Genomic DNA, 56959 nt, shown 5'->3' with positions numbered 1-56959 from the left:
GGGCCTGGCCGATTCCCGGCACTTTGGTGCCGCTTTACGGCACGCAGCCGCCGCGCGGCCAGGTGCTGATGGCGATGTATCATCTCGACGGCCAGCCGATGTCGTCGGACCCGCGACTGGCGCTGGCAAGGCAAGTGGAATTGCTGGCGGCACGCGGCCTGCATCCGGCCGGCGCCTTCGAGCTGGAGTTTTTTCTCCTCGCCAACGAGCGCGACGCCGATGGCAAGGTGCTACCAGCGCGCGCCGTTCTGGACGGCCGCCGCTCGGGCAAGACGGAAGTCTATTCGGTCGACCACCTGCACGGCATGGAGCCGCTGTTTTCCGACATTTACGCTGCTGCCAAGGCGCAAGGCATCCCGGCCGAGACGGTCATTTCCGAATACGCGCCCGGCCAGTACGAGCTGACGCTCAACTACCGCAAGGACGTGATGCGGGCGGCGGACGACCTCGTCATGCTGAAGCGTCTGGTCAGGGCGCAGGCACGCCGGCACGGCGTCACCGCCTGCTTCATGGCCAAGCCTATCGAGACCTATGCCGGCTCAGGCATGCATTTCCACGTCTCGCTGCAGGATGACGCCGGCCGAAACGTCTTCACCGAAGCGCAAGGCGAGAAATGGTCGCCAAGCCTGCTCAAGGCGCTTGGCGGCCTGATCCACACCATGGCGGAATCGATGCTGGTGTTTGCGCCGCATGCCAATTCATGGCGGCGCTTCGTTTCCCAATCCTATGCTCCGGTGGCGCCGACCTGGGGTGTCAACAACCGGTCGGTGGCGCTGCGCGTGCCGGCGGGCGACGCGAGGAACCGCCGCATCGAACATCGGCCATCCGGCGTCGACGCCAACCCTTATCTGGTCGCGGCGACGGTGCTCGCCGGCATCGTCAAGGGCCTGGACGAAGGGCTGGACCCCGGCCCGGAAACGACCGGCAACGGCTACGAGAAAGCAACGCAAGCGTCGACCATGCCGGCCGACTGGCGCGCCGCGATCGAGGCGGCCAGGCACTCCGATTTCCTGAAAGCGGCGCTCGGCCCCGATCTGCACCGGACCTTCGTGGCCATCAAGCAGGCGGAATATCTGCGCGTCGCCCGCACCGTCAGCGAGTTGGACTACCACCTCTATCTGCACGAGGTGTGAGGATCGGGTGTTCATCACGATCCATCCTTCGCTCATTCTGCGCATCCGCGAACCGGCGGACAAGGACGCCGAGCGGGCGCGGTTCCTCAAGGATATGCTGAAGGTGAAGAAGCTGATGGCTGCCTAGGCCGGACGGAACGCAAAGTAAGATCTGTAGCGATCCTTCGCGCCCCCCCTCTGTCCTGCCGGACATCTCCCCCACTTGGGGGGAGATCGGCCGTCGCCGCTGCTTTCGCCAATCTCCCACGTCGCACCAATCTCCAGCGCCGCTGATGTAAGCGAGAGCGCGAAACTGCCAATCTCCCCCCTTGTGGGGAGATGTCCGGCAGGACAGAGGGGGGCGCTGTCCCGCGGCGTCTCAAAGCTTCTCTACCGCAGCAGCGCCAAAGGAACCAAAGATCTTCGCGACGGAGCTTCGCTCTGGGATGACTATGTTGGAGAGCTTCGGAGCTACCTGACCAGGATGGCCCTGAGGTCATTCACGTTCGTTCCGGTCGGTCCCGGCACAAACAGGTCCCCTACCGCATTGAACGCCGTCCAGGCATTGTTGCCGGCGAGCATCGCCTTGGCGTCGACACCCGCCGCGCGCATGCGCGACACCGTCGAACCGTCGGCGAAGGCGCCTGCATTGTTTTCCGAGCCGTCGATGCCGTCGGTGTCGGCGGCCAGGGCATAGATGCCTTCCAGGCCACCAATGCCGATGGCGAAGGCAAGCAGGAATTCGGAGTTACGGCCGCCCTTGCCTTTTGCCCGCAGCGTCACCGTCGTCTCGCCGCCGGACAGGATCAGCACTGGTTTCTTGAAAGGCCGGTTGCGCGTGGCCACCTCGCGCGCGATCGCGGCATGGACGCCGCCGACCTCGCGCGCCTCGCCCTCGATCGAATCCGACAGGATGACGGCCTCGATGCCTTGCCGCTTCGCTTCGGCAGCCGCAGCTTCCAGCGAGACGCCGGCCGAGGCGATCAAATGCACTTCATTGCCGGCAAAGCGGGGATCGTCCGGACGCGGCGCGTCGGCGGCCGGCGAATTGATATGCGCCATCACGGCTGCCGGCAGCTTCATGCCATAGGCGGCGATCGAAGCCAGCGCATCCGCGCGGCTGCCGGTGTCGGGAACTGTCGGGCCTGATGCAACCAACGCCGGATTGTCGCCGGGGATGTCGGAGACGACCAGCGACACCACCCTGGCCGGATGCGCGGCGGCGGCCAGGCGCCCGCCCTTGATGGTCGAGACATGCTTGCGGATGGTGTTCATGGCCGCGATCGGCGCGCCGGAGGCAAGCAGCGCCTCGTTGACGGCGATCTCGTCGGCCAGAGTCAGACCGGGAGCGGGCGACGGCAGCAGCGCCGAGCCGCCGCCCGAGATCAGCGCCACGACCAGATCGTCGGCAGTCAGCCCACGCACTTTCTCCAGCAGCCGGCGCGACGCCTCGAGGCCCGCTTCATCCGGCACCGGATGCGCCGCCTCGATGATTTCGATGCGCTCGCATCTGGCGCCATAGCCGTAGCGGGTGACGACCAGCCCGTCGATCGGACCGTCCCAGACTTTCTCGAAGGCAGCCGCCATCTGCGCCGAGCCCTTTCCTGCGCCGATGACGATGGTGCGGCCCTTCGGTTTCGCCGGCAAATGATCGCGGATCGTCTTTTCCGGATCGGCGGCGGCGACGGCCGCGTTGAAGATCGCGGTAAGGAAGGCTTTGGGATCGGTCATTTTTCCTCTGGCGGCAGCGCTAATTGTTTCCGATCAGCGCCGAGATAGGCACAGAGCGCATCGACCACGACGCCGTGGTCTTCCCGCTCGGGCAGGCCCGAGACGGCGATCACACCAATGACGCCGGCGCCCCTCACGGTGACGGGAAAGCCGCCGCCGGCAAGCACATAGTCGGCAATATCCAGCCCCTCACCGACCTTGAAGGTGCGATCGGGCCGCTGCTGCTCCAGCACCATGCGGTAGGTGCTTCTCAGGAACCGCCTTACCACATTGATCTTGCGCCGCGCCCAGTCCGGATTGGAGGCATTGGAGCCCGGCATCGCGGCATAGAACAGCGGCCGGTCGAAGCTCCTGATGTCGACGATGATCGGCAGGTCTTCCTTGAGCGCCCGGTCCCGGATCGCCGAGCCGATCTCGAAGGCCACGGCCTCGTCGAAAGCCGGGAAAACCAGCGTGGCTTCCTGTTTCTTGATCAGAGCGATGTCGTCGGCGGCAGCCATGGCGTTCCCCTGTCAATCGTCGACGCACGCTTTGGCCGATGGCTGACGCGGGGTCAAGCGAAGAGCGCATCAATCTATGCGACAATCGCGCTCTTCGCCGGCCGGCCCGCCACATAGACCTCGCGCACGGCGCGATCGTCGCCCAGCGTCTGCAACAGGAAGAGCTCTTCCGCCAGCGTCTCCACCGTCTCCATCCTCAGCCGCATCGCCGGCGTGGCGTGGGCATCGAGCACGACGATGTCGGCATCGGTGCCTTCGTCCAGCGTGCCGACCTTGTCGGCCACCGACAACGCCTCGGCGTTGCCGCGCGTCAACTGCCAGTAGGACTGGAACGGGTTCAGCTTCTCGCCGTTCAGCGCGATCACCTTGTAGCCCTCGTCCATGGTGCGCAGCATCGAATAGTTGGTGCCGCCGCCGACATCGGTCGCCGCCGCGATCCGGAGCGGCTTTTCGCGCCGGCGGTAGCGCTGGTAGTCGAACAGGCCGGAGCCGAGGAAAAGGTTGGAGGTGGGGCAGAACACCGCCACCGAGCCCGTTTCCGACAGAGCATCCGCCTCGCGTTCCGACAGATGGATGCAGTGGCCGAACAGGCTTTTCCTGCCCAGCAGGCCGTAGTGCTCGTAAACGTCGGTGTAGTCGCGCGACCAGGGGTAGAGTTCCTGCGTGAAGGCGATCTCGGCGTGGTTCTCCGACAGATGCGTCTGCATGTGGAGATCGGGATGTTCGCGGCAGAGCGCGCCGGCCATTTCCATCTGCTCTGGCGAGGAGGTGATGGCGAAGCGCGGCGTGATGGCATAGAGCTGGCGGCCTTTGCCGTGCCATTCGGCAATCAGCGCCTTGCTGTCGTCATAGCCGCCCTGCGGCGTGTCGAGCACGCCGTCGGGCGCGTTGCGGTCCATCATCACCTTGCCGGCGATGTTGAGCATGTTGCGGTCGTGCGACTCGGCGAAGAAGGCTTCGGCTGACGATTTGTGCACCGAGCAATAGGCGACGACCGTCGTCGTGCCCTGGCGCAGCATTTCGTCGAGGAACAGCCTGGCGATGCGGCGGCCGTGCTGCGCGTTCTGGAATTTCGACTCTTCGGGAAAAGTGTATTTGTTCAGCCAGTCGAGCAGCTCGGCGCCGTAGGACGCGATGATCTGCATCTGCGGAACATGCACATGCGCGTCGATGAAGCCCGGCAGGATGAGGTGCGGGCGATGGTCGATCGTCTCGACCTCGGCCCCGGCTTTCTTTGCGACCTTGGCATAAGGACCGGCGGCAATGATCTTGCCGCCGTCGATCAATAGCCCGCCGTCCTCCTCGTAGCGCCAGGCGGAATGGTCGTCTATCGTTTCGGGCCAGCGCAGGAAGGAGAGCGTGCGGCCGCGCAGGAGTTTTGATGTCATGCTTACTTTCCGGCGCCTTCGAACCAGGCCACCAAAAGGGCTCGTTCCTGGTCGGTTATCTGGGTGACGTTGGCGGGCGGCATGGCATGCGCCCGGCCGGCCTGCAGATAGATCTCGCGGGCATGCTCGGCGATGCGCGCGTCGGTGTCGAGCAGCACGCCCTTCGGCGCGTGATAGATGCCTTCGTAGACCGGTTCCTCGGTATGGCACATCGAGCAGCGGCCGAGCACGGTGTCGCGCACGGCGGGAAAGTGCGCCGAAGCCATATAGATCTGGGCCGCGGCGGACGCGGCGGAGGTCCTCGGCTCGCCGGTCAGCACCTTCGGCACCGTCGACAGCCAGATGATGATCACGAACAGAACGGCGGCGCCGAGCCAGGTCCAGGTCGGGTTGCCTTTGCGCGCATGCACCGTGTTGAAATAGTGCCGGATCAAGACGCCGATGATGAAGACCAGCGAGGCGATGACCCAATTGAACTCGGTGCCGAAGGCCAGCGGGTAGTGGTTCGACAGCATCAGGAACAGGACCGGCAAGGTCAGGTAGTTGTTATGCAGCGAGCGCTGCTTGGCGATCTTGCCATATTTCGGGTCCGGCTTGCGGCCGGCGATGAGGTCAGCGACGACGATCTTCTGGTTCGGGATGATGACCATGAAGACATTGGCGGACATGATCGTGGCGGTGATGGCGCCGAGATGCAGGAAGGCGGCGCGGCCGGTGAAGAGGTGCGTCAGCCCCCAGGCGATGAACACCAGCACGCAATAGAGGACCAGCATCAGGCCGGTGTCGCTTTTGCCGAGCGGCGAACGGCACAAGAGGTCATAGACGATCCAGCCGACGCCGATGGTCGCCAGCGACAGCAGGATGCCGACCGGCACCGAGATGTTGAGCACGTTGGGATCGATCAGGAACAGGTCTGCGCCGGCATAATAGACCACGCAGAGCATGGCGAAGCCCGACAGCCAGGTAGCGTAGGATTCCCATTTGAACCAGGTGAGGTGCTCCGGCATCTCGGCCGGCGCCACCAGATATTTCTGGATGTGGTAGAAGCCGCCGCCATGCACCTGCCATTCCTCGCCGAACGCGCCGGCGGGCAGGCCGGGACGCTGGCGCAGGCCGAGATCGAGGGCGACGAAATAGAAAGACGAGCCGATCCAGGCGATGCCGGTGATGACATGCAGCCAGCGGACCGCAAAACTCAGCCAGTCCCAGAAAATCGCAAAATCCATCATCGAGTCGCCCCTGGGAAATCGTCCCTGCCGATCAGGCGACTTTACGGTCTGGAACGCAAACGAAAAGAGGCGAGGCGCGCGATGACTTTCAAAAAAAAATGGAAAATACTAGGCTCACTGCACGCAATCGTTTGAGAGCCACGAAGCCGCATGGCCTATCTCGACAACATCGCCGTCTTCGTCCGCGTCGTCGAGCTCGGCAACCTGTCGGCGGCCGGTCGCGACATGCGCATTTCGCCGGCGGTCGCCTCCAACCGCATCAAGGAGTTGGAGAAGCATCTGGGCGTCAGGCTGTTCAACCGCACGACAAGGCAATTGATGCCGACCGAGCACGGCACGGTGTTCTACACCGGCGCCAAGCAGGTGCTGGACGCGATCACCGACGCGGAAGCCGCGGTGGCGGCGCTTTCCGGCCAGCCGCGCGGCACGATCAAGGTGACGGCGCCGCTCGGTCTCGGCCGGCGGCTGATCGCCTCCGGCATTCCCGACTTCCACGACAAATACCCCGATATCGAGGTGCGGCTGAGGCTCTCCGACCATAATGTCGACATCATGAAGGAAGGCATCGACGTCGCCTTCCGCCTCGGCATCATCGAGGATTCGAGCCTCAGGATGCGCGGCATCATGGAATGCGAGCGCGTGCTGGTGGCGGCGCCGAAATATCTGGAAGCGCGCGGCGAGCCGATCGAGCCGCAGGAGCTGATCGGCAAGAAGCATGACTGCCTGATGCTGCGCTACGCCGGCACACGCGAATTCGTCTGGACGCTGCAGACGCCGACCGGGGTGCAGAAACTCGAAGTGCACGGGCCTTACGACACCGACGACGGCGACGTGCTGACCGGCTGGGCATTGTCGGGCCGCGGCATCATCAACAAGCCGCGCTTCGAGGTGGAACCCTTCATCCGCGACCAGCGGCTGAAAGTGATCCTGGCCAAGACGCCGCCGACCCCGGTGCAGTTCGCCGCCGTCTATCCGCACAAGAAGCTGCAGGACCCGAAGGTGCGCCTGCTGCTCGACTTCATGGCCGATCGCTGCCAGCGGCTGATCAAGGATATCTTGGCCGGCAAGTGATGGGCCGGTAGCGTTGCGTCGCGATTGGCCGAAGCCTCCGTGACATCGTCATCCACGGGCGGAGCGCCGCGAAGCGGAGCGCAGACCCGAGGATCCATTCCGTGACTTTAATCGTAGGGTGCTGCGGAGCAGAATTCTGCATCGTGGCAACGCCTCAACTTCACGGAATGGATCCTATGGTCTGCGCCGCGTCGCTTCGCTCCTTGCTCCGCCATAGGATGACGACGCGATAGGCGCCTCGGCTAACCACCGAGGTATGCGACCCGCCACGCAACATCGGTTCGTCAGGACTTCTACCTCGCCGCTATACGATGGCTGGCCGGCAAGTGACAGCCTGGTGGCCCACTTGATCCCGTTGCCTTGCGCGACGGTGGGCCTAGGTTTGTAGCGGCTGCCCGATTTTCAGAGCAGTCGAAGGGCCGCACAATGCGTCTTGTCGTTTCGCTTAACATTGCCGCCGCTGCTGGGCAGGCTGGCCTGACATTTGCGAAGCTCGCCGGCTTCGTGCGGCAGGCGGAGGCGGCCGGCGTCGATATGGTCATCATTTCCGACACCTCGGATGGGGCATCCAGCAGCCCGTTCGAAGCGACGACGCTGCTGGCGGCACTGGCGACGGTGACCGGAAGGATCGGGCTGGTCGCCAGCGCATCGACGCTCGCGCACCAACCCTACAATCTGGCGCGTCGTTTCGCCTCGCTCGACATCATCAGCCACGGCCGGATCGGCTGGAACGCGACGATGGCGCAGGACCCGCGCGAGGCGGCAAATTTCAGCCGGCCGGAAGGCATAGACGAGGATGATTTCCGCCGTCGCGCGGAAGAGTTCATCGGAATCGTGCAGGGTCTGTGGCGAGGGTGGGACGCGGACGCGCTGCTGTTCGACAAGACCGCCGGCCGCTTCCACGATCCGGACAAGATGCATCTGCTCGACCACAAGGACGAGTTCTTTTCCGTGCGCGGACCTTTGAACATCGCCCGCTCGCCGCAGGACACGCCGGTGCTGGTGATGTCCGGCCTGGCGGAGGCCGATCTCGATTTCGGCGCCAAAGTCGCCGACGTCATTCTGATCGATGAGCAATCGCCGGAAGGTGCGAAAGCAGCTTCTGACGATCTCAAGCGCCGGGCGCACGCTGTCGGACGCAAACCGGACGCCTTGAAAGTGCTGGTGACGGTTAGCGCGCCCGGGCCTACGGCCGACAGGCTCGAAGCTTGGTTCGGCGCGGAAGATTGCGATGGTTTGAATTTTGCTTTGCCGGCTGATCTTTCGCAGCTCGACGACTTCACCGATCGCACCCTGCCGGAACTTCGCCGCCGCGGGCTCGCCTCCACCTATGCCGGGGCGACGCTGCACGAGCGTCTCGGGCTTGGCGCGGGAGGCGAAAAATGAGCGCACGCCAGATGAAGCTCGGCCTCTTCCTGTGGGCGACCGGACATCACATCGCCGCCTGGCGCCATCCGGACGCGCATGTGACGGCCGGGATCGACATCGACCATTACATCCAACTGGCCCGCACCGCGGAGGCGGCCAAGTTCGACATGGTCTTCTGCGAGGACGCCGCCGGCCTGCGCGAGGCCAATGTCGGCATCGCCAGCCAGACCTCGCGCTCGATCGGCTTCGAGCCGATCAGCCTGCTTTCGGCGCTTGCCGCGCAGACCGAGCGCATCGGCCTCGTTTCGACCGCGTCGACGAGCTACAACGAACCCTACGGACTGGCGCGCATGTTTGCCTCGCTCGACAATCTGAGCGGCGGCAGGGCGGGCTGGAACCTCGTCACCTCGGCCAGCCCGATCGAGGCCGCGAATTTCGGCTCGACAGGTCTCAGGCCGCATGCCGACCGTTATGAGCGAGCCCGCGAGTTCGCCACCGTCGTCACAGGTCTATGGCAGCGCAAGGCCGCCGGCCATGACGGCCAGAGCTTTTCGGTGCGCGATCCGCTCGACATACCGCCCTCGCCGCAGGGCGCGCCGGTGATGGTGCAGGCCGGCGCCTCCGACGACGGCAAGGACCTTGCCGCGCGGACCGCCGATGTCGTGTTCTCGGCCGCGCAGACTTTTGAGGACGCCAAGGCCTTCTATGACGACCTCAAGGGACGGCTGGCCGCCTACGGCCGCGAGCCGGACGACCTTAAGATCATGCCCGGGGTGGCGCCGATCGTTGCGGCAACGAAAGCCGAGGCCCAGGCTAAGCATGACGCGCTGCAGGATCTGATCCCCGACGATGTCGGCGTCGCATTGCTCTCCAGCTATCTCAGCATCTCCGATCTCTGGCGCTATCCGATCGACGGACCGTTGCCCGAGTTGCCGGAAAGCGAAGGCATGAAAAGCCGGCAGGCGCTGGTCATCGAACAGGCGTGCCGCGACGGTCTGTCTATCCGCGAACTTGCGCGCTATTTCGCCGGCGCGCGCGGCCATTGGCGCGTCGTCGGCACAGCCGAGCAGATCGCGGATGAACTACAAGCGCGTTTCGAAGGCGGTGCGGCCGACGGCTTCAATGTGATGCCGTCATGGTTTCCAGGTGAGTTGGACGCCTTCGCGACGCTGGTCGTGCCGGAGCTGCAGCGGCGCGGCCTGTTCCGCAAGGACTATGAAGGCCGCACGCTGCGCGATCATCTCGGCCTCAAGCGACCGGTTTGAGGTCCATCAGCCGGGCCGTCCCCGATACCCTGATCGAGCTGCCCGGCGTCGGCGGAATGTCGGCATGGAGGCGCGAGCGCATGCCCATGTCCTCGCCCTGGACGATGTCGATCGCGCCGCCATGCGGCCAGCCGAGGTCGCGCAGATAGCCGGCAAAGGCAGCGGTCGCAGCGCCCGTCGCCGGATCCTCGTAAACCCCGCCGGAGGCGAATGGATTGCGCGTGTGAAAGAGGCGCGGCGTCTCGGCGTAGGCAAGCAGGATGGTGATCAGCCCTTCGCGCCGCATCAAGGCCTGGCCCTGCTTGAAGTCATAGGCCATCGCGGCAAGCGCTTCGCGCGACTTCAGCGCCAGCACGAAATGATCGGAGCCGCCATGGATCAGTGCCGGCGGAATGGCCGGGTCGAGATCGCCGGCCGCGTAACCGAACAGCGCCAGCATTTCGGCGACAAGTCCTGGCGGCGCCGGCTTGCTGCGCGTCGGTGGCGACTGCAGCGCGGCGACAATGGTGGAGCCGTCGCGGAATCCTTCGACTGTTATCCCGGCCTGATTGAGGGCCAGCGCGAAAATCCCGTCGCCGAACCGCCGGACCAGCCCGGCACCGAGCGCGATCGTGGCATGACCGCAGAACGGCACCTCCGATTCCGGCGAAAAGTAGCGGACGCGCCACCTGTCACCGTCCGGCGCGGCGAAGGCGGTTTCCGAAAACCCGACCTCGGCAGCGATGCGCTGCATGTCGGCCGCATCGGGCAAGACGTCGCCGATCACCACGCCGGCCGGATTACCACCGCTGTTCCCGTCCGAAAATGCCGCAATGCGCAATACGTCCATGTCGCTCGCCCCGTGCTCGTCGCTCGTGTTCGTCAGGCGCGCAGAAAACACGTTCCGGACCGGTTTGGGAAACGAAGAAAGCGACGAGCAGCTGTGAGCGGCAGTCATACCTTCGCGGCGTTGCCGCCGACGCGCCGAGGAACCCCGGCTGGCTTCAGCCAGCCATCACCTTTTCGGAGGCGTGCGAACCGGACATCTTGGCGGCATGCGACACCAATGCCGTCATGATCTCGGCGGTGGCGAGCGCTGCGATCACCGGCGGGCGCTTGTCCTTCACCGCGTTGCCGCCGATCGGCGAGACGAGGCGGTTGAATTCGGCTTCGCTGCCCTCGGCCGACTTCAGGAACCAGCTCTTGAAGGTCGCCTTCTTGGTCTTGGAACCGATCATACCGACATAGGCAGTGTCATCGCGCTTCAGCGCCTCGGCGACGATCAGGAAATCCAGCGCATGGTCATGGGTGAGGATGGCGAAGGCCGACCCCGCCGGCGCCTCGCGCACCGCGCTTTCGGGCATCGGCGTCAGCCGCGTCTCGACCGTTTCCGGCATGCCTTCCAGCGCATCCGCCCGCGTTTCGACCACGACAGCATGGACGGGCAGTAGCGAGAGCGACGCTGCCAGCGCCTGGCCAACGTGCCCGCCGCCGAAGACATAGACGTGCGGCAGATGCGCCTCTTCCGATTCGGCTTTGGCGATCAATTGCTGTTCCAGCGCGGCATCAACGACGCGTATCAGCACCTCGACCCGTCCGCCGCAGCATTGGCCGATCTCGGGCCCGAGCGGAACGTCAAGCGTGGCGCAAACTTCGTCGACCTCGATGCGGGCTTCCCTCCCCCTTGAGGGGAGGGTGGCGGCGGAGCCGCCGGGTGGGGTCGCCGCGGCAGTGCTCGACATTTTACTACGTTGTGCGCTGCCTCTGCCGACCCCCTCTGGCCGCCTTGCGGCCATCTCCCCCGCGGGGGAGATAAGCTGCCGCGCCTTGTCGATGGCCATATATTCGAGCTGGCCGCCGCCGATGGTGCCGAAAATCGCCGATGCGGAGACGAGCATGAAGGCGCCGGTCTCGCGCGGCGTCGAGCCTTTCGTCACCGCGACCTCGACCAGCGCGACCCGGCCGGTCTGGCCGAGAAACGCCTTCAGGCTTTGCACTTTCGAGTTCATCGTCTGCATTTCCACCCGGAAATATAGCGTTTTGTGCCCCGAATTGCACGGTTTGGCCCGTTCAGGCCGGTTTTGCGGCTTCCCGCTTCAGCCTTTCGATGGCCATCAGCACCCGCTCCGGCGTCGCCGGGGCGTCGAGGCGCGGACAGATCTTGTGGTCCGCGACGCTCGCGACCGCGTCGGACAGCGCATGCAGCACTGACATGCCGTGCGGCAGCGGCGGCTCGCCCACCGCCTTGGAACGATGGATGGTCGGCTCATAGGCCGACGACCAGTCGGTCAGCTTGACGTTGAATATCTTGGGCCGGTCGGAGGCGAGCGGGATCTTGTAGGTCGACGGCGCATGGGTGCGCAGCCGGCCGCTATCGTCCCACCAAAGCTCCTCCGTCGTCAGCCAGCCCATGCCCTGGATGAAGCCGCCCTCGACCTGGCCGAGGTCGATCGCCCGGTTCAGCGAGCGGCCGGCGTCGTGCAGGATATCGGTGCGCTCGACGACATATTCGCCGGTCAGCGTGTCGACCGAGACCTCCGAGCAGGCAGCGCCATAGGCGTAGTAGTAGAAGGCGTGACCTCGGCCCTTGCTGCGGTCCCAGTGGATCTTCGGCGTCTTATAGAACCCTGCCGCCGAGAGCTGGACGCGGGCGATATAGGCCTGCTTGACCAGATCGTTGAAGGCCACTTCCTGGTTGCCGACGCGCACCCGGTTGGGCAGGAACACGACCTGATCGAGCGGGACCTGGTATTTTTCCGCCGCGAAATCGGTCAGCCGCTTGCGGATCTGGCGGGCGGCATTCTGCGCCGCCATGCCGTTGAGGTCGGCGCCGGACGACGCGGCCGTCGGCGAGGTGTTCGGCACCTTGGCCGTGGTGGTCGCGGTGATCTTCACCCGGTCGAGATCGATCTGGAACTCCTCGGCGACCACCTGGGCGACCTTCAAGTGCAGGCCTTGGCCCATCTCGGTGCCGCCATGGTTCATATGCACCGACCCGTCGGAATAGACATGCACGAGCGCGCCGGCCTGGTTGGCCTCGGTCTTGGTGAAGGAGATGCCGAACTTGACCGGGGTCATCGCCAGGCCGCGCTTGATGAAGCGGCTGTTGTTGTTGAAGGCGCTGATCTCGCGCCGCCGCCGCGCATAGTTCGCGCTCTCCTCCAGCTCGGCGACGATGCGATGGATGATGTTGTCCTCGACCCTCTGATGGTAGGGCGTGAAACAGCGCTCGCCGATGCCATCCATCGGGTCGTAGAAATTCAACTTGCGGATCTCGAGCGAGTCCTTGCCGACCGCGAAAGCCACCTCGTCGATGACGCGTTCGGCGCCGACCATGCCCTGCGGGCCGCCGAAGCCGCGGAAAGCGGTGTTGGAAACGGTGTTGGTATAGAGCGGCGCCGACTTCGCATGCACCGCCGGATAGAAATAGGCGTTGTCGCAATGGAACAGCGCGCGATCGCCGACCGGCCCCGACAGGTCGGCGGAAAAGCCGCAGCGCAAGGCGTAGGTGAAGTCGACGCCGAGGATATTGCCTTCGTCGTCGAAGCCGACTTCATAATCGATGGCGAAATCATGCCGCTTGCCGGTGGCGGTCATGTCCTCGTCGCGGTCGAGCCTGATTTTCACCGCGCGCATCAGCTTCTTGGCGGCGATGGCGGCAATCGCGGCGGATTGATTGGCCTGCGTTTCCTTGCCACCGAAGCCGCCGCCCATGCGGCGCACTTCCACCGTCACGGCATGGCTCGGCACGCCAAGCGCATGGGCGACCAGATGCTGCGTCTCGCTCGGCCCCTGCGTCGAGCAATAAACGATCACCTCGTCGTCTTCGCCAGGGATCGCCAGCGAGACCTGGCCCTCGAGATAGAAATGGTCCTGACCGCCGAGCCACATGCGGTTCTTGATGCGGCGGGGTGCCGCCGCAATCGCGGCTGCGGCATCGCCGCGCTTCAGGATCAGCGGCGTGGTGACCTGCTTGTCGTTCACCGGATCTAGGTCCCAGATGTCGATTACGGCCGGAAGCTCGTCATACTCGATCCTGGCCAGCCGCGCCGCGCGGCGCGCCTCCTCGCGGGTGTTGGCGATGACGGCGAAGATCGGCTGGCCATAAAACTGCACCTTGCTTTCGGCGAACACCGGATCGTCATGCATGTTGCTCGGCGAAACATCGTTCTCGCCGGGCACGTCGGCATAGGTCAGCACGTCGACAACGCCGGGCGCCGAACGCACAGCCGACAGATCGACGCTCCTCAGCGTCCCGTGCGCGACCTTCGAGAGGCCCAAGCCAACATGCAGCGTGCCGGCGGGCTCCGGCATGTCGTCGATATAGACCGCGGCGCCGCTGACATGCTTGTGCGCGGAATCGTGCCGCTGCTCGGTGGCGACGCCGCCGACGATCTTCTCGGCCTTGAGGTTGGGAGTGGTGGCGTGCTTGTTCATCAGGCCGCCTCGTTGCGTGACACCTGGAACGGCGCCCTGGTGCCGGTGGTTTCGATGTAGAAGCGCAGCAAAAGATTCTTCGCCGCCAGCGCCCTGTATTCGGCAGTCGCCCGCATGTCGGTCAGCGGCGTGAAGTCGCTGGCGTATTCGGCCATCGCGGCCTCGACTGTCGCTTCGCTCCAGCTCTTGCCGACAAGCGCCCTTTCGACCGCGGTGGCGCGCTTCGGCGTCGCGGCCATGCCGCCATAGGCGATGCGGATATCGGCCACGGTGCCGTCCTTGGCGAGCGTCAGATAGAAGGCGCCGAGGGTTGCGGTGATGTCCTCGTCACGACGCTTGGTGACCTTGTAGACGGCAAACTTAGCGTCCTTTGCCGGCACCGGCACATGCACCGCCTCGACGAACTCGCCGGGCTGCCGGTCCTGCTTCCCATAGGCGATGAAGAAGGCCTCGAGCGGGATGGTGCGGCGCGTGTCGCCCTTGCGCAGGCTCAGTCGCGCTCCCAGCGCGATGAACGGCGGCGGCGTGTCGCCGATCGGTGAGCCGTTGGCGACGTTGCCGCCGATGGTGCCCATGTTGCGCACCTGCTCGCCGCCGATGCGGTCGAACAGCGGCCCCAATGCCGGGATGCGCTTCGACAGCGTCTCAAAAGCTTCGGTGTAGGTGACACCAGCGCCGATGCTGATAACCCCATCAGCCTCCGACATGGTGCGCAGGCCGTCGAGACCGCCGATGAAGACCGCCGGCGAAATGTCCCGCATATGCTTGGTGACCCAGAGCCCAACATCGGTCGAGCCGGCGACGATGGTTGCGCCCGGCTCCTTCTCGAGCACCGCCGCGACGTCGTCGACGTTAGCCGGCACGATCAGCCGCTGCTTGCCCGACCCGACCTCGACCCTGGCGCCATCGCGCAGCGCTTCCAGGCGCGCGGTAATGTCCTTGCGTTCCACCGCCAGCGGATCCTTAGCTGCGTTGCCGTAGCTCGAAATGGCCCGCGCCGCGCGCATGATCGCCTCGTAGCCGGTGCAGCGGCAGAGATTGCCCTGCAGCGCCTTCTCGATCGCCGCATCGGAGGGGTTGGGCGTCTCCATCCAGAGCGCATAAAGCGACATGATGAAGCCCGGCGTGCAGAAGCCGCATTGCGAGCCGTGGAAATCGACCATGGCCTGCTGCACCGGGTGCAGCTTCTCGCCGTCGCCGCGCAGATGCTCGATGCTGACGACATGGGTGCCGTCGAGCGACCCCATGAAGCGGATGCAGGCGTTGACGCTTTCGTAGACCAGGCCTTCGGCGGAGAGCTTGCCGACGAGCACCGTGCAGGCGCCGCAGTCGCCCTCGGCGCAGCCTTCCTTTGTGCCGCGCAGCGAGCGGTTGAGCCTGAGCCAGTCAAGCAGGGTCGCGTCGGGCGCGACGTCGTTCAGCGCGACGTCGGCGCCGTTGAGAATAAAGCGTATCTCGTTGCGGGTCTTGGCCATGTCTCAGCTCCCGCGATAGGTCGAGTAGCCGTAGGGCGAAATCAAGAGCGGCACGTGATAATGCCGCTCTTCCGCCATGCCGAAACGGATCGGCACGATGTCGAGGAAGGCAGGCTGCGGCAGGCCGATGCCTTGCCCGCGCAGATAGTCGCCGGCGGCGAAGACCAGTTCGTACTCGCCGGTGCGGAAATCGGCGCCGGCAAGCAGCGGCGCGTCGCAGCGGCCGTCATCGTTGGTGGTGACGGTCTTCAAATGCGTGCGAGCCTGGCGCTCGATGCGAAAGAGCTCGATCGAGAGGCCTTTTGCCGGCCTGCCGGTCGCGGTGTCGAGCACATGGGTCGTCAGACGCCCGCCATCGGCTTTCGACGTTTCTGCCACTGGCGCCTCCCATCCCGGTACAGTTTCAGGTCAATTGTGCGCCAATTAAAGGCGATGCATAAGTCCCGGTCGAGCGGAGTGCGGCAAAAAGCACTTTCAAAAATTTTCGGGGGAATGCTGAGGCACTCCTTTCGATATCTTCATCCCAACAATCGGGCAGGAGCGACAATGCGTTACGAACGGGACATGCGCGGTTACGGGGCCAATCCGCCGGACCCGAAATGGCCTGGCGGCGCGCATGTCGCCGTGCAGTTCGTCGTCAACTACGAAGAAGGCGGCGAGAACTGTGTGCTGCACGGCGACAAGGCTTCCGAAGCCTTCCTGTCGGAGATCGTCGGCGCCGCCCCGTGGGTCGGCCAGCGCCACTGGAACATGGAATCGATCTACGAATATGGCGCCCGCGCCGGCTTCTGGCGGCTCTACCGGCTGTTCACCGAAGCCGAGGTGCCGGTGACCTGCTATGGCGTCGCCACCGCGCTGGCGCGCTCGCCCGACCAGGTCGTTGCAATGCAGGAAGCCGGCTGGGAGATCGCCTCGCACGGGTTGAAATGGATCGACTATCGCGACCACAGCGCCGAGGACGAGCGGCGCGACCTCGAAGAGACGATCCGGCTACACTACGAGGTGACCGGCGCGCGCCCGACCGGCTGGTACACCGGCCGCACCTCGGTCAACACCGTACGGCTCGTCGCCGAGGAAGGCGGCTTCGACTACGTTTCCGACACTTATGACGACGAGCTGCCCTACTGGTTCGACCGCGACGGGTTGGAAAAGCCGCAGCTCATCATCCCTTACACGCTCGATGCCAACGACATGCGCTTTGCCACACCGCAAGGTTTCAATTCGGGCGACCAGTTCTTCGCCTATCTGAAGGACAGTTTCGACACGCTCTATGCCGAGGGCAAGGCGGGGCGGTCGCGCATGATGAATATCGGCCTGCATTGCCGGCTGGTCGGCCGTCCGGGCCGCGTGGCGGCGCTGAAGCGCTTCGTCGACTATGTGAAGTCGCATGACAAGGTGTGGCTGACGCGGCGCATCGACATCGCAAAACACTGGCGCGAGACGCATCCTTACCAGGCGCCGGCGCTGCGCCCGTCGCGGATGGAGTTCGAGGCTTTTGTTCATGCCTTTGGCGGCGTCTTCGAGCATTCGCCATGGATCGTCGAGCGCGCTTACGAATTGGAGCTTGGGCCGGCGCATGACAGCGCCGGCGGCCTGCACAACGCGCTCTGCCGTGTCTTCCGCGCAGCGACCGAGGCGGAGCGGCTCTCCGTACTCAACGCCCATCCCGACCTCGCCGGCAAGCTGGCGGCGGCCAAGCGCCTGACGCCGGAATCGGCCAAGGAACAGGCCTCCGCCGGGCTCGACGCGCTGACCGACAAGGAGCGCGAGCTGTTCTCGAAACTCAACGCCGCCTATGTCACCACTTTCGGCTTCCCCTTCATCATCGCGGTCAAGGGCAAGACCAAGGACCAGATCATGGCGGAGTTCGAGGCACGCATCGGCAACAGCCGCGGCGTCGAGTTCGAAACCGCCTGCAAACAGGTCGAGCGCATCGCGCTGCTTCGGCTGAAAGACATGCTCCCGTTATAGGCTTCAACACATGGATATGATGAAAATGGCCGAGCGAACCTATTATGCGCCGCATGGCGGCCATCCCGGCCAGAACGAGCTTTTGACCGGCCGCGCCGTCTTCACCGAGGCCTATGCCGTCATCCCCAAAGGGGTGATGCAGGACATCGTCACCAGCCCGCTGCCATTCTGGGACAAGACGAGGGCCTGGATCATCGCAAGGCCGCTCTCGGGCTTCGCCGAGACTTTTTCGCAATATATCGTCGAGGTCCTGCCCGGCGGCGGCAGCGACCGGCCCGAGCTCGATGCCGGCGCCGAAGGGGTGCTGTTCGTGGTCGAGGGCGAGCTCGCCGTCTCGCTTGCCGGCAAGAAGCATGTGCTTCGCGCCGGCGGCTTCGCCTTCCTGCCGCCGGGAAGCGGCTGGACGGTGCGCAACGAGAGCGGCGATGCTGTCCGCTTCCACTGGATCCGCAAGGCCTATGAAGCCGTCGACGGCCTCGACGAGCCGGAAGCCTTCTTCAGCAGCGACCAGGACGTTGCGCCGAGCCCGATGCCCGGCACCGAGGGGCGCTGGGCGACGACGCGTTTCGTCGACCCGGCCGACATGCGCCACGACATGCATGTCACCATCGTCACGCTGAAACCCGGCGCCGTCATCCCCTTCGCCGAGACGCATGTCATGGAGCACGGGCTCTATGTGCTCGAAGGCAAGGCCGTCTACCGGCTCAACCAGGACTGGGTCGAGGTCGAGGCCGGCGACTTCATGTGGCTGCGCGCCTTCTGCCCGCAAGCCTGCTATGCAGGCGGTCCCGGCAACTTCCGTTACCTGCTCTACAAGGACGTCAACCGGCATGCCAAGCTTGGCGGCGCCCTTGGAGGTCACGCGCGGTGACCCGCATCGTCGCCAAGCCGCTGACGCGCGAAAACTTCGCACCCTTCGGCGACGTCATCGATATGGGCGGCGACAACCGCTACCCGATCAATGGCGGCAAGGCGATGCGCTACCACGACCTCGCCACCGCCGAGGCGACCGGGCCGAACGCAAAGGTGCTGATCTCGATGGTGCGCGGCACACCCTACGAGATGCCGCTGAAGCTTACCATGGTCGAGCGTCACCCGCTCGGCAGCCAGGCTTTCATCCCGCTGTCGCCGCGCCCGTTCCTGGTCGTCGTCTGCCATGACACCGAGGACGGTCCGGGCGAGCCGCATGCCTTCATCACCGCGCCCGGACAGGGCATCAACTACCGGCGCAACCTCTGGCACGGCGTGCTGACGCCAATCGGCGAGGAGCAGGATTTCCTGATCGTCGACCGCGGCGGCGATGGCTCCAACCTCGAAGAGTGCCATTTCTCGCACCCCTACGAGATCCACCTTCCTTGAACACAATCGATTCTCCCATGACCGACATCTCGCTGATCGACCGCCTGCTCGACGTGATCGAGTACGACATCGTGCCGAAGACCGCCGAAGGGGTTGCCCATGGCAACAAGCTGTTCGGCGCCGCGATCCTCAGGAAGGACGACCGCTCGCTGGTGCTGGCCGAGACCAACAACGAGATCGAAAACCCGCTCTGGCATGGCGAGGTGCATTGCCTGAAGCGTTTTTACGAAATGCCGAAGGCCGAGCGTGTCGACACGAAGGATGCGCTGTTTCTCGCGACGCACGAGCCCTGCTCGCTCTGCCTGTCGGCGATCACCTGGACCGGTTTCGACAATTTCTACTACCTCTTCAGCCATGAGGATTCGCGCGACAGTTTCGCCATCCCGCACGATCTCAAGATCCTGAAAGAGGTCTTCACCCTCGACCCCGGCGGCTACAATGCCGAGAACGCCTATTGGAAGAGTTTTTCCATACGCCGGCTGGTGCGGGCTTTGCCGGAAGCCGAACGTAGGCGGTTGGAAGCGCGCATCGGGAGAATCTCGGCGCGCTACGACGAGCTCTCCGGCGCCTATCAGGCCAGCAAGGACGAGAACGATATTCCGTTGAACTGAGCTGTTTTTTCTGCCTTGAATTACCACCTTTATGGTGGCACATTAAGTTATGGAGAAGCGCAGGCCCACTTACGATCTTGATGCGATCAAGACGACATTCGGGTCTGTCGATACATTGGCGATCACAACGTCAGCATTGCGTGACGCGGTTGGACTCGGTTTCGATCGCTCCGGCATTGTCGAGGTGATCGGCGGCATAACGCGCAAGATGTTCGTGAAATCGATGACGACTTTCGCGGATCACCGGGTCTGGCAGGATGTCTATCATGTGCCGGCGCGCGGAATTCTCCTCTATGTGAAATTCCAAGCGGATGTCGTGACCGAATTTACGGTCATGGCGTTCAAGGAGAAATGACATGGCAGCAAGACAAACCAATGAAACCATGATCTCTCCCGAAACCGGAGAGACGCTAACTCGCGGAGTACGCCCGTTCACTGTGGCGTATAAGGGTGAAAGCATGGTTGTCGATCTGCCGGGTTATTATCCGGCATCCGAGGGCGAAGGCGTGCATGTCGGGGACGACATGGCTGCGGTCGACGCTGCCCTGCGCATTCTCAAGGAAAAGATCGACGGTGTGCCGGCCCCGGCAACCATCCGGCGCATGCGTGCGAAGCTCAAGCTGTCGCAACGCGAGGCAGGATCCTTGTTCAAGGTCGGCGAGAATGCCTTTGACAAATACGAGCGAGGTTTAATCGAGCCAAGCGGCCCGACCATCCAGCTCATGACGTTGCTGGAAAAGCACCCCGAATTGCTGGACGAATTGCGCTAACGGCCCAGGTCGCTTTTTTTGATGCTCCAGTCGCGAATGGCGATTGAAAGTCGCCACGCGGCGGAGCGTTATGCCCGCCATGAAAACGGTCACCGAATTTCCCCGCAAGGTAATTGAATTTCCCGACATGGGCATCGTCATGCCGGACGGCTGCCGGCTGTCGGCGCGCGTCTGGATGCCGGAAGACGCGGCCGACGATCCGGTGCCGGCGATCCTCGAGCACTTGCCCTACCGCAAGCGCGACGGCACCATCTTCCGCGATCAGCTGACCCATCCCTATTTCGCCGGCCACGGCTACGCCTCGATCCGCGTCGACATGCGCGGCAACGGCGATTCCGAAGGGCTGATGGACGACGAATATTCCGAGCAGGAATTGCAGGACGCCTGCGACGTCATCGCCTGGGCGGCCGCGCAGCCCTGGTGCAACGGCAATGTCGGCATGATGGGCATTTCCTGGGGCGGCTTCAATTGCCTGCAGGTGGCGGCGAAACAGCCGCCGGCGCTGAAGGCGGTGATCAGCCTGTGCTCGACTGTCGACCGCTACGCCGACGACATCCACTACAAGGGCGGCTGCCTGCTCCTGGAAAACTTCGGCTGGGCCTCGACGATGCTCTCCTATTCGTCGCGGCCGCCGGATCCGCTGATCGCCGGCGGCAACCGCTGGCGCGACCTGTGGCTCAACCGGCTGGAGAACCAGCCCTTTCTCCTGCCGCTCTGGCTCAGCCACCAGCATCGCGACGCCTATTGGAAGCGCGGCTCGATCCGCGAGGATTTTTCGGCTGTTCATGCCGCGGTGCTGTCGATCGGCGGCTGGCATGACGGCTACCGCAACACGATCTCGCACCTGGTCACCAACATCCAGTCGCCGGTGAAAGGCATCGTCGGCCCCTGGATCCACAAATACCCGCATTATGCGGGACCCAATCCAGCCATCGGCTTCCTGCAGGAGGCGCTGCGCTGGTGGGACCGCTGGCTGAAGGGCGCCGAGACCGGCGTCGAGACCGACCCCGACTACCGCGCCTATGTCATGGACAGCGTGCGGCCGGCCCGCTGGCACCCGGAGCGGCCTGGCCGCTGGGTAGCGGAACAGGAATGGCCGTCGCCGAACATCAAGCTTGAAGCGATCGAGCTCATTCCGGGCGGCGCCAAGCCGGCAATCGTCGCCTCGCCGCAGAGCTGCGGGCTTGCCGGCGGCGAATATTTTCCGTTCACCTTCGGACCCGAGCTGCCGGGCGATCAGCGTCCCGACGATGCGCTTTCGGTATGCTTCGACCAGTTGGAGCTTAAGGAGGCGATCGACATTGTCGGCGCGCCGGAGCTTGAGGTCAGGGTTGCCTCGGACCGTCCCCAGGCCAACATCGCGGTGCGGCTCTGCGACGTCCATCCCGACGGCGCCTCGGAGTTGATCTCCTATGGCGTGCTCAACCTCACGCATCGCAACTCGCATGAGTTTCCTGAAGCGCTGGTGCCCGGCGAGAGGGTGTCGGCCCGCGTCGTGCTCGACCAATGCGCCTATCGGGTGCCGGCCGGCCATCGGCTGCGGATCGCCGTTTCCAATGCCTATTGGCCAATGATCTGGCCATCGCCGGAGCCGGTGACGCTCGAATTGTCGGCGGCGACGCTCAAGCTGCCGCTGCGTCCGCTGGCCAAGGGCGACGAGATTTCCTTCCCCGAACCGGAAGGCGCCACACCCTGGGCGACCGAGACGATCAGGCCCACCAATTCCGAGCGCCATGTCGACGGCAACGAGAAGACCGGCGTCGTCACGCTTTCCATAACGGACGATTTCGGCGAGGTGCGCGACCTCGCGCACGGGCTCGTCAACGGCAGCATCGTCCGGGAGACCTGGGCGATCCATCCCGACGATCCGCAGTCGGCGACAGGCAGCACCCATTGGACGCAGACCCTGTCGCGGAATGAATGGTCGGTGCGGACCGAGACCTTCGCCGACATGCGCTCAGACGCGCAGAACTTCATCCTCAGCGCCAGAATCGAGGCTTATGAGGGTGACAATCTGGTGTTCGAGCGCGATTTCGAGCAGGCGGTTCCGCGCGCCCTCGTGTGAGCGCTGGCAAGATTGGTCCAAATGCGACGCGCCATTTACGCCACGGCATGTCGCATTCGGTCTTGCTTACAGCTTTCCGTTGCGGTCATTATCCTCACAAGAAACAAGAAACGACCGTAAGGTCGAACCATCAGAGTGAGGAACCATAAATGTCTAACGAACTCGACTATCTCAGCCGCCGCGTCGCGTCCGGCAAGCTCAGCCGCCGCGATTTCCTTGGCCGCGCCGCCGCGCTCGGCGTCAGCGCGCCCTTCGCCAACTCGCTGCTTTCGAGTGCAGCCCGAGCCGCCGGCCCGGTCAAGGGCGGTACGCTCAAGGCCGGTCTGGTCGGCGGTGAATCCACCAACAGCCTCGATCCGGCGCTTATGATGACGCAGGTGCCGTTCGCCTTCGGCAAGTGCTGGGGCGAAATGATCGTCGAGCTGTCGCCCGACGGCAAGCTCGAGAACCGCATCGCCGAGGAAATCGGCGGTTCGGACGATGGGAAGACCTGGACGCTGAAGATCCGCGACGGCGTCGAATTCCACAACGGCAAGACGGTGACCGCCGAAGACGTCGCCGCCACGCTCGAACGCCATTCGGACGAGAAGTCCAAGTCCGGCGCCCTCGGCTACATGAAGGGCATCGACACCATCAAGGCCAGCGGCAAGGAAGTGGTGCTGACGCTGAAGGAGGCGAATGCCGACCTTCCCTACCTGCTCAGCGACTACCACCTGATCGTCCAGCCGAACGGCGGCAAGGACAAGCCCGATGCCGGCATCGGCGCCGGCCCTTACAAGGTCAAGGTCAACGAGCCTGGCGTGCGCCATGTCGGCGAGCGCTTCGCCAACTACTGGCAGGGCGACAAGATGGGCCATGCCGACCAGATCGAAGTCGTCGTCATCAACGACGCGACGGCGCGCACGGCGGCCCTGCAGGGCGGCCAGGTCAACATGATCAACCGCGTCGAGCCGAAGATCGTCGACCTGATCAAGCGCGTGCCGGGCGTTACCATCCGCAACCACGCCGGTCCCGGCCACTACGTGTTCATCATGCATTGCAACACGGCGCCGTTCGACAACAACGACCTCAGGATGGCGCTCAAGCTGGCGATCGACCGCGAGGAGATGCTGAACAAGGTGCTGCGCGGCTATGGCTCGCTCGGCAACGACTTCCCGATCAATGCGTCCTACCCGCTGTTCACCGAGATCGAGCAGCGCAAATACGATCCCGACAAGGCCAAGTTCCACTACAAGAAGTCGGGCCACGACGGTTCCATCCTGCTCAGGACCTCGGACGTCGCCTTCCCGGGCGCCGTCGACGCGGCCCAGCTCTACCAGCAGAGTGCGGCCAAGGCCGGCATCAAGCTCGAGATCAAGCGTGAGCCAGGCGACGGTTACTGGAACGAAGTCTGGAACAAGCAGCCCTTCTGCGCTTCCTACTGGGGCGGCCGCTCGACCCAGGACCAGATGTACTCGACCGCCTATCTGTCGACGGCCGATTGGAACGACACGCGTTTCAAGCGTCCGGATTTCGACAAGATGGTGCTGGCTGCCCGCGCCGAGCTCGACGAGGCCAAACGCAAGGCGATGTACCACGACATGGCCGTCATGGTGCGCGACGAAGGCGGCCTGATCCTGCCGATGTTCAACCAGTTCATCGACGCGACGGGCCCCAAGGTCGCCGGCTGGGTGGACGATCCGCATCAGGAACTGTCGAACGGCTACGCCCTGGCGAAGTGCTGGCTGGAAGCCTAAGGTCCGGCCTTGCGGAGATGTCCTCACCCATCGTGAAACTGGTGGCCCAGCGCATTGCGCTGGGCATCCTCCTTCTGCTGGCCGTTTCGGTCCTGATCTTCGCCGGCACCCAGATCCTGCCCGGCGACGTCGCGCAAGCCATTCTCGGGCAATCGGCGACGCCGGAGTCGCTCGCCAACCTGCGCGAGCAGCTCGGGCTCAACCAGCCTGCCTATATCCGCTATTTCCATTGGCTGGGCGGCGTGCTGACCGGCGACCTCGGCACCGCCATGTCGAGCGGGCAGGACATCGCGACATCGATCAAGTCACGGCTGTGGAACACGCTGTTCCTCGCCTTCTGGGCGGCGATCGTGGCCATTCCGTTGGCGATCACTCTGGGGCTGATCGCCGTGCGCTATCGCAACGGCTGGGTCGACAAGCTGATCTCCGGCCTGGCGCTCGCCTCGACCTCGTTCCCGGAGTTCTTCATCGGCTATCTGCTGGTCTTCTACTTCGCGGTTCAGCATCAATGGTTTCCCGCAATCTCCACCGTCTATGACGGAATGCCCTTTAGTGAGCGCATACAGGCGATCGCGTTGCCGGCGGCGGCGCTGACGCTGGTGGTGCTCGCCCATATGATGCGCATGACGCGCGCGGCGATCCTCAACGTCATGCAGTCGGCCTATGTCGAGACGGCGGAGCTCAAGGGGCTCTCGGCTTTCGCGGTCATCCGCAAGCATGCGTTCCCGAACGCGATCGCGCCGATCATTAACGTGGTCATGCTGAACCTCGCCTATCTCGTCGTCGGCGTCGTCGTGGTCGAGGTGATCTTCGTCTATCCGGGCATGGGGCAGTATCTCGTCGACCATGTCACCAAGCGCGACGTTCCCGTCGTCCAGGCGGTCGGCCTGATCTTCGCCGCTGTCTATATCAGCCTCAACATCATTGCGGACATTGCGGCGATCGTCGCCAATCCGCGGCTCAGGCATCCGAAATAAGGGGCGGCGGATATGCTGGCTATCAGACGCATTCCCCTGCCTTCGCTGATCGGCCTGGTGCTGACGGGGCTTTTCGTTCTGGCGGCGATCTTCGCGCCCTGGATCGCGCCGCATGGCAATGCCGAGATCGTCGGCGACGTGTGGGAGCCGATGTCGTCGGCGCATTGGCTGGGCACCGACAATCTCGGCCGGGATCTGTTGTCCCGCATGATCTATGGCGCCCGCATCACGCTGTTCATCGCCGTGCTGGCGACGGCGCTGTCCTTCTCGCTCGGCGCCATCCTCGGCTTCTCGGCGGCGGTGTTCGGCGGCTGGTACGACACGATCCTGTCGCGCCTCGTCGACCTGCTGATGTCGATCCCGACGCTGATCATGGGCCTCGTCGTGCTCTCGGTGCTGCCGTCCAATCTGGTGACGCTGATCCTGGTGATGGGCATCCTCGACTCGACCCGCGTCTATCGTCTGTCGCGCGCGGTCGCCGTCGACATCAACGTCATGGACTATGTCGAAGCCGCGAAGCTGCGCGGTGAAGGCAGCGGCTGGATCATCTTCCGCGAGATCCTGCCCAATGCGTTGTCGCCGCTGGTCTCGGAACTCGGGCTGCGCTTCATCTACGCCGTGCTCTTCCTGTCGACGCTGTCCTTCCTCGGCCTCGGCGTGCAGCCGCCGGACGCCGACTGGGGCGGCATGGTGAAGGAGAACAAGGACGGCATCGTGTTCGGCATTCCCGCGGCGCTTATTCCGGCGGCGGCGATCGCGGCGCTGGCGATCTCGGTCAATCTCGTCGCCGACTGGGTGCTCAACCGCACGACGAGCCTGAAGGGAGGACGCGGCTGATGGCTGACGGCAAGGCAAAGTCCACCCCTCTGCTCGATATCCGTAATTTGCGCATCGAGGCGACCGTCTATCCGCCGGGCGAAGCGCCGAAGACCATCACCCTTGTCCACGACGTCTCGCTGACCCTGGAAAAGGGCAAGGTGCTCGGCCTGATCGGCGAATCCGGCGCCGGCAAGTCGACCATCGGCCTGTCCTCCATGGGCTATGGCCGGGGCGGCGTGCGGATCACCGGCGGCGAGGTCATCCTCAACGGCCGCGACATCCTGAAAGGCGGCAAGGAAGGTTTTCGCAGGCTGCGCGGCCGCGAAGTGTGCTATGTCGCGCAATCGGCGGCGGCGGCCTTCAACCCGGCGCACCGGCTGATGGACCAGGTGGTGGAGGCATCGCTCCTGCATGGCACCGCCACCCGGGCCGAGGCCGAGAAACGCGCCGTGGCGCTGTTCAAGAAGCTCAGCCTGCCCAATCCCGAAACCATCGGTGAGCGTTTCCCGCACCAGGTCTCCGGCGGCCAGCTGCAGCGTGTCATGACGGCGATGGCGCTTTGCTCCGAGCCTGACCTGATCGTCTTCGACGAGCCGACCACGGCGCTCGACGTGACGACGCAAATCGATGTGCTGTCAGCGATCAAGGATGCCATCCGCGACACCCATGTTGCGGCTTTGTACATCACCCACGACCTTGCCGTCGTGGCGCAGGTATCGGACGAGATCATGGTGCTGCGCCACGGCCGTCTGGTCGAATGGGGCGGCACCCGCCAGATCATCAAGGAGCCACGCCAGGAATACACCAACGCGCTGGTTTCGGTGCATGAGATCGAACACAAGGAGCAGCAGCCCGGCACAACGCCGATGCTGTCGGTGAAGAACGTGACGGCCGCCTATGGCGGCGGCGCCGTCAAGGTGCTGAAGAACGTCTCGGTCGACATCCATCCGGGCCAAACGCTGGCCGTGGTCGGGGAGAGCGGCTCCGGCAAGTCGACGCTGGCGCGCGCCATCACCGGCCTCTTGCCGCCGGAGCAAGGCAGCGTCGTCTTCGACGGCCGCACGCTGGGCAACAGGCTTTCCGACCGGCCGAAAGAGGATCTGCGCCAATTGCAGATGATCTACCAGATGGCCGACGTGGCGATGAACCCGCGCCAGACGGTGGGCACTATCATCGGCAGGCCGCTGGAATTCTATTTCGGCATGAAAGGCCGGGAGCGCGACAGGCGCGTCGCCGAGCTGCTCGACGAGATCGAGATGGGCAAGGGCTTCATCGACCGCTATCCGGCGGAGCTTTCGGGCGGCCAGAAGCAGCGTGTCTGCATCGCCCGCTCGCTTGCCGCCAAGCCGAAGCTGATCATCTGCGACGAGGTGACGTCTGCGCTCGACCCGCTGGTCGCCAACGGCATCCTCAAGCTCTTGCTCAACCTGCAGGCGGTCGAGAAGGTCGCCTATCTGTTCATCACCCACGACCTTGCGACGGTGAAGTCGATCGCCGATTCGATCGCGGTCATGTATCGCGGCGAGGTGGTGCGCTACGGCGCCAAGAGCAAGGTGCTGACGCCGCCCTTCGACGCCTACACCGATCTTCTGCTGTCTTCCGTGCCCGAAATGGAGATCGGCTGGCTGGAGACGGCGATCGCCGGCCGCCGCATGGAGAGCGCCGGCAACTGATGCATGTCGCCCAAAAGTGTGCAGCGGTTTTGGGGCAACGACATGCATAAAAACAACGACCTAAAGCGCGTCGACTGACTCCGTTTCAATGCGACGCGCTTGAGGGCTGGCTCTTCTTCTCTGCATTTCTGGGACGTGGTCGGATCGGCCGACCCCTCGATGCTGATCTCTCCCGCAAGACCGCATGGAGCCGCCCGTGGCGCTCAAATCCAAACTGCTGCTCATCATCCTCGACGGCGTGCCCTACCGGAACTGGCGCCGGCTGATGGGCAATCTCGAAGGCTGGGCGCAGTCCGGCGAGGCGCAAGTGTGGAAGATGCGCTCGGTGCTGCCGTCGACCTCGGCCTGCTGCTATGCATCAATCCACACTGGGGTCACGCCGCAGGTGCACGGCATCCTGTCCAACGAGAACCGCTTCCGGGTCGAGCAGCCGGATATCTTCTCGGAGGTCAGCAAGGCCGGCGGCAAGACGGGTGCTGTGACCCATTCCTACTGGTCGGAATTCTTCCGTTCCTATCCATTCGACCTGGTCGAGGACATGGAATTCGACGAGCCCGGCGGGCCGATCACGCATGGCCGCTTCCACACCATGACCGGCTACAATCTCAAGAACCAGATGACGCCGAGCGATGTCGACCTGTTCGCGACGCTGACCATGCTGACCCGCCGCCACGGCATCGACTACGGCATCCTGCACACCTGCACACTGGACTCCATGGGCCATCGCTTCGGCCATGACTGCCACGAGATGGACCATGCCTGCTACGCGATGGACGGCATGCTCGCCGCCTTCCTGCCCGGCTGGCGCGAAGCCGGCTACGAAGTAATCGTCACCGCCGACCACGGCCAGACGAACCGCGGCCATCACGGCGGGCATGATGACGAGATGCAGGATTTCGCGCTCTATTATTTCGGCCCGGCAAAGGGCCCCGAGGACGGCACGCTGCTCGACCAGCTGCAGCTCGCGCCGACGGTGTTGAGCCGGCTTGGCGTGGCGATACCCGAGACGATGAAGGCGAAGGTGTTTTTGGAGTGAATGCCGCGATCTTCCCTTCTCCCCTTGTGGGAGAAGGTGTCGCCGAAGGCGACGGATGAGGGGTGCTCCAGCTTGGCAATGACGGCGATCCGTCGCCTGCCCCTCATCCGTCTCGGCGCTGCGCGCCGATCCACCTTCTCCCACAAGGGGAGAAGGGGAAGCCCTGCCCACTGGCAACGCTCTCTTTCTTCGGTTAGCTTCCGAAAATTCCTTGGCGGAGGATGAACCTTTTTGGACCGACCAGCGACACAGCCACGAGGAGCCAGGCGGCTCGACCGGCCATGAACGCGGCGACCGAAACCGATCGCGCGCTTGTAGACCGGGTCGCGAAGGGCGACCGGGCCGCCGTGCGGCTCCTGTTCATGCGTCACCACGCGCGGATCTACCGCTTCGTGGCGCGCCAGACGGGATCGGAAATGATGGCCGACGATATCACCAACGAGGTCTTTCTCGAGCTGTGGCGCCAGGCGCCGGGCTTCGAAGGCCGCTCCGAAGTCTCGACCTGGCTGCTCGGCATCGCCCGCTTCAAGGCGCTGTCCCTGCTGCGCAAGAAGAAGGAAGACTGGATCGACGACGACGACGCGGCGCAAGTCCCCGACAGCGCCGACACGCCGGAAGTCGTCACCATGAAGGAGGACAAGGCCGCCGCCTTGCGCCGCTTCGTCGATGCCTTGCCGGAAGAACACCGCACGGTGATCGACCTTGCCTATTACCATGGACAGTCGGTGACCGAGATCGGCGAGGTGCTCGACATCCCGGTCGCCACCGTCAAGACGAGAATGTTCTACGCCCGCAAGAAACTCGGCGAGGCGCTCAAGGCGGCCGGTTACGACAGGGGGTGGCCATGAGCGCCGCTGAGAAGATGTCGCGCCGCGACGAGATGGAGACGCTGCTGCCGTTCTACCTGAACGGCTCGCTGGAAGGCGCCGAGCTGGAGGCCGTCGAGGAATGGCTGGCTTCCGACCCTGCGGCGCTTGCCGCCCTTGGCGAAGCGGAAGCCGAATTCTCCGGCACCGCCGCCGCCAACGAGGCGATCCGCCCGCCGGCCGATGCGCTCTCCCGCTTTGCCAGGGCGCTCGACGCCGAGGCGGGCCCGGCGCGCGCGCCTGCCGGCCAATCTTGGCTGGCAAAGATCTTCGGCCGTGTGACGGCGATGCCGGCCGGCGTCGCCTGGGCGGCGGCCGCGGCGCTGCTGGCGCTCGTCGTGGTGCAATCCTTCGAGCGGCCGGGCGGCAAGGGCAATGATTTCGAGATCGCCGGTGCGCAGGACGATCTTGCGAAGCTGCCCTTCGCTTTGGTGAAATTCAAGGCGGACGCCAAGATGTCGGATATCGCCGCCTTTCTCGGCCAGAACGGGCTAAAGATCGCCGGCGGGCCGAGCGCCGACGGCGTCTTCCACCTGACCATCCCGGCGAGCACCGCCGCCGACTATGACAAGCTGGTCGGCCTTATTGCCGCCCAGCCTTTCGCGGAGGCTGTGGTGCAGGGAAGGAGACCGGTCGATGGCGGCTAAGGCGGTCGTTCTTCATGCGGCACTCCTCGCGGCGGCGGCATTTGTCGCCGCGCCAGCCTTCGCGCAGACCAACGACCCCAACCTTTCGCAGAAGCAGGTCGACTGCCTGAACCGCACGACGGCGGCCGGCGCCGATTGCGGCAAGGACAGCGGCGCTGGGAACGGCGACGGCAAGAATAGCGGCGATAAGTCAGGCGCGGGCACCGCTGCAGGCGGTGCTGTATTCATGCCGGCGCTGATCGTCGACCTGTTCCCGAACCCGCCGGCCAGCGCCGCCCCGCCCACGCCGACACAACCGAACAGATCGCCAACATCGGGCGGTTCAGGCAGCGCGACGCCCCCTCCTGCGCCGAGCGGTCCTGTCACGCCGCCCACCGGGCTCAATCTCGCCGCGCCGCCGCGCGCGGTCAGCGGCGAGTTCGTGCCCGACGAAGTGCTGGTGACGGTGAACGGCGATGCGGCTGCGGTGCAGCAGATCGCCAATTCCTTTGGCCTGCAGGTGCGGTCTGAGCGCCAGTCGCGGCTGCTCGGCACCACGCTGGTGCGCTACGGCATTCTGGACGGGCGGCCGGTCGGCGTCGTGCTGGCGCAGCTTGCCGCCGACGGCCGCACGCAGCGGCGCGAGCCGAACCACATCTATTCGCTGCAGCAGGCCGCCGGCATCGTGAACTATGCGTTCGAGCGCATCGCGCTCGATTCCAAGAACGCGAGCGGCGAGAATGTCCGTGTCGCCGTCATCGACACCGGCATCGACGACGCCAATCCGGCGCTGAAGGGCGTGATCGCCGACCAGTTCGACGCCATGCCGAACGTGCCGATCGAAAAGCGCGACCACGGCACCTCGGTCGACGGGCTGATCGCCGGCGTCGGCGCGCTGGAGGGCATGGCGCCGGGCGCCAGGATCTACCACGCGCGCGCCTTCGAGGGCGGCAAGTCGACCATGGACGTCATCCTGTCGGCGCTCGACTGGGCGGCCGAACAGGACGTACGCATCATCAATATGAGCTTCGTCGGACCGAAGAACGACCTGCTCGGTATCGCCTGCCGCAATGCCCGCGCGCTCGGCATGGTGCTGGTCGCGGCCGCCGGCAACAACGGCCCGAAGGCGCCCTACGGCTATCCGGCCGCCTTCGACGGCGTCATCGCGGTCACCGCCACCGATGCCAAGGACGGGCTGATGCCGCAGGCCAATCGCGGCGCCTACGTCTTCATCTCGGCGCCAGGCGTCGAAATGGTGGCGCCGAGCGGCGCCGGCTCCGATGTGGTGACCGGCACCTCATTCGCCGCCGCGATCGTGTCCGGCGCCATCGCCAACCTGATCCATGCAGCACCTGACCGCTCGGCCGACGAGATCGAGAAGGCGCTCGCCGCCACGGCCAAGGACCTCGGCCCGAAGGGGCGCGACAATGATTTCGGCTATGGGCTGCTGGATATCAAGGCGGCCGGGGTGGCGAAGGAGTAGGCCGAAGCGGCCAAATCTCCCCCCTTGAGGGGGAGATGTCGCCGAAGGCGACAGAGGGGGTCGCCGCGCGTAAATGCCGACCTCCATCTGGCGCGGAAGGTCGAGCCCAGTCGGACCGACCCCCTCTGACCGCTTCGCGGCCATTTCCCCCTCAAGGGGGGAGATTACCGGCGCCACACTCCGCCCGCGTGCCGCCACGATCTTTAAACCGGCGCCCCCGCGACCGATCCCCTCACTACCAGATCCACCGGCCAGACCTCGCCGCGCGCCCCCTCTTCCAGTCCCGATATCCGCGCGGCCAGCCGCTCGGCGACGCGCGCGCCGGCGAGCCGGATCGAGGAACGCGTCGTCGACAGCGGTACCGGAAAGTTCTCGGGCCGCAGCCAGGGAAAGACGTCGTCATGGGCGACCAGCGAGAGGTCGCCCGGGATGGTGAGGCCGAGATCGCGGACGGCGCGCACGACGCCGAGCGCCATGATGAGACTGGAGCAGACGATCGCCGTCGGCGCCTCGCTCTCTTCGAGCAGGCGGCGGGCGGCGCGATAGCCGTTTTCCTCGGTCATGGTCAGCGAGCAGATGTGACGCTCGCCAAGCGTAAGCCCGCTCGCGGCAAGCGCCCGGCGCATGCCGCGCTCGCGGTGGATGGCGAAGGTCTCGCGGTCGTCGCCGTTGATCAGCGCCAGTCGCCTGTGTCCGAGCTGGATGAGCAGCCGCGCCGCCTCGTGGAAGGCGCCCTCATTGTCGATATCGAGATAGGGGTAGTCGAAGTCGAAGCCTTCGCTGCGGCCGTGGACGATGAAGGGGATGCCCAGCGTGTTGACCAGCGCCAGGCGCCGGTCGGAGGGGCGCGGCGAGGAAATGTAGACGGCGTCGACCTGCCGGTTGGCGACGATGCGCCGATAGGTCGTCTCCTGGTCGTCGGCGTCGGCCGGCGACAGCACGAGGTCGAGCTCGTGCGAGCGGGCATAGTCGCCGAGGCCGGAAAGAAACTCGACGAAATGCGGGTCGATATCGACGGCAGTGCCGGTCGGCAGCACGTAGCCGATCATGCCCGACTTGCCGGTCGCCAGCCGCCGCGCGCTGGGATTGGGCCGATAGCCATGGCGCTTGGCGGCATCCATCACGCGGCGCCGCGTCTCCTCGTTGACCTCCGGGTAGCCGTTGAGCGCCCGGCTCACCGTGGTCTGGGAGAGCGACAGCATGTGCGACAGTTGCTTGAGGTTCATCGGAGGCCTCCGGCCTCAAAGCGCTTTAAATTTGAATCGATCCGATGATTGCTGGCGCCGTCGCCAGACAGAATGACCTTAGTGACGCCTCAAGGCAGTTTGAAGTGAAAATTGCTGCTGCAGCGCCAAAAAAGCATGCTGCAACGCACTTTTCGGCTGATCGAGCAGGAATTTAAATCGATTAGCACCGTAACCCTCTTGACTTCGGATCAATTCAATGGCGAGATCAAAAAAGCCAAAGCGCTTTGGAAGACTCTCCGAAAGGTTGCGGTTGCCTTCTCGCTGAGTCACAGTTCCGCGGGCGTCGGCGGACGGGATGGAGGTTTCGTCCGAACTGTTTTGACCACTGGGAGGAATTTGCGATGAAGAAGATGCTTCTCTTGGGCGCCGCTTTCGCCGCGCTCGCCTTTAGCCTGCCGGCGCAAGCCGAACTGAAGTTCAAGCCGGGCGAGGACCCGCGCTTCCACTGGGCGAACTATGACGAGCTCAAGAAAGTCGACCTCAAGGGCGAGACGCTGACCATCTTCGGGCCATGGCGCGGCGAGGACGAGGGCCTGGTGCGCACCGTTCTCGAATACTTCCAGGAAGCCACCGGCGCCGAGATCAAATACTCTTCGTCGGAGAATTACGAACAGCAGATCGTCATCGACACCCAGGCCGGCAGCCCGCCCAACATCGCCGTGCTGCCGCAGCCCGGCCTGATCCAGGACCTCGCTTCCAAGGGCCTGCTCACCCCGCTCGGCGACGACACCGCCAAATGGATCAAGGACAATTACGGCGCTGGCCAGTCCTGGGTCGACCTCGGCACCTTCAAGGACAAGGACGGCAAGCCCGGCTTCTTCGCCTTCCCCTATAAGGCCGACGTCAAGTCGCTGGTCTGGTATTCGCCGGACAATTTCGAGGAAGCCGGCTACAAGGTGCCGAAGACGCAGGAAGAGCTCGCCGACCTCGAAAAGAAGATCATCGCAGATGGCGGCAAGCCCTGGTGCATCGGGCTCGGCTCCGGCGGCGCCACCGGCTGGCCGGCGACCGACTGGGTCGAGGACATCATGCTCAGAACCCAGACGCCCGACGTCTACGACAAGTGGGTGAAGAACGAGATACCGTTCAACGACCCGGCCGTGGTCAACGCCATCGACATCTTCGGCAAGATCGCCACCGACGACAAGATGGTCGACGGCGGCGCCAAGGCGGTCGCGGCGACCGACTTCCGCGACAGCCCGAAGGGCCTCTTCTCGGTGCCGCCGAAGTGCTACATGCACAAGCAGGCTTCGTTCATCCCGACCTTCTTCCCGGAAGGCACCAAGATCGGCCAGGACGCCGACTTCTTCTACTATCCGCCCTATGCTTCCAAGCCCGATCTCGGCACGCCCGTGCTCGGCGCCGGCACGCTGGTGATGATCACCAAGGATTCCAAAGGCGCGCGGGCCTTCATCGACTTCCTGAAGATGCCGCTGGCGCATGAGATCTGGATGGCCCAGGGCGGCTTCGTGACGCCGTACAAGGCGGTGAACAAGGAAGCCTATGCCAGCGAGGCGCTGAAGAAGCAGGGCGACATCCTGGCCAACGCCTCGACGTTCCGCTTCGACGGCTCGGACCTGATGCCCGGCAAGATCGGCGCGGGTTCTTTCTGGACCGGCATGATCGACCTGGTCGGCGGCAAGTCCGCGCAGGACGTCGCCGCCGACATCCAGAAAAGCTGGGATGCCATCAAGTAAGCCGCTAGTGGCGGCAAGACAGACTTACTGATCCTCCTACTGGATCCGGGCCACGGCCCGGATCCGACCGGCGGCAATCGCCGGAAGCCTTCGCGTCTCGATTGTTCCGAATAATGCATGTCGCCCAAAAGTGCGTAGCGATTTTGGGGAGACGACATGCATCAAAACAAGGTCTTAAAGCGCGCTCAGAGCGAACCTTAAAATTCGCGACGCGCTTTAGGTAAGTCGGTGCATCCAATTGCCAGGCCCGCCTGGCAGGTCATGCGCAGGGAGAGGGACCCATGGCGGCTCAGATTTTCTCGGCCATATTCGTCATCATCATCGGCGTCGGCGGCTGCGTCGCCTATTTCTGGGGCGCCAACAAACTGCTCGACGTCGTCTTCCCATCGCGCGGCGTCTCCGGCACCACCGCCGTCGACAATCTGCGCCGGCAAGGGCTGGTGCGGCCATGGCTGTTCGTCGGTCCGGCGATGATCATCCTCACGATCTACCTGATCTATCCGGTCGTCGAGACGCTCAGGCTCTCCTTCCTCGATCGCGGCGGCGCGAGCTTCGTCGGGCTTGCCAACTACGAATGGGCGTTCGGCGACCGCGAGTTCCGCAACTCGATCCTCAACAATATCGTCTGGCTCGCGGTGGTGCCGGCGGCCTGCACCTTCCTCGGGCTGATCATCGCCGTGCTCACCGACAAGATCTGGTGGGGCACGATCGCCAAGAGCCTGATCTTCCTGCCGCTGGCCATCTCCTTCGTCGGCGCCAGCGTGATCTGGAAATTCATCTACGAGTATCGCGGCGAAGGCCAGGTCCAGATCGGCCTGCTCAACGCCATCATTCAGTCTTTCGGCGGCCAGCCGCAGGTGTGGATATCGCTGCCGTTCTGGAACAACTTCTTCCTGATGGTCATCCTGATCTGGATCCAGACCGGCTTTGCCATGGTGATCCTGTCGTCGGCGCTGCGCGGCATTCCGGAAGAGACGCTGGAAGCCGCGGTCATCGACGGCGCCAATCCGTTTCAGATCTTCTGGAAGATCATGGTGCCGCAGATCTGGGGCACCATCGCCGTGGTCTGGACCACCATCACCATACTGGTGCTGAAGGTGTTCGACATCGTGCTGACGATGACCAACGGCCAGTGGAACAGCCAGGTGCTCGCCAATCTGATGTTCGACTGGATGTTCCGCGGCGGCGGCGACTTCGGCCGCGGCGCGACGATTGCCATCATCATCATGATCGCCGTCATTCCGATCATGGTCTGGAACATCCGCCAGGCCAACAAAGAGACGGGAGGGCATTGAGATGACCGCCAAGACCGGAAAATCCTTCGCCAACCGCTTCGGCGTCCACATCGCCGTGCTCGTCTTCGTGGCGATCTGGACCGTGCCCACGCTCGGCATCCTCGTCTCGTCGCTGCGCGACAAGGACCAGATCATCGCCTCCGGCTGGTGGAATTCCTTCGCCAGTTCCAGCCAGACCGAGGCCGGGCGGCTGCCGGCAGCCTCCGCGCAGGTGCAGAAGGACGGCAAATACGTCATCGAGGGCAACATCTTCGGCGACGGCGCCAAGCGCGACATCAGCGCCTTCGGCGTCAAGTCGTCGGCGCCGACGCAATATCCCGCCGGCACGGCGGCCGATCTCGGCGACGGCGTCAGCCTGCTGGTCAACGCCGACGGCAGCTTTGCCCTGTCCTCGCCGAAAGCCTTCGAAGGCGAACGCGGCCAGCGCGTCTATTTTGCCTCCTCGGCGCCGCCGAAATTCACCACCGACAATTACCGGACGGTGCTGTTCTCGGAAGGCATCGGCCGCTCCTTCATGAACTCGCTGACGGTGACCATTCCCTCGACCGTCATCCCGATCCTGATCGCGGCCTTCGCGGCTTACGCGCTGGCCTGGATGCGCTTTCCCGGCCGGGCGCTCTTGATCGCCGTCATCATCGGCCTGCTCGTCGTGCCGCTGCAGATGTCGCTGATCCCGCTGCTGAAGCTCTATAACGGCGTCGGCAGCTTCTTCGGCGTGCCGTCCAAGACCTATCTCGGCATCTGGCTGGCGCATACCGGCTTCGGCCTGCCCTTCGCCATCTACCTGCTCAGGAGCTACATAGCCGGCCTGCCGCGCGAGATCATGGAATCGGCCCGCATCGACGGCGCCAGCGACTTCGAGATCTTCGTCAAGATCGTGCTGCCGCTGTCCTTCCCGGTGCTTGCGTCCTTTGCCATCTTCCAGTTCCTGTGGGTATGGAACGATCTCTTGGTGGCGATGGTTTTCCTCGGTACCGAGGCCGATCAGATCGTGCTGACGGCCAAGCTCAACGCGCTGCTCGGCTCGCGCGGCGGCGACTGGGAGATTCTCACGACATCGGCCTTCGTGACCATCATCGTGCCGCTGATCGTGTTCTTCTCGCTGCAGCGCTATTTCGTCCGCGGGCTGCTTGCCGGCTCGGTGAAAGGAGGTTGATAAAATGCAATCGGCGTTGAAGGCGACTTCGAGACCAGACCCCGCCGTCGACCGCGACTGGTGGCGGGGCGCGGTGATCTACCAGATCTATCCGCGTTCCTATCAGGACTCGAACGGCGACGGCATCGGCGACCTGAAAGGCATTGTGCGGCGGCTGCCCTACATCGCCTCGCTCGGCGTCGACGCAATCTGGATCTCGCCCTTCTTCAAATCGCCGATGAAGGATTTCGGCTACGACGTGTCGGATTACTGCGATGTCGATCCGATGTTCGGCACGCTCGCCGATTTCGATGCGCTGGTGGCGGAAGCGCATCGCCTCGGCCTCAAGGTGATGATCGACGAGGTGCTGTCGCACACCGCCGACATCCACCCCTGGTTCAAGGAAAGCCGCTCCAGCCGGACCAATCCGAAAGCCGACTGGTATGTGTGGGCGGACGCCAAGCCCGACGGCACGCCGCCCAACAACTGGCTGTCGATCTTCGGCGGCTCGGCCTGGCAGTGGGACACCAGCCGCCAGCAATATTACATGCACAATTTCCTGGCCGAGCAGCCCGACCTCAACTTCCACAACGCAGAAGTCCAGGACGCGCTGCTCGACATCACCCGCTTCTGGCTGGAGCGCGGCGTCGACGGCTTCCGCCTCGATACCATCAATTTCTACTTCCACAGCCAGGGGCTGGAGGACAATCCGCCGCTGCCGCCGGAAGAGCGCAACGACCAGACGGCCCCGTCCGTCAACCCCTACAACTACCAGGACCATATCTACGACAAGAGCCGGCCGGAAAACCTCGGCTTCCTGGAGCGTTTCCGCGCGCTGCTCGACGAATATCCGGCGCAGGCCGCCGTCGGCGAGGTCGGCGACTCGCAGCGCGGGCTGGAAGTGGTGGCCGCCTACACCGCCGACGGCAAGCGCGTGCATATGTGCTATTCCTTCGACTTCCTGGCGCCGGAAAAGATCAGCGCCGCCAAGGTGCGGACGGTGCTGGAGGCGTTCGGCCGGGTCGCCAGCGACGGCTGGTCCTGCTGGGCCTTCTCCAACCATGACGTGATGCGGGTGGCCTCACGCTGGGCCGCCAACGAGGCCGACTCGACCGCTTACCTCAAGGTGATCTCGGCGCTGCTGATGTCGCTGCGCGGCTCGGTCTGCATCTATCAGGGCGAAGAGCTCGGCCTGGGCGAGGCGGAACTCAAATTCGAGGACTTGCAGGACCCCTACGGCATCCGTTTCTGGCCGGAATTCAAGGGCCGCGACGGCTGCCGCACGCCGATGGTGTGGGAAGCGGCGGCCCAGAATGGCGGTTTCTCGAGCGCCAAGCCCTGGCTGCCGGTGCCGGGCAAGCATCTTTCGCAGGCGGTGAACGTACAGCAGGGCGATCCGAGCTCGCTGCTCGAGCACTACCGGCGCTTCCTCGCCTTCCGCCGCCAGCATCCGGCGATGGGCAAGGGCGACATCGACTTCATCGAGAGCGGCGGCGACACCGTCGCCTTCACGCGACGCGAAGGCAACGAGCGCATCGCCTGCGTCTTCAACCTCGGCGGCAAGCCAGCAGAGGTCGATCTCGGCAAAGCCTCGCTGCAGCCCTTGCCGGGGCATGGCTTTTCGGGACAAGCTGGCACCGGTCCCATCCGCCTCGGCGGCTATGGCGCGTGGTTCGGGCGTATCGACTGAGTCTTGGAACGGACAATCATTGGGAGGACGAAAACATGGCCGATGTCACGCTGAACCAGGTGAAGAAATCATACGGCAACCTCAACATTCTCCACGGCATCGACCTGGACATCAAATCGGGCGAGTTCATCGTCTTCGTCGGGCCGTCGGGCTGCGGCAAGTCGACCTTGCTGAGGTCGATCGCCGGCCTCGAGGAGATCACGTCCGGCATGCTCCAGATCGACGGCGAGGTGGTGAACGACGTGCCGCCGTCGAAGCGGGGCATCGCCATGGTGTTCCAGTCCTATGCGCTCTACCCGCATATGACGGTCTACGACAACATGGCCTTCTCGATGAAGATCGGCAAGGAAAGCAAGGCCGAGATCGACAAGCGCGTGCGCCAGGCAGCCGAAATCCTGCAGCTCACCAAATATCTCGACCGTCTGCCCAAGGCTATGTCGGGCGGCCAGCGCCAGCGCGTCGCCATCGGCCGCGCCATCGTGCGCAATCCGAAGGTGTTCCTGTTCGACGAACCGCTGTCGAACCTCGACGCGGCGCTGCGCGTCGCCACCCGTATCGAGATCGCCAAGCTCAAGGAATCGATGCCGAACACGACGATGATCTACGTCACGCACGACCAGGTCGAGGCGATGACGCTGGCGGACCGCATCGTGGTGCTGAAGGAAGGCGTCGTCGAGCAGGTCGGCACGCCGATGGAGCTCTACAAGCGGCCAGGCAACCTGTTCGTCGCCCAGTTCATCGGCTCGCCGGCGATGAATATATTGCCGGCAAAGATTGAGAAGGCGGGCAACCCGACCGTGGTCAGCCATGTCGGCGACCGCAAGGCCACCGTGCCGATCGCGACGCCCGCCTCGGCGAACGGCGCGGCGGTGAGCTTCGGCGTGCGGCCTGAGGATCTCGCGATCGCCACCGGGCAGGATTACCTGTTCGAAGGCAAGGTCGACTATATCGAGCAGCTCGGCGAGGTGCAGCTCGTCTATGTCGATATCGGCCGCGCCGACCTGCCGCTGGTGGCCAAGCTGCCGGGCAATGTCGAGGTCAAGCGCGGCGAGACCTTGCGGCTGAACGCCAGCGCCGGCGACCTGCATATCTTCGACGCGGATGGCCACTCCTTCACGCTGCATCGCGAAGAGGCGAAGGCGGCTTGAGGTCTTCCTCGTTCCCTCGGGAGCTACCCGGCAAAACAAAAGAGCGGCGGGCCTGGCCCGCCGCTCTTTTTCATTCAACTGTTTGCGGGTGTTAGCGGCCGAACAGGTTGCGGTCGCTCCCCTGCGGGGCCGACTTGTGCGCGTCGTTGGACGAGTTCAACAGCTTGTAGACCGGCGAGTCGGTGCCGGTCGACGAGGTGCGCGTCGTGTCGACCGCGGCAGCCGGCTGGTTGGCGCCATTGGAGCCATAGTTGTCGCTGGCCGCGAAAGCGGTGCTGGAAAGGGCCAAGACGGCCGCGGTGGCAAGAACGATCTTCTTCATTTTCAATACTCCTGAATTCTTGGAGGCGGCGGGCGAGCCCGCCGTCCGTCTCCTGTCGACCATGCCCCTCATCGGATCATGGCCGCTGTTCGGCAATTAGTTGTTGCCGAAGAGGTTGCGGTCAGCGCCCTGGGCGGGCTTCTGGGCAGCCGGTTCCGACTTCTGGGTCGAAGCCGTATAGGACGTGTCGACCGCGGCGGCCGGCTGATTGGCGCCGTTGGAACCGTAGTTGTCGCTAGCAGCGAAGGCGCTGCCGGAAATGGCCAGAACGGCGGCGGCAGTAAGAACAATCTTTTTCATTTTTGGCACTCCAGTATCTTTTTTCCGTCCGTCTAGCGGCGTGTCTTGGGAATGAAATCGCGTCGTTCGGACAGGCCCGATGTGGGTAAGCCGGCTGCCGGATTCCAATCACGAAGTTGTTCCGGCTGGACCATGAATCCACACCTTGAAATTGTACCATCCGTTCCTACGATCGGATTTTTCCTAATCGAAATCAGTTGGTTACGTCATTCCGTCGTTTGGCTCACCAAACGTATCCGACTGCCAATGTTCACCCGTCCTGCACGCACCGTCAACAGAAACGAACCGTTCGGTTCGATTTTAGAATCTCCTAATAGTCACTTTTCGATACCGTTAACCATTTCGAGGCTGATCGGGAGCCGAATCGGGGGCATCGCCAGCAGCGATCCGAACCGGCTGCGAAGAGGAAGTCGTGCTCTCCTGTGACCGCAATTCCGGCCGGAAAACCGCTGAATTGCTTTTCGCTAGCGCACCGTGCCAGCATCAAAGACGATCGCTATCACCGTCCCCCGTAAAACCACTGCTGTCCCAATCTCGATATGGTTGCCAAGAACCTCGCAGCGGCGGCCTTGGCAAGCACCTTCTCTATGATCGCGTGCTTCGGCGGCCGTCGACTGCAAAGTATGCCGGCTGCCTACGGCAAGTGCCGCCACTTCGTCATGCGGTCGCTAAGATCAAGTATGTCGCCGTCGATCGTGAAACTGCCGTCACCACGATGGTGCAGTGTGCGGCGCTCCGCTCGGGCTTCTTCGATCCAGACCCGCTTCGCTTCGAGGATGAAGAGATTGTAGATGTCGACAAGGCTGGTGTTGGCTACCCGGCACTCGATATTGGCAAGGCAATCATCAATCAGTGGGGCTTTCACATCACTTGCCAGGCGCTGGTTCAGCCCGAAGCGCTGAAACTTGTCAACGGAATCGCCCGAACAATTGCCGATGTCGACGACTGTCTCGGCCAAATCGATTGTTGGTATCGCGATCACGCATTCCCCGGTTTCTCGCAGCGCTTCATAGCTGTGATCCCAGGGGCCAATAACGCAGCCGATCAGCGGCGGCGCATGCTGGATGATCATGTGGAAACCCATGGTCATCACATTCGGCTTCCCCTCGTGCCTTGTTGTTACGAGCACAATCGGACCCGGTTCGAGGAGGCGATAGACCTGAGACGCAGGTATCTCATTCATCTTGAATTCCTTTTGAGGATAGCCTCTCCGTCACGTGACGGAGAGGCGGAAGGTCTTTGATCTCAATTACCAGCCCTGTTCGACGGGCAGGACGAAAAGCTCAGCGACGTTCACATGCGAGGGCGCCTGGGCGGCAAAAACGATTGTGTCACCGATGTCCGAGCTCTGAAGGAACGTCATCTGCTCGGCCAGATCGTCCATCTGCTGGCGGTAACCAGCATCGGTGATGTGGTCGTAAAGTTCGGTCGCAACCGCCCCTGGCTGGATGCAGGTGACGCGGATGTTGTGCTTCTGGCCGACTTCCATGCGCAGGCCGTCGGAGAACGCAGTGACCGCGTGCTTTGTCGCGCAATAGATCGACAGGCCCTTGAAGACCTTGCGGCCGGCAATCGAGGACATGTTGAAGATATGGCCCGAATGCTGCTTGACCATCCGCGGCAGGACGGCGGCGGTGACGTTCAGCAGGCCCTTCACGTTCACATCGACCATGCGATGCCATTCGCCGGTCTTGAGCTGATCAAGGTCAGAGAGTGGCATCAGCCCTGCATTGTTGACGAGAATGTCGATGGAGCCGTAGGTGTCGGCCAGCTTCTTCACACCGGCTTCGACGGAAGCGGCATCGACCACATCCATCTCGATCACCAAGGCCTCACCGCCCTTGGAGGCGATTTCGCTCTTGAGAGCTTCGAGCCTGTCCGTTCGCCGCGCGGCGATACCGACCTTGGCGCCGGCCGCGGCAAGCTTTAAGGCAGTGGCGGCGCCAATGCCGCTTGATGCACCCGTGACCAGGGCAACTTTTCCAGTAATGGTAGTCATAGTTCAACTCCTTGTTATGGACGCTCCGGCTGAAATCGGAGGTCGCGTGGACAAGGAGGAAATTAGGCGGAGATGCCGGCGGCTTCGCGCGGTGACCTGCGCCAACTGTCGGGATCTTGCTTTATTCTGGCGGCGGACAAAAAACTCATTCGCGGCGATAGGCGCGGGGCGAAAGGCCTGTTTCGCGGCGAAAGATTTGAGCGAAATGGCTAGGGCTGGAGTAGCCGACGGCCATCGCCACTTGAATGACGCTGCTATCCGTCTCCTGCAACAACTGCTGGGCCTTGGCCACACGCTGACGAATGAACTGGTGAGATGGCGAAAGTCCCGTGGCCTTTTTGAACAGGCGGCTAAAGTGAAACTCGCTCATGCCAACATCTCGCGCCACCAGGGCCAGTTCGAACGGCTCCTGCAGATGCGCCTCCATGAAGGCAATTGCCCGGCGCAATTTTGCACCTGGAAGAGCGTTTTGTTGGTGCTGTTCCTCTGCCCCCGAGGCGTAGTGCCGGATCAAATGAACGGCGAGGCTTTGTGCCAAGCCCTGAACGAAAAGCGCGCTACCTGCTCCCTCCGCGATGAGCTCGCGGTGAACGAGGGCCAGCAGATGGGACAGTTGTTCATCCCGACCACCAGAGATGTCGCGCAGGCCCACCGTGGCTTTGCCCGATAGTTCTTGCACCACTCGTTCAAACAGCGGAACCGAGAGATAGAGATGCATCACCTGAAACGGTTCATCACCCTTGGCATGCCAGCGCAATTCATACGGTGTCGCGGACCTCGTTAAAAAAAAGTCACCGATGGCCACCCGGTTCGCTATCCACTCTCCACCTAGCTCGCGTTCCTCAACAACCGCCGCCCCAGATATCACCCAAACGATCAACGGTTCGGCCACGGCTGGCACCAGAAATGGCTCCTGCTTGCGCAGACGCGAGAAGACCTGCACGAACATGTCCGTCCAGGCGGGGCCGTCGCCGCTGATCAGCGTGCGGCCTGCAATGTAGTTCTGGAGGCCCAGCGGGGATGTGCGATCGGGAGGAGAAACAGGCTTTTGGTCGTGTTCGAAAGCCATCTCGCCAGCTTCTCGCTAGGGCCCGTCGCGATTTTTGGGAGACAGTAGTCGCGCTCTCTTTGTCCTCGCGATACCCGTTACATCTGACATGAGTGACAGCAATCAGCAAGCGCGCTAAGCCCAATGCTGCCTCCAGGTTATTCCAAGCATGGCCGCCGGTCATGACACGGCAGCGCAGATGATCGATCCTTCAGTCGCGCGAGTGCACCAGCACGCAGCCTGCATCGCGGACAACCTGCTGAAAGCTCAGACCCCGTAGCGCTCGGTGCGGATGAGTCCTGCCGGAACGCCGGCGTCGATCAGCGCCTCGGTGGCGGCCGACACGAACGCGTTCGAGCCGCAGACATAGGCGAGCCTGGGCGCCTTCGGCAGCCGCTCCATGGCTTGCCCCATCATATGGGCATCGACGCGCCGGGAATAGTCGGCCGGGCGCCGGGCCTGCTCGCGCGTCAGCGTGAGCACCAGATCGAAGCCGTCGCGGCGGTCGTCGAGGCCGATCAACTCGTCGCGGAAGATCACCTCGTCCCAGACCCTGGCCGAAAACACCAGCGCGATCGGCGCGGCCGATTTTTGCAAGGTGCGGTGGCGCACCATCGCCATCAGCGGCACCACGCCGGAGCCGCCGCCGACCAGAAGGATCGGCCCGCCGTCGCTCGCCTCCCAGATGAAGTGGCCGCCAAGCGGTCCGCGCAATTCGATCTCGTCGCCCACCTCCGCCACATCGTGGAAGAACGGCGAAACCTCGCCATCGTCGAGCCGCTCGATCGCCAGCTCGATGCCTGCGCCTGCCTCCGGCGCGGAGGCGATGGAATAGGACCGGCGCGCCTGATAGCCATCCGGCGCCGTCAGCCTGATGTCGACATGCTGCCCCGCCAGATGGACGAATGGCCGCGACGGCTGGAACCAGAAACTGGTGACGCGCGGCGTGCGCTTTTCGATGCGGGCGATCGTGACCGCCTGCCACGGCGACTGCGGCTGCGGTTCCGCGCTCATGAGTCGCCCCTCACGGATCGCCTCTCATGGATCGCTTGAATAGCGCTGCTCGCGCCAAGGATCGCCATACATGTGATAGCCGCGCAGTTCCCAGAAGCCCGGCTCGTCGCGCTCGGTGAATTGCAGCCCATTCACCCATTTGGCCGACTTCCAGAAATAGAGATGTGGCACCAAGAGCCGCGCCGGCCCGCCATGGTCGGGAATGATCGGCTTGCCCTCGTAAAGCAACGCCACCATCGCCTTGCCGGTGACAAGGTCGTCGGTCGGCACATTGGTGGAATAGCCGTCGAAGGACAGCGCCAGCGTGAAAGCGGTCGGCGGCTCGATGCCCGCGTCGGCGAGGATGTCGTCGACCATCACGCCTTGCCAGGGCGTGTTGAACTTGGTCCAGGCCGTCACGCAATGGATGTCGCGGGTCATCTTGCTCTGCGGCAGGGCGTTGAACTCGGCCCAGTTCCATTTCCTGATCGGACGCGGCCCGTGCTTGAGCGTGAACGACCAGTCCTCGGTGCGCACGCGCGGCGTCGGCCCTGCCGAGAGCACCGGAAAACCCTGTTCCAGATATTGCCCCGGCGGGATGCGCGCATCGGTGTCCGAGGGAGGACGTCGTCCGGAAAAGAAGCCGCGGGTAACCATCGAGACACCACTCGCAATTGGTTTGATCGATCCCGGCACTGTTCTCGAAGACGCCCCGGCGGGCAACAGGAATCTTGGCGGAGGCCCTGCCGCCTGGAGCGGTTCCGCTTTGATAGGATTGCTGATCCGCTCCAGGTTTCTTTCCAGCGCAATTCCGGACGGAAAACCGCGACGCACTTTTCCTGGAATTGCCCCCTGCCGGCAGGGCCTTATCGGTTCAGCCGGCGGCGAAAGGCACGGCGACGAAGATCTGCGCGTCGCCGCGATCGACCAGCAGCAGCACCGACTTCTTGCCGGACTTGCCGGCCTCGGCGATCGCCTGGTTCGCCTGCCTGGCGCTTTTTACCGGCGTGCGGTCGACGGCGACGATGACATCGCCCGGCTCGATGCCGGCCGACGAAGCCGCCTTGTCCGGGTTGACGCGTTCGACCACGGCGCCGCGCTGGTTGTCGGTGAGGTTCAGCTGCTGGCGGATGTCGGGCGTGATGTCGGTCAGGCCAAGACCAAGCGACGGCACGCGCAAGCCCTGCTCGGTGGACGGCTTGCCCTCCTCGCCATTGGAGGCGGTCTGCGCGTCTTCGGTGTTGCGGCCGACATCGGCGGAGATCTGCATGGCCTTGCCGTTGCGCCAGACAGTCAGCGTCTCCTTGGCGCCTGGCGAGACGTCGGCGACGGCGCGCGACAGGTCCTTCGGATCCTTGATTTCCTGGCCACCGAAGCCGGTGATGACATCGCCGGTCTCGATGCCGGCCTTGGCCGCCGGCGACCCATCGGTGACCTGGGCGACCAGCGCGCCGCCCGGATGATCAAGGCCGATGGCGCTCGCGACATCCTGCGTGACAGGCTGGATCTGCACGCCGAGATAGCCGTATTCGATATCGCCGCCCTTCATCAGCTTGGCCACGACCTTCTCGGCCTGGTTCGACGGGATGGCGAAGCCGACGCCGACGCTGCCGCCATTGGGCGAAAAGATCGCGGTGTCGATGCCGACAACATTGCCGCTGACGTCAACCAGCGGACCGCCGGAATTGCCGTGATTGATCGGCGCGTCGATCTGGATGAAATCGTCGAACGGCCCGCTGTGCAAATCACGGCCGCGCGCCGAGACGATGCCGGCGGTGACCGTGGTGCCGATGCCGAACGGATTGCCGATCGCCAGCACCTGGTCGCCGGTCATCAGTCTGTCGGAATCGCCCCATTTCACGGTCGGCAGCGGCTTGCTCGCCTTGATCTTGAGCACCGCCAGATCGTTCTTGGCGTCGTGGCCGACGAGCTTGGCGGGGAGTTCGGTGCCGTCGTCGAGCGTCACCTTGATCGAGGTCGCGCCGTCGACGACGTGGTTGTTGGTGACGATGGTGCCATCCGCGCCGACGATGAAGCCGGAGCCCAACGCCTCCTGCCGCGGCGATTGCTGCTGCGGCGGCGTCTTGGGCATCGGTATGCCCTGATCGCCGAAGAACTGCTGGAAATACTGGTCGAAGGGCGAATTGCCGTCGAAGGGCGAGCCGTCGCCCGTCGGACCGGCCTGCGCCTTCATGACGGTCGTGACCGTCACGACAGCCGGCTTGGCGGTGGCGACAACCGGCGCGAATGAGCCGTTCGGGGCGGTAATGCCGGCGACCGGCGTCTGTGTCGTCGCGACCACGTTGCTCAGGCCGGCATTGCCGGCGTTCTGGGCAAAGGAGACGACAACGGGAGAGATGATCAGCGCAGCGCCCAGCAGGGCCGCGACGCGATGTCTGCGAAGAATGCTTAATTGTGACATGGTCGTTCTGTCCGGGCGAGAGTTGATCCGGCGCCGCGGGGCGGTTCGTGGAGCACGCACCCGTCGGCGTGTCGACGACCGGGATTGCCTGTCTCGCCGTGCAGGGCAGCCGGCCGAATCGACAGCCAGGCATCTAGGGTGCGGAATGGCCCGAATTAGGGTTTTGAGGCGACCTTACAAAGATTTAATTCAGAGAGCGCTCACGAAGCGCTCTCTGCGGCGCAGATAGGCGGAGGCGATCTCACGCATGCGCTGGCCGTTGAAACTCGGGCCGTGGCCGCCATGGCCGATGCGTATCGGCAGGTCGAGCAGCCGCTGCATGGTGCGGCAATAGGCAGCACGGTCCGAATCCGGCAGATCGTCGATCAGCATGCCGTCATAGATGGCGTCGCCGGCGAAGAACAGACCGTCGGCCTCGTCGAAAAGCGCCATCGAATCCGGCGAATGCCCGGGCAGATGCAGCACGCGGAATTTTCGGTCGCCGAGATCGACGACATCGCCCTCGTCGAGCGAGCGGGTCAGCGGCGCCGACGGAATCCAGTAGTCGGCCGCCTTCCAGTCGGGCGCCGGCAATTTGGACACGGCGCCATCGAGATTGTGGAACATGTAGGCGTAGGTGACCGCATCATCCATGCTGTCAAACTGCGCCGCGCTGATCCCAGGCCCCATGCGCAACGGGAACTCATGCAGCGAGCCGACATGGTCGAGATGGATATGGGTGGCGACGACGATCAGCGGCTTGCCCGCCGGCGTGTCGATCTCGGGCGCCAGCGGACAGATGCCCATGCCGGTGTCGACCAGAAGATCGGCGTCGCGGCCCTTCAAATGCCAGATGTTGGCGCGCACGAAATCATGCACGAAGGGCTCGGTCAGCATCGTCGTCCCGGCATCGACAATGGCCTTGCCGAACCAGTCGCCCACCGCAAGCTCGCCCATCAGACGAAGGGCTTTCCGACCTTGTATTTTTCCGGCACCAGCCGCTTCAGATAGGCCATACCGGCCTCCGACAGCTGATTGACGTCCGGCTTCATGAAATCGTCCGGCATATGACGCGTCTTTCCGGCGACCGCCTTCAGCGGCACCTTCTTCAGCACGGTCTTCGTCCCATCAAATTGCAGCGCCACCGAGCCGCCGCCTTCCTCGGCAACGGCAACCGCGAAGGCGCCGGCGTCGAAGGCTTCCTTGGCGTCGACGGCGCTGATGGCGCCGACATAGCCGCGCGGCATGTAGCCGAGTGCGTCCACCCGCGCGCGCTTGCCCGGCAGGCCTTCGGCGAGAGCTCGTTCTAGCGCCGCCGGCAAATCGCTGCCCGACAATTTGACGTTGCCGTGCTGGTCGCGCTCGAGCCTTTCCGGCGGCACTAGGCTCTCGACCAGCGCCTTGCCGTCGGCCGTGCTGACACCTTCGGAGACGGCGACGATGCAGCGCTTGTGGCGGTCGAGCGTCTTGCGCACATCGTCGATGAAGCGTTCGGCGGAGAAGGCCCGCTCCGGCACATAGACCAGATGCGGGCCGCTGTCGGGATCGAGCTGCCAGGCCGCCGCGGCGGCGGTCAGGAAGCCGGCATGCCGACCCATGACGATGCCGACATAGATGCCGGGCAGCGCGCGAAAATCGAGATCGACGGAGAGGAAGGCGCCGGCGACGAACTCGGCCGCCGAAATGAAGCCGGGCGTATGGTCGTTCTCCTCGAGGTCGTTGTCGATGGTCTTCGGCGCGTGCACGAAGGCCATCGTGCCGCCGGCGGCGTCGGTCAGGATCTGCTGGGTGCCAGAGGTGTCGTTGCCGCCGATATAGATGAAGGCATCGGCGCCGGCTTTCTTCAAACCGTTGAGAATGACCTCGCAATAAGCGGCGTCAGGCTTGTCGCGGGTCGAGCCGAGGGCCGCGCTCGGCGTGCCGGCGATCAGCCGCAGCCGGTCCTCAGGGATGGCGGAGAGGTCGACATAGTTGCCGTCGCGAATGCCGCGCACGCCATGGATCGAGCCCAGCACCTTGGCGCCGGGATGGCGCTTGCGGATCTCCAGCGTGGCGCCGACGACCGTCTGGTTGATGACGGCGGTCGGGCCGCCGCCCTGCGCGATGACGAAAGTTCCGGCCATGATTTTTCTCTCCCGAGGCGAAGGTTTTCAGGGCACCTTCGCCTGTCTTGCGGCATCGCGCAACGGAAGAAACTCACGCGTGCCGTGCAAAAGTGCGCAGCGGTTTTGGCATAACGGCCCGCATCAGAAGAAGGTAGGCGGCGCGGATCAGACGACGACGACCGGGTTCTTCTTCGAGACGCGGTTGTAGAGGTCGATGATATCCTGGTTGATCAGCCGCACGCAGCCCGACGACATCGCCTGACCGATGCTCCACCATTCCGGGGAGCCGTGGATGCGGTAACCGGTGTCCTTGCCGTTCTGGTAGATGTAGAGCGCGCGGGCGCCGAGCGGATTGGTGAGGCCGCCGGGCTGGCCGCCCTGCCATTTCACCAGTTCCGGCTTGCGCTGGATCATTTCCGGCGGCGGCGTCCAGACCGGCCATTCGCGGCCATACTGGATGTTGGCGCGGCCCGACCAGCGGAAACCGTCCTTGCCGATGCCGACGCCATAGCGGATGGCGTCGCCGCCCGGCTGGACCAGATAGAGCATGCGTTCCTTGAGATGGACGACGATGGTGCCGGGCGCCTCGCCGGTCTTGTCGACCACGATCTGGCGGCGGAATTCGGGCTTGACCTTCTGCCAGGGCACGGCCGGCACCTGGAAGCCGCCATCGGTGAGGGAAGCATACATCACGTCCGGGCCGGTGATGTTCTTGTCGACGCTGATCGCCGGGCGCATCGGGTGGACGGAACCAGTCACCGTATCGTCGAGCTGCAATTGCGGCAGATCGAGCGTCTCGGTGGTGCTGCAGCCGGCCATGCCGAGCAGCGCCATGGCGCCCATGCCCGAAAGCATGGCGCGGCGGGAAATTTCGGTTTCGACGGTTTCGCCGTTCGAAGGCGGCGTCAGACTTTGCGGCAACTCGCGCATACACCAAACCCTACGCTGTCGGCGGGAAGCACGGTCCGGCCGAATGGAGGGCATTTTCGCCAGTCATGGTTGAAAAAGCGTGAAAGGCCAAAGTCCGGACTTAACCCTAACAGCCCGTTACTTCGCTGAAGGAAGACGCCAGGCCGGCGCCGAAGATTTTCTCGATCGCCCTCTTTACAATCGCGACGACCCCAGGATTTATCCTGTTCTTTGCGCTCAAGGAGTAGGAAATGTCCTTCGAAAACTGGGCTGCCTTTGCCGCCGCCTCCGCTATCCTTCTCGTCATCCCGGGTCCGACGATCCTCTTGGTCGTCTCCTATGCGCTGGGCCAGGGCTGGCGCACGGCGCTGCCGATGGCGGTCGGCGTCGCGCTCGGCGACTTCACCGCCATGACGCTGTCGATGCTGGGCATCGGCGCGCTGCTTGCGGCCTCGGCCACCGTGTTCACCATCCTTAAGGTGATCGGCGCCGGCTATCTGGTCTATCTCGGCATAAAGCTGTTCCGCGCCGGGGGCGCGCTGAAGGCCGAACCCCGCACCGATGCGGTGTCGGCGGCAAGGATGATGGCGCATGCCTGGCTGGTGACCGCGCTCAACCCGAAGAGCATCACCTTCTTCGTCGCCTTCCTGCCGCAGTTCCTCGACCGGCACGCCGATTTCTGGACGCAGATGCTTATCTTCGAGGCGACCTTCCTGGCGCTCGCCTTCAGCAATGCGTTCGGCTACGCGCTGGTCGCATCCAGGGCACGCGCGATCGTGCGCAACCCGAAGGCGATCCGCATCTTCAACCGCACCGGCGGGACCTTGCTGGTCGGCGCCGGCATCGCCACGGTGGCGATGCGCTCGGGGAATTGACGCGGGTTCAAGATGGGTTGAGATTCAGGTCAGGCCGAGCCGAAAATGGCGAATTTCGAGAACCGGAGCGGAGCGGACTTTCAGGTCCGTGAGCACCGGAAGCGCAGAAAACCGCCATTTGCAGGCCGGCTTCACCTGAATATCAGCCCAGCTTGGCTCACCATTTCACACTGAGCCCCAGATTGGCTTCCAGCACGCGGCGCTTGTCGCCGCCGAGATTGGTGGTGTAGTCGCCGGTGGCGAAGACGCTGACCTTGTCCGTCACCTTGGCGACCACGCCGCCGCCGAATTCGAAGGAGGTCGACTTGCCCTCGGTCGAGATGTCGGTGCCTTCGAAATCGACGTGGTCGGTGCCGCCGAAACCGTGCCAGAGATTGGCCTTGAGATAAGGCTGCAGCGCCATGCCGTTCATGACCGTCTCGCCCTGAAGCCTGAGACCGATCCTGCCGGTGACATCATCGTTGGGGTCGAAGGAGACCGATGAGAACCTGTCCTCGGCGTCGTCGAGCGACAGATGCTGCCACACCAGTTGCGCCTGCGGCTCCAGCGTCCAGCCCTGGGCGAGCGCGATCGGATAGCCGCCTTCCAGCGATGCGGTGATGCCGGTTCCGCCGACATCGATGCCGATGCCGCGGGACGAGCTGGCCGAGCCGCCGAAGAAGGTCGCCATCAGCACGCCATCCAGGTACCAGCCGGCCTTGCCGATGCGGGTCCAGTAGCCGCCGACGCTGGTGCCGCTGACGTCGAGGCTGCCGACGGCGAGATCGTTCTGGCCGAGCGCCTGACCGCGCAAATCGCCATTCATGCTGCCATAGGCGATGAACAGGCCGGCGCGGTCGACAGAACCCGAACTGGTTTCGCGGCCCAAGATATCGAAGCCGGCCTGCAGGCCGAACAGCGTGCCGTCGAAGGAGGGCGAGACCGTTCCCGACCAGTCCATCTTGGCGTCCTGGCCGAAGATGCGGCCCCAAACGGGCGACAGCTCCGTGTCCGACAATAGACTCTGCTCGCCGCGCCGCTCGTGGAAGGTGCCGAGCGTCGCCATCGTCAGGTGCTCGGCGACCGGCGGCAGCGCCGAATAGACCGGCACTTCCACGCGGTAGAGCAGGATTTGCTGACCCGCCGCCGGCGTCGGGAGATCGGGCACGGCGGTCGGCACCGGCGGTGGCGGTGGCGGCGGATCAGCCGGCGGCGCCTCGGGCGGGGCCGGCGGCGCCTCGGGCTCCGGATCGCTCGCCTGCACCGGAGGCGTCGGATCGACCGGCGGGTTGTTGATGTCACCCTCGGTCGGCACCGGCACCGGCGGCAGGTCGGACGGTGGCGGCGGCGGTTCTGTCTCAGGCGGCACGGGCTCGAGCGCGGGCGTGGGTTCGGACACGGACGGAGCCGCGGCCGGAGATGTCGGCGTGACCAGCGTCGAGCGCAGGTACCAGTTCTCCGCGCTGCCGGCGCTGACGCCGCCCTTGAACAGATAATATTCGAAGGCGCCGGCCGCGACCGGCGCGTCGAGGGCGAAGGCGCTGGCGCTGGATGTGGCGCCGTTGATCGCCTGCACGACCATGATGCCGTCGGCCGTTGTCTGGGCGCCGGCGCCACCGGCATTGACCACGGCGATGCCGGTCGAGCCGGATGCCGTGCCGCCCGACAGCACCAGCCTGTCGGAAGCGGAAGAATCGTCGCCAAGTTCGGTCTGCAGAAGCAGCAGGCCGCCCATGCCGACATAATTGCCGGAAATCGTCAGCCGGTCGGTGGCGCCGGTGCTGCCGTTGGTCAGGTCGATGCGGCCGGCATTGATGACCGACGCCAGTTGGCCCGCGGTGAAGGCCTGGATGGAAGCGTTGAAGCCGCCGCCATAGAGCGTGCTTGCCTGGTCGACATTGAGCGTGCCGGTGCCTGAGTCGCCCAACACGAGGTTGCCGTCCAGCGTCAGTTCCGTGTCGTTGGTGGCGTTGATCGTTTCCCAGTTCTGGACCCTGGCGATGCCATCCAGCTTGACGTTGTCGAAGGTGAGCGTATCGGTGCCGAGGCCGCCATTCAGCGCGTCGGCGCCGCCGAGATTGGCCTTGGTGAGGTTGCTGAGCTTGGCGCTGTCGTTGTCGGCGCCGAGATCGACGCTGCCATAGATGATGCCACCGCCGTCCCAGACGAAATTGTCGGAGCCGAAGCTCATCAATACGTCGCCGCCGATCGTGCCGCCGGTGACCGTCACACTGTCGTCGCCGCCGCTGACGCTGATGTTGCCGCCGATGGTGCCGCCGGAGAGGATGATGGTGTCCTTGTCGAAGCCGGTGACGAGGTTGCGGTCGATGATGCCGCCCGACATGTTGAAGTAGTTCTGGTCGAGCTTCATGTTGACGCGGCCGATGCGGCCGTCGGTCATCACGGCATGGTCGCCATCGTCGAAGAAGTCGACGATGCGGCCGCCGCTCATGGTGAAGGTATCGAGCCCATCGCCCTGGTTGAGCGAGCCGATCTGGCCGCCGCTCATGTTGAAATCGTCGATGCCCGCGCCCTGTTGGACGTTGCCGGCGACGGTGCCGGCGCCAATGGTGAAGAAGTCGGTGCCGGCGCCCTGGTCGACCGTGCCGGTGATGGTGCCGGACTGCATGTTGATGCGGTCCGTGCCGGCGCCGAAGCTGACGTTACCGCTGATCTGGCCGGTGCCGCCGGAGGGGAAGGTCAGCGTGTTGTCGCCGCCCGTGTCGGTAAGGCTGCCGCCGGAATCGCCGCTGTCGCAGATAAAAGTGTCGTTGCCGGCGGTAGGAGCAAATATGCATGCGGCAAAAGCTTCGGAACCGGGCAGCAATGTGAGTGATGTCGAGGCGAGAAGGCCGATCACCCAAGGATGATCCAAGCCTCTTATCTGTCTATCAGAATTTGCTGATATATCCTTACCTTCCGAGAACAGTCCCGGAAGAGAATTTCCAAAGCGCCGCATCGCGTCCTCGCAATTCGCGATTTAAGCCGCCCCGCCCGCGCCGCAATCAAGCCATAATTCGTCTCGTTTTTCAAAGCCTATTCTGCGCCCTATGGTTGATAAACTGCAATCTCGGCGAAATACACTCGAGTATTGATTGGTCCAGGACGCCGTTGGCGCGTTCCTTAGCGATGCTTTAGGATTGGGGCTCCGAACAAAAATCGCGATCATCGAAGGGTATTCAATGGCGCTGACGGACGCATTTGGCCTGGCTTATTCAGGCGCGACCGAGGCGGGGTTTTCGTCCTACGGCCGGGCCGTCCGTGAGCTGCAGTGCTTCATCGGCGATCCGGTCGCCTCAATCGAACGCGCCATCGCCGACGATCCCGGCTTCGTGATGGCGCATGTTTTCAAAGGCTATCTGTTTGGCCTCGCCACCGAGCGCGAGGCAATGGCGGTCGCGCAAGCATGTCATGCGGCGGCGCTGCCGCTTGCCGGCACAACGCGCGAACAGGCGCATGTCGCGGCGCTTGGCCATCTCGCCAATGGACGCTGGCATGAGGCCGCCCGCATCCTCGAGGATATCGCGATCGACAATCCGCTCGACGGGCTTGCACTGCAGGTGGGACACCAGATCGACTTCTTCACCGGCAACGCCCGTATGCTGCGCGACCGCATCGGCCGGGCGCTGCCGGCTTGGCAAATGGGCATGCCGGGCTATCACGCCATCCTCGGCATGCAGGCCTTCGGCCTGGAGGAAATGGGCGACTATGCCCGCGCCGAATCCTTCGGCCGGCAGGCGATCGAGATCGAGCCGCGCGACGGCTGGGCGCAGCACGCGGTGGCGCATGTCATGGAAATGCAGAGCCGACAAAGGGACGGCATCGCCTGGATGCGCGCCAACCCGCAGGCGTGGACCAAGGACAGCTTCCTCAAGATCCATAATTGGTGGCATCTGGCGCTGTTCCACTATGACCTCGGCGAGACGGACGAGGTGCTCAAGCTCTATGACGGGCCGATCTATGGCGACCGCTCGACGCTGGCGCTCAACATGGTCGATGCCTCGGCGATCCTGTGGCGTCTCCATCTCGGCGGCGCCGATGTCGGCGACCGCTGGGCAGCACTTGCCGCGAACTGGGTGCCGAAGGCTGCCGCCGGCAATTACGCCTTCAACGACGCGCATGCGATGATGGCCTTTGTCGGCGCGGGGCTGGAGGCGCCTGCGCGGACCTTGCTCGAGGCGCAGCGCGAGGCGACGCATGGCAGCGACGACAACGCCGCCTTCACGCGCGACGTCGGCCAGCCGCTGACCTTGGCTATCAAGGCATTCGGCGAGGGCAACTATGACGAAGCGGTGCGCCTGATCCGACCGATCCGGTCGATTGCGCACCGTTTTGGCGGCAGCCACGCCCAGCGCGACGTGATCGACCTGACGCTGATCGAGGCCGCGCTGCGTGCCGGTGACAGTGCACTGGCGCGGGCGTTGACCGCCGAGCGCCAACTGGCGCGGCCGGACAGCCCGCTGTCGGCGCTGTTCTCACGACGCGCGGCCGATTTGTCAGAGAATTGACCCGAGGCGGATCTTGTCATAAGAACTGGCCAAGCCAGATTTTTTCGAGATCCGAAAAAATTAATGGCAGTGGGAGGAAATCATGTATCTCGGCCTCGACCTGGGCACGTCAGGCGTCAAGGCGCTGCTGATCGATGATCGCCAGAAGGTCATCGGCTCCGGCCATGGCTCGCTCGATGTCTCGCGCCCGCATCCAGGCTGGTCCGAGCAGGAGCCCGCGCATTGGATCGAGGCCTGCGAGACGGCGATTGCCGAGCTCAAGGTTTCCCATCCGAAGGAACTCGCGGCGGTCAAGGGCATCGGCCTTTCCGGCCAGATGCATGGCGCCACCCTGCTCGATGCCGATGACAAGGTGCTGCGCCCCTGCATCCTGTGGAACGACACGCGCAGCCATGTCGAGGCCGCGGCGCTCGACGCCGACCCGCGTTTCCGCAAGCTCACCGGCAACATCGTCTTCCCGGGCTTCACCGCACCGAAGCTTGTGTGGGTGAAGAACAACGAGCCGGCAATCTTCGCCAAGGTGGCCAGGGTGCTTCTGCCCAAGGATTTCTTGCGGCTCTGGCTGACCGGCGAGCATATTTCGGAAATGTCGGACTCGGCCGGCACATCCTGGCTCGACGTCGGCAAGCGGCGCTGGTCCCCCGAACTGCTCGCGGCAACATCGCTCGACGAAAGACAGATGCCGTCGCTCACCGAAGGCACGGCGAAGGCTGGCGCCTTGCGCGGCGAGCTCGCTTCGAAATGGGGCATTGCGGCCGGCATCCCGGTTGCCGGCGGCGCCGGCGACAATGCGGCCTCGGCCTGCGGCATGGGCACGGTCGGCGCCGGCCACGCTTTCGTCTCGCTCGGTACGTCGGGGGTGCTCTTCGCGGCCAATGCGTCCTACCTGCCCAATCCGGAAAGCGCTGTGCACACCTTCTGCCATGCGCTGCCCAACACCTGGCACCAGATGGGCGTCATCCTGTCGGCCACCGATTCGCTCAACTGGCTGTCGGAGATCACCGGCAAAAGCGCCGGCGACCTGACCGGCGAGCTCGGCGAGACGCTCAAGGCGCCGACGGGCGTCACCTTCCTGCCTTATCTTTCCGGCGAGCGCACGCCGCACAACGACTCCGCCATCCGCGGCTCGTTCACCGGCCTGGCGCATCAATCGAGCCGCGCCGTATTGACCCAGGCCGTGCTCGAGGGCGTTGCCTTCGCCTTCCGCGACAGTCTCGAGGCGCTGAAGACGGCCGGCACGACGCTGGCAAGGGTGACCGCGATCGGCGGCGGCTCGCGCTCCCGCTACTGGCTGAAGGCGATCGCCACGGCGCTGCAGGTGCCGGTCGACATTCCGGCCGACGGCGATTTCGGCGCCGCCTTCGGCGCGGCGCGACTCGGCCTGATCGCCGCGACAGGCGCCGATCCGCTTGCCGTCTGCAGCGCGCCGGCAACCGACGCGACGATCGAACCGGATGCCGGCTTAGGCGGCGCCTTTGCGGATGCCTATCAGCATTACCGCGCGCTCTATCCGGCGATCAGGGCTGTAACCGCGTGAGCGGGCGCGAGGCACCCCCCTCTGCCCTGCCGGGCATCTCCCCCTCAAGGGGGGAGATTGGCAGCTTGGGCGCCTCGCTCATTCCTGCCACGTTGGAGATTAGCGAAGGCCGGCGCGACACCCGATCTCCCCCCGCAAGGGCAGGGCAATCGCATATGGCGGCGCCAGCCCCCCACACTGGCCGCGGCGCGGCCACCACTCCCCCAAGTTCATGGGGGAGAGGA

Annotated in this window: 50 protein-coding genes and 1 pseudogene (1 of these 51 cut by a window edge); 29 read left to right on the top strand and 22 right to left on the bottom strand. The window is 64.3% G+C overall.

Features of this window, described 5'->3' with window-relative positions; all coding sequences use genetic code 11:
- Both AC4FWB_RS19795 and AC4FWB_RS19790 read left to right on the top strand, forming a co-directional pair.
- Positions 1-1133, top strand: partial view of a glutamine synthetase family protein gene (locus AC4FWB_RS19795; protein ID WP_491027947.1) — the 3' portion only. 274 nt of this gene lie to the left of the window's left edge; only the last 1133 of its 1407 coding nucleotides appear in the window; its start codon lies off the left edge, out of view; it ends in the stop codon at positions 1131-1133.
- A 7-nt stretch (positions 1134-1140) separates the two neighbouring features.
- Positions 1141-1260 (top strand): annotated as a pseudogene (locus AC4FWB_RS19790) (UdgX family uracil-DNA binding protein); the annotation flags it as partial.
- 323 nt (positions 1261-1583) lie between these two features.
- On the opposite strand, the gene AC4FWB_RS19785 reads toward AC4FWB_RS19790, so the two are convergent.
- The 4 genes from AC4FWB_RS19785 to AC4FWB_RS19770 all read right to left on the bottom strand — a co-directional run bounded on the left by AC4FWB_RS19785 (position 1584) and on the right by AC4FWB_RS19770 (position 5960).
- The gene (locus AC4FWB_RS19785) at positions 1584-2843 is read right to left on the bottom strand and encodes a glycerate kinase type-2 family protein (RefSeq protein WP_491027946.1); all 1260 of its coding nucleotides are present in this window, start codon (positions 2841-2843) and stop codon (positions 1584-1586) included.
- A complete protein-coding gene (locus AC4FWB_RS19780; protein ID WP_491027945.1) occupies positions 2840-3343 on the bottom strand; it encodes a heme-degrading domain-containing protein in 504 nt (167 codons plus the stop codon). The genes AC4FWB_RS19785 and AC4FWB_RS19780 overlap by 4 nt, the downstream gene beginning before the upstream one ends.
- 74 nt (positions 3344-3417) lie before the next feature.
- The gene (gene guaD, locus AC4FWB_RS19775; RefSeq protein WP_491027944.1) at positions 3418-4731 is read right to left on the bottom strand and encodes a guanine deaminase; all 1314 of its coding nucleotides are present in this window, start codon (positions 4729-4731) and stop codon (positions 3418-3420) included.
- 2 nt (positions 4732-4733) lie between these two features.
- Positions 4734-5960 carry a urate hydroxylase PuuD gene (locus tag AC4FWB_RS19770; RefSeq protein ID WP_491027943.1) on the bottom strand — a complete coding sequence of 409 codons (1227 nt, stop codon included), beginning with the start codon at positions 5958-5960 and terminating at the stop codon, positions 4734-4736.
- Positions 5961-6110: 150 nt separating this feature from the next.
- Between AC4FWB_RS19770 and AC4FWB_RS19765 the strand changes: the two genes are divergently transcribed.
- From AC4FWB_RS19765 to AC4FWB_RS19755, 3 genes are all read left to right on the top strand, one after another.
- On the top strand, positions 6111-7031 hold the full coding sequence (locus AC4FWB_RS19765) for a LysR family transcriptional regulator (protein ID WP_491027942.1): 921 nt from the start codon (positions 6111-6113) through the stop codon (positions 7029-7031).
- A 426-nt stretch (positions 7032-7457) separates the two neighbouring features.
- Entirely contained in the window at positions 7458-8417 is a 960-nt protein-coding gene (locus AC4FWB_RS19760) for an LLM class flavin-dependent oxidoreductase (RefSeq protein WP_491027941.1), read from the top strand.
- Complete coding sequence (locus AC4FWB_RS19755) at positions 8414-9664, top strand: LLM class flavin-dependent oxidoreductase (RefSeq protein WP_491027940.1); 1251 nt, start codon at positions 8414-8416, stop codon at positions 9662-9664. The genes AC4FWB_RS19760 and AC4FWB_RS19755 overlap by 4 nt, the downstream gene beginning before the upstream one ends.
- Here the strand turns inward: AC4FWB_RS19755 and AC4FWB_RS19750 are convergent.
- From AC4FWB_RS19750 to uraH, 5 genes are all read right to left on the bottom strand, one after another.
- The gene (locus tag AC4FWB_RS19750; RefSeq protein WP_491027939.1) at positions 9648-10493 is read right to left on the bottom strand and encodes a PhzF family phenazine biosynthesis protein; all 846 of its coding nucleotides are present in this window, start codon (positions 10491-10493) and stop codon (positions 9648-9650) included. The genes AC4FWB_RS19755 and AC4FWB_RS19750 overlap by 17 nt on opposite strands.
- A gap of 154 nt (positions 10494-10647) precedes the next feature.
- The gene (gene xdhC, locus AC4FWB_RS19745; protein WP_491027938.1) at positions 10648-11652 is read right to left on the bottom strand and encodes a xanthine dehydrogenase accessory protein XdhC; all 1005 of its coding nucleotides are present in this window, start codon (positions 11650-11652) and stop codon (positions 10648-10650) included.
- Between the two features lie 61 nt (positions 11653-11713).
- Entirely contained in the window at positions 11714-14080 is a 2367-nt protein-coding gene (gene xdhB, locus AC4FWB_RS19740; protein WP_491027937.1) for a xanthine dehydrogenase molybdopterin binding subunit, read from the bottom strand.
- Complete coding sequence (gene xdhA / locus AC4FWB_RS19735; RefSeq protein ID WP_491027936.1) at positions 14080-15555, bottom strand: xanthine dehydrogenase small subunit; 1476 nt, start codon at positions 15553-15555, stop codon at positions 14080-14082. Before xdhA ends, xdhB begins: the two co-directional genes overlap by 1 nt.
- Positions 15556-15558: 3 nt before the next feature.
- A complete protein-coding gene (uraH, locus tag AC4FWB_RS19730; protein ID WP_059189542.1) occupies positions 15559-15933 on the bottom strand; it encodes a hydroxyisourate hydrolase in 375 nt (124 codons plus the stop codon).
- Between the two features lie 168 nt (positions 15934-16101).
- On the opposite strand from uraH, the gene puuE reads away from it, so the two are divergent.
- From puuE to AC4FWB_RS19655, 15 genes are all read left to right on the top strand, one after another.
- Entirely contained in the window at positions 16102-17526 is a 1425-nt protein-coding gene (gene puuE / locus AC4FWB_RS19725) for an allantoinase PuuE (RefSeq protein ID WP_491027935.1), read from the top strand.
- Between the two features lie 10 nt (positions 17527-17536).
- Complete coding sequence (locus AC4FWB_RS19720) at positions 17537-18397, top strand: bifunctional allantoicase/(S)-ureidoglycine aminohydrolase (RefSeq protein WP_491027934.1); 861 nt, start codon at positions 17537-17539, stop codon at positions 18395-18397.
- Complete coding sequence (locus tag AC4FWB_RS19715; RefSeq protein WP_491027933.1) at positions 18394-18885, top strand: ureidoglycolate lyase; 492 nt, start codon at positions 18394-18396, stop codon at positions 18883-18885. Before AC4FWB_RS19720 ends, AC4FWB_RS19715 begins: the two co-directional genes overlap by 4 nt.
- A 17-nt stretch (positions 18886-18902) precedes the next feature.
- Complete coding sequence (locus AC4FWB_RS19710) at positions 18903-19496, top strand: nucleoside deaminase (RefSeq protein WP_491027932.1); 594 nt, start codon at positions 18903-18905, stop codon at positions 19494-19496.
- Between the two features lie 49 nt (positions 19497-19545).
- Positions 19546-19851, top strand: a complete 306-nt coding sequence (locus AC4FWB_RS19705) for a type II toxin-antitoxin system MqsR family toxin (protein ID WP_491027931.1) — start codon at positions 19546-19548, stop codon at positions 19849-19851.
- 1 nt (position 19852) lies between these two features.
- Positions 19853-20266: a type II toxin-antitoxin system MqsA family antitoxin gene (locus AC4FWB_RS19700; RefSeq protein ID WP_491027930.1), complete on the top strand. Its 414-nt coding sequence runs from the start codon at positions 19853-19855 to the stop codon at positions 20264-20266.
- Positions 20267-20345: 79 nt separating this feature from the next.
- Positions 20346-22331 (top strand): CocE/NonD family hydrolase, encoded by a 1986-nt coding sequence (locus AC4FWB_RS19695; protein WP_491027929.1) that lies wholly within the window; start codon positions 20346-20348, stop codon positions 22329-22331.
- A gap of 149 nt (positions 22332-22480) precedes the next feature.
- A complete protein-coding gene (locus tag AC4FWB_RS19690; protein ID WP_491027928.1) occupies positions 22481-24067 on the top strand; it encodes an ABC transporter substrate-binding protein in 1587 nt (528 codons plus the stop codon).
- A gap of 17 nt (positions 24068-24084) precedes the next feature.
- Entirely contained in the window at positions 24085-25044 is a 960-nt protein-coding gene (locus AC4FWB_RS19685; RefSeq protein WP_491027927.1) for an ABC transporter permease, read from the top strand.
- A gap of 12 nt (positions 25045-25056) precedes the next feature.
- Entirely contained in the window at positions 25057-25881 is an 825-nt protein-coding gene (locus AC4FWB_RS19680) for an ABC transporter permease (RefSeq protein WP_491027926.1), read from the top strand.
- Positions 25881-27536, top strand: a complete 1656-nt coding sequence (locus AC4FWB_RS19675) for an ABC transporter ATP-binding protein (protein ID WP_491027925.1) — start codon at positions 25881-25883, stop codon at positions 27534-27536. The genes AC4FWB_RS19680 and AC4FWB_RS19675 overlap by 1 nt, the downstream gene beginning before the upstream one ends.
- Positions 27537-27732: 196 nt before the next feature.
- The gene (locus AC4FWB_RS19670; RefSeq protein ID WP_491027924.1) at positions 27733-28572 is read left to right on the top strand and encodes an alkaline phosphatase family protein; all 840 of its coding nucleotides are present in this window, start codon (positions 27733-27735) and stop codon (positions 28570-28572) included.
- Between the two features lie 281 nt (positions 28573-28853).
- Positions 28854-29420, top strand: coding sequence for a sigma-70 family RNA polymerase sigma factor (locus tag AC4FWB_RS19665; RefSeq protein WP_292427481.1), 567 nt, complete (start codon positions 28854-28856; stop codon positions 29418-29420).
- Positions 29417-30085: an anti-sigma factor gene (locus AC4FWB_RS19660; RefSeq protein ID WP_491027923.1), complete on the top strand. Its 669-nt coding sequence runs from the start codon at positions 29417-29419 to the stop codon at positions 30083-30085. Before AC4FWB_RS19665 ends, AC4FWB_RS19660 begins: the two co-directional genes overlap by 4 nt.
- Positions 30075-31547 (top strand): S8 family serine peptidase, encoded by a 1473-nt coding sequence (locus tag AC4FWB_RS19655; protein WP_491027922.1) that lies wholly within the window; start codon positions 30075-30077, stop codon positions 31545-31547. The genes AC4FWB_RS19660 and AC4FWB_RS19655 overlap by 11 nt, the downstream gene beginning before the upstream one ends.
- 203 nt (positions 31548-31750) lie before the next feature.
- On the opposite strand, the gene AC4FWB_RS19650 is transcribed toward AC4FWB_RS19655, so the two are convergent.
- Positions 31751-32773, bottom strand: coding sequence for a LacI family DNA-binding transcriptional regulator (locus AC4FWB_RS19650; RefSeq protein WP_491027921.1), 1023 nt, complete (start codon positions 32771-32773; stop codon positions 31751-31753).
- Positions 32774-32884: 111 nt separating this feature from the next.
- On the opposite strand from AC4FWB_RS19650, the gene AC4FWB_RS19645 reads away from it, so the two are divergent.
- The 6 genes from AC4FWB_RS19645 (at position 32885) to AC4FWB_RS19620 (ending at position 39759) form a co-directional block, all read left to right on the top strand.
- Positions 32885-33139, top strand: a complete 255-nt coding sequence (locus tag AC4FWB_RS19645) for a hypothetical protein (RefSeq protein WP_491027920.1) — start codon at positions 32885-32887, stop codon at positions 33137-33139.
- Positions 33136-34491 (top strand): ABC transporter substrate-binding protein, encoded by a 1356-nt coding sequence (locus tag AC4FWB_RS19640; RefSeq protein WP_491027919.1) that lies wholly within the window; start codon positions 33136-33138, stop codon positions 34489-34491. The genes AC4FWB_RS19645 and AC4FWB_RS19640 overlap by 4 nt, the downstream gene beginning before the upstream one ends.
- A gap of 281 nt (positions 34492-34772) precedes the next feature.
- Complete coding sequence (locus tag AC4FWB_RS19635) at positions 34773-35786, top strand: carbohydrate ABC transporter permease (RefSeq protein ID WP_491027918.1); 1014 nt, start codon at positions 34773-34775, stop codon at positions 35784-35786.
- A 1-nt stretch (position 35787) separates the two neighbouring features.
- Positions 35788-36942, top strand: coding sequence for a carbohydrate ABC transporter permease (locus AC4FWB_RS19630; RefSeq protein WP_491027917.1), 1155 nt, complete (start codon positions 35788-35790; stop codon positions 36940-36942).
- 4 nt (positions 36943-36946) lie between these two features.
- Positions 36947-38611 carry a beta-galactosidase BglA gene (gene bglA, locus AC4FWB_RS19625; protein WP_491027916.1) on the top strand — a complete coding sequence of 555 codons (1665 nt, stop codon included), beginning with the start codon at positions 36947-36949 and terminating at the stop codon, positions 38609-38611.
- Between the two features lie 35 nt (positions 38612-38646).
- Positions 38647-39759, top strand: a complete 1113-nt coding sequence (locus AC4FWB_RS19620) for an ABC transporter ATP-binding protein (RefSeq protein ID WP_491027915.1) — start codon at positions 38647-38649, stop codon at positions 39757-39759.
- 91 nt (positions 39760-39850) lie between these two features.
- Here the strand turns inward: AC4FWB_RS19620 and AC4FWB_RS19615 are convergent, their stop codons facing one another.
- The 11 genes from AC4FWB_RS19615 to AC4FWB_RS19565 form a co-directional block, all read right to left on the bottom strand.
- Positions 39851-40081 (bottom strand): DUF680 domain-containing protein, encoded by a 231-nt coding sequence (locus AC4FWB_RS19615; RefSeq protein ID WP_491027914.1) that lies wholly within the window; start codon positions 40079-40081, stop codon positions 39851-39853.
- A gap of 96 nt (positions 40082-40177) precedes the next feature.
- Positions 40178-40381, bottom strand: coding sequence for a DUF680 domain-containing protein (locus AC4FWB_RS19610; RefSeq protein ID WP_491027913.1), 204 nt, complete (start codon positions 40379-40381; stop codon positions 40178-40180).
- 634 nt (positions 40382-41015) lie between these two features.
- Positions 41016-41564, bottom strand: a complete 549-nt coding sequence (locus AC4FWB_RS19605; protein ID WP_491027912.1) for a flavin reductase family protein — start codon at positions 41562-41564, stop codon at positions 41016-41018.
- A 66-nt stretch (positions 41565-41630) separates the two neighbouring features.
- Complete coding sequence (locus AC4FWB_RS19600) at positions 41631-42380, bottom strand: SDR family oxidoreductase (RefSeq protein WP_491027911.1); 750 nt, start codon at positions 42378-42380, stop codon at positions 41631-41633.
- A 145-nt stretch (positions 42381-42525) separates the two neighbouring features.
- On the bottom strand, positions 42526-43449 hold the full coding sequence (locus AC4FWB_RS19595) for a helix-turn-helix domain-containing protein (RefSeq protein WP_491027910.1): 924 nt from the start codon (positions 43447-43449) through the stop codon (positions 42526-42528).
- 246 nt (positions 43450-43695) lie between these two features.
- Complete coding sequence (locus AC4FWB_RS19590; protein ID WP_491027909.1) at positions 43696-44442, bottom strand: ferredoxin reductase; 747 nt, start codon at positions 44440-44442, stop codon at positions 43696-43698.
- Between the two features lie 24 nt (positions 44443-44466).
- Entirely contained in the window at positions 44467-45078 is a 612-nt protein-coding gene (locus tag AC4FWB_RS19585) for a molybdopterin-dependent oxidoreductase (protein ID WP_491027908.1), read from the bottom strand.
- Positions 45079-45295: 217 nt separating this feature from the next.
- Positions 45296-46843 carry a DegQ family serine endoprotease gene (locus AC4FWB_RS19580; protein WP_491027907.1) on the bottom strand — a complete coding sequence of 516 codons (1548 nt, stop codon included), beginning with the start codon at positions 46841-46843 and terminating at the stop codon, positions 45296-45298.
- A gap of 189 nt (positions 46844-47032) precedes the next feature.
- The gene (locus AC4FWB_RS19575; protein WP_491027906.1) at positions 47033-47779 is read right to left on the bottom strand and encodes an MBL fold metallo-hydrolase; all 747 of its coding nucleotides are present in this window, start codon (positions 47777-47779) and stop codon (positions 47033-47035) included.
- The gene (locus tag AC4FWB_RS19570; protein ID WP_491027905.1) at positions 47779-48945 is read right to left on the bottom strand and encodes a diphosphate--fructose-6-phosphate 1-phosphotransferase; all 1167 of its coding nucleotides are present in this window, start codon (positions 48943-48945) and stop codon (positions 47779-47781) included. Before AC4FWB_RS19570 ends, AC4FWB_RS19575 begins: the two co-directional genes overlap by 1 nt.
- 147 nt (positions 48946-49092) lie before the next feature.
- Entirely contained in the window at positions 49093-49857 is a 765-nt protein-coding gene (locus AC4FWB_RS19565) for a L,D-transpeptidase (protein ID WP_491027904.1), read from the bottom strand.
- 230 nt (positions 49858-50087) lie between these two features.
- Here AC4FWB_RS19565 and AC4FWB_RS19560 point away from each other — a divergent pair, with 230 nt between their 5' ends.
- Positions 50088-50711 carry a LysE family translocator gene (locus AC4FWB_RS19560; protein ID WP_491027903.1) on the top strand — a complete coding sequence of 208 codons (624 nt, stop codon included), beginning with the start codon at positions 50088-50090 and terminating at the stop codon, positions 50709-50711.
- Between the two features lie 157 nt (positions 50712-50868).
- On the opposite strand, the gene AC4FWB_RS19555 is transcribed toward AC4FWB_RS19560, so the two are convergent.
- The gene (locus tag AC4FWB_RS19555; protein WP_491027902.1) at positions 50869-53649 is read right to left on the bottom strand and encodes an autotransporter family protein; all 2781 of its coding nucleotides are present in this window, start codon (positions 53647-53649) and stop codon (positions 50869-50871) included.
- Positions 53650-53872: 223 nt separating this feature from the next.
- Here AC4FWB_RS19555 and AC4FWB_RS19550 point away from each other — a divergent pair, with 223 nt between their 5' ends.
- Positions 53873-55198 (top strand): tetratricopeptide repeat protein, encoded by a 1326-nt coding sequence (locus AC4FWB_RS19550; RefSeq protein WP_491027901.1) that lies wholly within the window; start codon positions 53873-53875, stop codon positions 55196-55198.
- An 82-nt stretch (positions 55199-55280) separates the two neighbouring features.
- Positions 55281-56735, top strand: coding sequence for a xylulokinase (gene xylB / locus AC4FWB_RS19545; protein ID WP_491027900.1), 1455 nt, complete (start codon positions 55281-55283; stop codon positions 56733-56735).
- Positions 56736-56959 lie beyond the last annotated feature (224 nt).

This window comes from Mesorhizobium sp. LEGMi-168a (assembly GCF_058312955.1).
This window is presented reverse-complemented; position numbering and strand designations above follow the sequence as displayed.

What these genes read in the sequence shown, in the direction of transcription:
- AC4FWB_RS19570 (WP_491027905.1), bottom strand. Translation starts at nt 48,945, where the DNA reads ATGGCCGGAACTTTCGTCATCGCGCAGGGCGGCGGCCCGACCGCCGTC.
- AC4FWB_RS19700 (WP_491027930.1), top strand. Translation starts at nt 19,853, where the DNA reads ATGGCAGCAAGACAAACCAATGAAACCATGATCTCTCCCGAAACCGGA.
- AC4FWB_RS19720 (WP_491027934.1), top strand. Translation starts at nt 17,537, where the DNA reads ATGGATATGATGAAAATGGCCGAGCGAACCTATTATGCGCCGCATGGC.
- AC4FWB_RS19770 (WP_491027943.1), bottom strand. Translation starts at nt 5,960, where the DNA reads ATGATGGATTTTGCGATTTTCTGGGACTGGCTGAGTTTTGCGGTCCGC.
- AC4FWB_RS19580 (WP_491027907.1), bottom strand. Translation starts at nt 46,843, where the DNA reads ATGTCACAATTAAGCATTCTTCGCAGACATCGCGTCGCGGCCCTGCTG.
- AC4FWB_RS19560 (WP_491027903.1), top strand. Translation starts at nt 50,088, where the DNA reads ATGTCCTTCGAAAACTGGGCTGCCTTTGCCGCCGCCTCCGCTATCCTT.
- AC4FWB_RS19750 (WP_491027939.1), bottom strand. Translation starts at nt 10,493, where the DNA reads ATGGACGTATTGCGCATTGCGGCATTTTCGGACGGGAACAGCGGTGGT.
- puuE (WP_491027935.1), top strand. Translation starts at nt 16,102, where the DNA reads ATGCGTTACGAACGGGACATGCGCGGTTACGGGGCCAATCCGCCGGAC.
- AC4FWB_RS19660 (WP_491027923.1), top strand. Translation starts at nt 29,417, where the DNA reads ATGAGCGCCGCTGAGAAGATGTCGCGCCGCGACGAGATGGAGACGCTG.
- AC4FWB_RS19620 (WP_491027915.1), top strand. Translation starts at nt 38,647, where the DNA reads ATGGCCGATGTCACGCTGAACCAGGTGAAGAAATCATACGGCAACCTC.
- AC4FWB_RS19675 (WP_491027925.1), top strand. Translation starts at nt 25,881, where the DNA reads ATGGCTGACGGCAAGGCAAAGTCCACCCCTCTGCTCGATATCCGTAAT.
- AC4FWB_RS19665 (WP_292427481.1), top strand. Translation starts at nt 28,854, where the DNA reads ATGAACGCGGCGACCGAAACCGATCGCGCGCTTGTAGACCGGGTCGCG.
- AC4FWB_RS19590 (WP_491027909.1), bottom strand. Translation starts at nt 44,442, where the DNA reads ATGAGCGCGGAACCGCAGCCGCAGTCGCCGTGGCAGGCGGTCACGATC.
- AC4FWB_RS19615 (WP_491027914.1), bottom strand. Translation starts at nt 40,081, where the DNA reads ATGAAGAAGATCGTTCTTGCCACCGCGGCCGTCTTGGCCCTTTCCAGC.
- bglA (WP_491027916.1), top strand. Translation starts at nt 36,947, where the DNA reads ATGCAATCGGCGTTGAAGGCGACTTCGAGACCAGACCCCGCCGTCGAC.
- AC4FWB_RS19765 (WP_491027942.1), top strand. Translation starts at nt 6,111, where the DNA reads ATGGCCTATCTCGACAACATCGCCGTCTTCGTCCGCGTCGTCGAGCTC.
- AC4FWB_RS19555 (WP_491027902.1), bottom strand. Translation starts at nt 53,649, where the DNA reads ATGCGGCGCTTTGGAAATTCTCTTCCGGGACTGTTCTCGGAAGGTAAG.
- AC4FWB_RS19710 (WP_491027932.1), top strand. Translation starts at nt 18,903, where the DNA reads ATGACCGACATCTCGCTGATCGACCGCCTGCTCGACGTGATCGAGTAC.
- AC4FWB_RS19600 (WP_491027911.1), bottom strand. Translation starts at nt 42,380, where the DNA reads ATGACTACCATTACTGGAAAAGTTGCCCTGGTCACGGGTGCATCAAGC.
- AC4FWB_RS19610 (WP_491027913.1), bottom strand. Translation starts at nt 40,381, where the DNA reads ATGAAAAAGATTGTTCTTACTGCCGCCGCCGTTCTGGCCATTTCCGGC.
- xylB (WP_491027900.1), top strand. Translation starts at nt 55,281, where the DNA reads ATGTATCTCGGCCTCGACCTGGGCACGTCAGGCGTCAAGGCGCTGCTG.
- AC4FWB_RS19630 (WP_491027917.1), top strand. Translation starts at nt 35,788, where the DNA reads ATGACCGCCAAGACCGGAAAATCCTTCGCCAACCGCTTCGGCGTCCAC.
- AC4FWB_RS19785 (WP_491027946.1), bottom strand. Translation starts at nt 2,843, where the DNA reads ATGACCGATCCCAAAGCCTTCCTTACCGCGATCTTCAACGCGGCCGTC.
- AC4FWB_RS19780 (WP_491027945.1), bottom strand. Translation starts at nt 3,343, where the DNA reads ATGGCTGCCGCCGACGACATCGCTCTGATCAAGAAACAGGAAGCCACG.
- AC4FWB_RS19605 (WP_491027912.1), bottom strand. Translation starts at nt 41,564, where the DNA reads ATGAATGAGATACCTGCGTCTCAGGTCTATCGCCTCCTCGAACCGGGT.
- xdhA (WP_491027936.1), bottom strand. Translation starts at nt 15,555, where the DNA reads ATGGCCAAGACCCGCAACGAGATACGCTTTATTCTCAACGGCGCCGAC.
- AC4FWB_RS19575 (WP_491027906.1), bottom strand. Translation starts at nt 47,779, where the DNA reads ATGGGCGAGCTTGCGGTGGGCGACTGGTTCGGCAAGGCCATTGTCGAT.
- AC4FWB_RS19705 (WP_491027931.1), top strand. Translation starts at nt 19,546, where the DNA reads ATGGAGAAGCGCAGGCCCACTTACGATCTTGATGCGATCAAGACGACA.
- AC4FWB_RS19760 (WP_491027941.1), top strand. Translation starts at nt 7,458, where the DNA reads ATGCGTCTTGTCGTTTCGCTTAACATTGCCGCCGCTGCTGGGCAGGCT.
- AC4FWB_RS19550 (WP_491027901.1), top strand. Translation starts at nt 53,873, where the DNA reads ATGGCGCTGACGGACGCATTTGGCCTGGCTTATTCAGGCGCGACCGAG.
- AC4FWB_RS19690 (WP_491027928.1), top strand. Translation starts at nt 22,481, where the DNA reads ATGTCTAACGAACTCGACTATCTCAGCCGCCGCGTCGCGTCCGGCAAG.
- AC4FWB_RS19595 (WP_491027910.1), bottom strand. Translation starts at nt 43,449, where the DNA reads ATGGCTTTCGAACACGACCAAAAGCCTGTTTCTCCTCCCGATCGCACA.
- xdhC (WP_491027938.1), bottom strand. Translation starts at nt 11,652, where the DNA reads ATGAACTCGAAAGTGCAAAGCCTGAAGGCGTTTCTCGGCCAGACCGGC.
- AC4FWB_RS19650 (WP_491027921.1), bottom strand. Translation starts at nt 32,773, where the DNA reads ATGAACCTCAAGCAACTGTCGCACATGCTGTCGCTCTCCCAGACCACG.
- AC4FWB_RS19685 (WP_491027927.1), top strand. Translation starts at nt 24,085, where the DNA reads ATGTCCTCACCCATCGTGAAACTGGTGGCCCAGCGCATTGCGCTGGGC.
- AC4FWB_RS19755 (WP_491027940.1), top strand. Translation starts at nt 8,414, where the DNA reads ATGAGCGCACGCCAGATGAAGCTCGGCCTCTTCCTGTGGGCGACCGGA.
- AC4FWB_RS19695 (WP_491027929.1), top strand. Translation starts at nt 20,346, where the DNA reads ATGAAAACGGTCACCGAATTTCCCCGCAAGGTAATTGAATTTCCCGAC.
- xdhB (WP_491027937.1), bottom strand. Translation starts at nt 14,080, where the DNA reads ATGAACAAGCACGCCACCACTCCCAACCTCAAGGCCGAGAAGATCGTC.
- AC4FWB_RS19640 (WP_491027919.1), top strand. Translation starts at nt 33,136, where the DNA reads ATGAAGAAGATGCTTCTCTTGGGCGCCGCTTTCGCCGCGCTCGCCTTT.
- AC4FWB_RS19585 (WP_491027908.1), bottom strand. Translation starts at nt 45,078, where the DNA reads ATGGTTACCCGCGGCTTCTTTTCCGGACGACGTCCTCCCTCGGACACC.
- AC4FWB_RS19635 (WP_491027918.1), top strand. Translation starts at nt 34,773, where the DNA reads ATGGCGGCTCAGATTTTCTCGGCCATATTCGTCATCATCATCGGCGTC.
- AC4FWB_RS19680 (WP_491027926.1), top strand. Translation starts at nt 25,057, where the DNA reads ATGCTGGCTATCAGACGCATTCCCCTGCCTTCGCTGATCGGCCTGGTG.
- AC4FWB_RS19655 (WP_491027922.1), top strand. Translation starts at nt 30,075, where the DNA reads ATGGCGGCTAAGGCGGTCGTTCTTCATGCGGCACTCCTCGCGGCGGCG.
- AC4FWB_RS19565 (WP_491027904.1), bottom strand. Translation starts at nt 49,857, where the DNA reads ATGCGCGAGTTGCCGCAAAGTCTGACGCCGCCTTCGAACGGCGAAACC.
- guaD (WP_491027944.1), bottom strand. Translation starts at nt 4,731, where the DNA reads ATGACATCAAAACTCCTGCGCGGCCGCACGCTCTCCTTCCTGCGCTGG.